Genomic DNA, 57,671 nt, shown 5'->3' on the forward strand with positions numbered 1-57,671 from the left:
TATCATTTTTAATAAGCCAATTTAAAAAAATTATTTTATGTGAGTTCAATACTCCTAAGAAATTGCCCGTAGCAAGTTGTTTGAATTTGATTTCTTTTGCAGTTTTTTGCAAAGATAAATTTTTTTTAAATAATCAGTATCAATATTATTATCAGGGTAGTGAACGATACCACCTAGAACAAAATTTTTGAACTCAGCATTTGTACCATTGTTAGTTAAATATAAGCTTCTAATATTATTGGTCTCATCATAATAAAAATTATACTTTTCATCTGTGCCATAAAGTGGATCACCAAATATATTTTGTAATCCATGACGTCTAAAATCTTCAGCATCAAGCTTTATTTTTGAAAAAGATGAACCTTCTTGTAACTCTGTTGACTCCACAATCCCCACCTTGAGAAAAAACTGATTTTTAGAATTATCCTTATTAGTATTAAGGGAAAGAAAAATAAAGTCTATAGTTGTTCACACTTGATGCAAAGGAAAAATTTATAGAGATATAGTCATTCTACATCAGATAAGATGAGCAGATTTTTAAAGATTAAATACAATGCAAAATCTGAATCCTGAATTTCACTCCGAAAATAGGAGTTGAACAAAAAAGACTGTTGTTAATCATATTTAATCAAGGTTGAATGTTATACATGCGTTATACAAGCATGTTAGGTGTTGAGTAAGCTTGTATAAAATCAATAGCTTAAAATTGTTGTTAGACTCCCGCAATCGAAGCTGAACAAGTACCCCCAAAACCGCTTTAAAAAGCGGTTTTGCTATGACTTGGAAGCAAATTTTCATTTAATCTACTGCTGTCAGATCAGCAAATTCAAATCTCATTCCAATAAAAGATATTGTTAAAATTTTGTTAAGGTGAAATTTTAATCAACAAAAGAACCAAGCAAAACACTAGAAGATTCTATAAAATAAACGAAACTTTTCGCTTAATTTAAAAATTGGCTCTTTATATAAATGACTGATATAGAAATAGAAACACATCCATTGCAACCCTTTTTACCTGCGACTGCAAAGCTGCTGATGCTTGGCAGTTTTCCACCGCCACAAAACCGCTGGAAAATGGATTTCTACTATCCAAACCTTCAAAATGATATGTGGAGAATTTTCGGCCTGATTTTCTTTAAAGATAAAGATTACTTTTTAGATTTGCCCAATAAAAACTTTAAAGAGCAACTGATCCGTGAGTTCTTAACTCAAATTGGTGTAGGAATCTTTGACACGGCCTATCAAGTGAAACGTTTGCAAGGTAATGCTTCTGATAAATTTTTAGAAATTGTCACGCCGACAGATTTATCCAAATTACTTGAACAAATTCCACTGTGTCATACCATCATGACGACAGGGGATAAGGCCACAGATACGCTGATGCAGCATTTTCCAGAACAAGCCATTAAGCCTATGATTGGACAATCTGTACAGGTAAATTATGCTGATCGAGAGCTGAATCTATACCGATTACCATCGTCATCGCGAGCATATCCATTAGCACTAGAAAAGAAAGCAGAAGCCTACAAACAATTTTTTGAACAAATTGGTTTAGTCTAATTATAAAATGAGGGAAATAAATGCAGGATGTCGCAAGCCCAATTGATTTAAGAAATTTCGCTGATGCTTTGGAATGGCAAGAAACCGCGAATATAAAAAGGCCATGGCGCAAGGACTTCTTTGAGTATTATGCCAATCTCATTAGACAGCATCTTTCTGAACAATATCAGGTACTAGAACTCGGTTCTGGGCCAGGTTTTTTAGCTCAATATTTGCTCTCGCAACTTGCTAATATTGAATATACTGCTTTTGATTTTTCAGCGGCGATGCATCAGCTGGCACAAGAAAAACTCAATACCGCTGAAAGAGCACGTGCAACCTATTTGGTTGGAAGTTTTAAAGAGGCTAATTGGCAGAGTACATTTTCTCAGAAGTATGATTTTATTATTATCCATCAAGCATTACATGAGCTTCGACATAAATGCTATGCAACAGATTTCCATAAAATCGTAAAAACTTTATTGAAACCCAAAGGCTATTATTTAGTCTGTGATCATTTGTGCGCAGCACATGCGATGCAAAATGATCAGCTTTATATGACCAAACAAGAGCATTTTGATGCACTCAAACAGGCATTTTTTACACAGATTAAGATACCGTTAGAGATAGAAGGGCTGTGTTTATTTGAAATGAATATGAATTAAGTCGTTATAGCGAGTCTATATCAACTCGCTATAGGTTTACATCATCCATTCAACAGGAAAATAAGACACAAAGTGCATGGTAAAACGCTGAAATCTGGTACTTTCAGGGTCATGATGATGTTCAACTACTTCACCATTTTCTTTATGCTCATACCAAACAATATTGCCATTTTGATCTAATTTGAGCTGATAAGCCACTTGTAATAAATGCTGATCAAGCATGGCGGTGATCTGGTCTTGTAAATGATCAGATTCAACCACTAAACCAACTTCTGTATTTAGATGAGCAGAGCGCGGGTCAAAGTTAAACGATCCAATAAAAACTTTTCCATCGACATCAAAAAATTTGGCATGCAAACTTGAACGGTTTTTGCCTTTTACAGGAATCACGCTACCTGTCGCAATTTCATACCAAGTCCGTTTTTTACGTTCAATATTCGGTTTAAACTCATAGAGTTGCACGCCACTTTGTAAAAGTGGTTTACGGTATTGGCTATAAAAAGAATGTACCACGGCGACATCATTCGCCACTAAGCTATTGGTCAAGACACGGACTTGAATACCATCTTTGGTGAGTTGATTGAGGTAGGTGGTTCCTTGTTTAGTTGGTACGAAATAAGCGGAGACCAACTCCATATGTTGTTCTGGTTTACCCATAATTTTCAGAACTTGAGCATATAAAAGTTCCTGATCTTTGGCTTGTCCTAAGGCCTTATTCGGATGATCTGCGACAAAATGCGCTTTTGCCCATTGGATCGGATAGTTTTGTAGACGTAATTTTAAATAATCTTGAGCGGCTTCGAGTTTATCTTCGGTGGGTGTATCAACCTGATCTAAGGCTTTATAAGTATTTCTTAAACTTTCCAGTTGTTGAGGTGTACCAGAACCCATTAATTGTTCTGTTGAATAACTGAGCTTATCTGACCAGAATTCATCGAAAACCTGTTCCGCGCGATCGATGGCTTTACCGTAGAACAAAATGTCCATATCGCTAAATTGAAACTGGTCGCTGGCATCAAAATATTCACTACTGATATTACGCCCACCCGTCACTGCGATTGAATGATCGGCAATAGTGAGCTTATTGTGCATACGATGATTAATCTGTTTCAGTCTAAAAACATAATCAATAAAGCGTAAGTGCCTAAACTTATAAGGATTGAAAATACGGATTTCAAAATTTGGATGCTGGGCGAGGGCTTTTAAGGTTTTATCTAGTTTTATGCCATTCTGATCATCAATCAATAAACGGACTTTTACCCCGCGATCAGCAGCTTTGAGCAACTCATTCAGCATCATGTTGCCAATGGCATCGTCATTCCAAATATAATATTGTAAATCCAGTTGATGCTTGGCATTTCGAATTAAATGAATACGAGAGGCAATACTTAAGAAGGCATCATCCAATGCTAAAAATGCAGTTAAACCTTTTTCAATATTAAGATCGGCTTGTGGATCATTCATCCACTTTGTTTTCGTATGCAAGGAGTTACTCCGATCATGGTTCTGGTTGGGTGGCAAAGAACAACCACCAATTCCTAACATGATAACAAGTGTCATTATCTTAAAATGGTATGAATTGTTTATCATTTTATTGATCAAGCGTGTGGATCCAACAGTAATGTATAGATGATTGATTTTCTTATATATCTAAATGTTTGTTTGTTCCAAGGGTGAAATGTAATTATAAATATAATCAATAAGTTATCATTTTAATAATTTAATTTTATATGTAAATAAGTTCCAATGAGTACAGCCTAATAGAATCTAGATCAATAAATATTGAGCTTAAGTACTATACTGGTGTATAGTATATTTTTAGATTTAATGTGGTCGACATTATGCCTAAACAATTAGAGGATAAAAAAAAGATTCTCACACGTGTAAAACGAATCCAAGGCCAAGTTCAGAGTGTGGAACGTGCTTTGGAAAGTGACACAGAATGTGCTGATATCTTGCAGCAAATCTGTGCAGTTCGTGGTGCATTAAATGGTTTGATGACGGAACTTCTCGAAATTCATTTAAAAGATACACTGGTTGTCGGTGAATCTTCTGAGTTGCAACGCAGTCAAGAGCTTATTCAAGTCAGTAAAATTCTTAAATCTTATTTAAAGTAAAATTCAGGAGTGTCATTGTGATTAAATCTCGTGCAGCCGTTGCTTTTGCCGCTGGCGAACCATTACAAATCGTAGAGCTTGATGTTGAACCACCTAAAGCGGGTGAAGTCCTCATTAAAATTACCCATACTGGTGTGTGCCATACTGATGCCTTCACTTTGTCAGGTGATGATCCTGAAGGTGTTTTCCCCGCAGTGCTAGGCCATGAAGGTGCAGGGGTTGTGGTGCAGGTTGGTGAAGGCGTGACCAGTGTTGCAGTCGGTGACCATGTGATTCCGTTGTATACCGCTGAGTGTAAAGAATGCTTATTCTGTAAATCGGGCAAAACCAATTTATGCGTTGCTGTTCGCGCAACTCAAGGTAAAGGTGTGATGCCAGATGGCACAACACGTTTTTCTTATAATGGACAACCGATTTATCACTATATGGGTTGTTCAACCTTTAGTGAATACACCGTTGTTGCAGAAGTGTCTCTAGCAAAAATTAACCCTGAAGCCAATCACGAACAAGTGTGTTTACTCGGTTGTGGTGTAACCACAGGGATTGGTGCAGTACAGAACACTGCGAAAGTACAGGAAGGTGACAGTGTTGCTGTGTTTGGTTTAGGTGGTATTGGTCTTGCAGTTGTACAAGGCGCACGTCAAGCCAAAGCTGGACGTATTATTGTCATTGATACCAATCCAGATAAATTTGAACTGGCAAAACAGTTTGGCGCAACAGATTTCCTTAATCCAAAAGATTATGAGCAACCTATTCAGCAAGTCATTGTTGAAATGACAGGTTGGGGCGTTGACCATTCTTTTGAATGTATTGGCAATACCAATGTGATGCGTTCGGCACTGGAATGTGCACATCGTGGCTGGGGACAATCGGTTATTATTGGGGTTGCAGGTGCAGGTCAAGAAATCTCAACACGTCCATTCCAGTTGGTGACAGGACGTAAATGGATGGGAACTGCTTTTGGTGGTGTAAAAGGCCGTAGCCAATTACCGAAAATGGTAGAAGATGCAATGAAAGGTGAAATTGAGTTAGCGCCATTCGTAACACATACTATGCCGTTGGACGATATTAATCATGCCTTTGACTTAATGCATGAAGGTAAGTCGATTCGTACTGTGATTCATTTCTAATTTAAAAATGATAGGATTTGATGGTGTGAAATACATCATCAAATCTTGGGTAATATGCAATGTCAAAAGCACAATTAAAGCTACATGTGCGAATCTTATCTGATGAGCAGATTGCTTTTGGTCCAGGTAAAGCTGAGCTACTTGAAGCAATCTATCGTACAGGCTCAATTTCTCAAGCAGCAAAGTCTATGGACATGAGTTATCGCCGTGCTTGGCAACTGGTTGATACCATGAATCAATGCTTTCATTCCAATCTGGTCGATACCCAAACAGGCGGAACGCATGGTGGTGGTGCAGTGGTAACCGAATTGGGGCAAGTGGTGCTCAAGAAATTTAGAGCAATGGAGCAGCAAGCAATTCAGGCTGTTGCAACTGAGTTTGAAGATTTAGCCAATTATCTAAAAGTAAATAAATAATCTTATAAATATAAATAATTTAAACAGTATTTCATCATCTTTGTTTTGATTCTTTCTTTCTCAATAAAAATTTGCTGAGTTATAGCGCATACATATTCTTGTCGGATCTTTTTAGCACCATCAATAAACCATTCAAACCGCATAAAACTTTAATAAATTTATTAAGCTATTAATTTATATATTAAAAAAATTATTGGCACACTTTCTGCTTTTATCTATTCAAACTTGTATACAAGATAGGATTCATAAAGTGAGCGAAATAAAAACTTTAGGCTGGACAATTTCTGAATGGCAAACGGCGTACTTAAAGCAAGAAATTCAACTCGATATTTTGAAGGAGTTAGTTTCTGCACTTGATCCTAAGGACGTTGCTTGGATTTCTCTTGCGAGTGCAGATTTAGTTGAGCAACAAATCCAATCTTTAAAGCAACTGACTCAAGATGCTGAAAATCTGCAAAAACAATTTCCTCTCTATGGTGTGCCATTTGCAGTCAAAGACAATATTGATGTGGCTGATTTTGTTACCACAGCAGCATGTAAGGCATTAAATACTGTTGCAACACAAGATGCTGAAACTGTTCGTTTACTTAAACAAGCCGGCGCGATTGTCGTTGGTAAAACCAATCTTGATCAATTTGCCACAGGTTTGGTTGGCACACGTTCACCATTTGGGGCAGTACCGAATAGTTTTAAACCTGAATATGTCAGTGGTGGTTCAAGTTCAGGTTCTGCCAGTGTGGTAGCAAGAGGTTTAGTTCCATTTTCTTTAGGAACTGATACCGCTGGGTCAGGACGTGTGCCAGCAGCATTTAATAATATTGTCGGTTTAAAGCCAACCAAAGGCCGCTTTTCTAATCGTGGTCTATTACCCGCAGTAAAGAGTATTGATTGTATTTCAATCTTCGCTCTCACAGTGACTGATGCTGAATTGGTTGCCGCTCAAGTCGAAGCTTATGACGCTTTAGATAGCTATTCACGTCAACATCCAAAAAATGTACCTGCTCGTTTTTCCAGCAAATTGAAATTTGCGATTCCGAATAAATTAAATTTCTTTGGTGATGAATCGGCCGAAAAAGCCTTTCAACACACCATTCAATTACTGGAAAGTTTAAATGCGGAAATCACTCGCATTGACTTTTCTGCTTTTGAGCAACTTGCAGCACAGCTTTATCAAGGCCCTTGGGTCGCAGAGCGTACCGCTGCGGCTGCTGATCTACTCAAAACCAATGCTGCTGATTTTGATCCGACCGTTTTAGAGATTATTCAACAAGGTGAAAAGTATTCAGCCGTCGATGCCTACAACGCTGAATATCTAAAACAGGATTTAACCCGAAAAATTCAAGACAGCTTGGCTGAGTTTGATGCCTTGATCGTGCCAACTTCACCAACGATTTATACCATTGAGCAAATGCAACAACACCCAATTGGATATAACGCGCATTTTGGCACTTATACCAATTTCACCAACCTCGCTGATTTAAGTGCCTTGGCATTACCCGCAGGCTTTAGAGCAGACAACTTACCTTTTGGTATCACTTTAATTGCACCTGCTTGGCACGATGCAGCTTTAGTCCATTTTGGTAAAGCATGGCAGAACTATTTAGCACTGAAATTGGGTGCTTTAGATAAGACATTAGCTGTAGCAAGTGCACCGACTTTGGTGTCACCTCATCATATTCGTGTCGCGGTTGTCGGTGCGCATTTAACTGGAATGCCACTGAATTTTCAACTCACCACACGCGGTGCGGTTCATGTTGAAACCACCAAAACTTCTCAGGATTATGCGCTTTATGCCTTAAATGGCACGGTTCCGCCAAAACCTGGTTTGGCTCGCCAGCAAGATGGACAAAGCATCATTGTCGAGCTTTGGGATGTACCAACAGCACGCTTCGGTGAGTTTGTAGCAGAAATTCCAACGCCATTGGGTATGGGCAATGTCGAACTAGAGGATGGTCGTTGGGTTAAAGGCTTTATTTGTGAACCTTATGGCTTAGGCGATGCAGAGAATATCAGCCATTTTGGCGGTTGGAGAGCGTATATCCAACATCGCAATAACCAAGTAGCAAATGCAGCGAATTAATTTTCAGGGGGAAATCATCATGTTTAAGACCGTACTTATTGCAAACCGTGGTGAAATTGCTGTTAGAGCAATTCGAACACTGAAAAAATTAGGCATTACCAGTGTCGCGGTTTATTCGGACAGCGACCGTTATGCTCAGCATGTGCAGGATGCAGATGTTGCAATTGCACTGGATGGTTTAAAGCCAGCAGATACTTATTTGAGTATCGAAAAACTGATTCAAGCTGCTAAACAGACTAGGGCAGAAGCAATTTTTCCGGGCTATGGTTTCCTGTCTGAGAGTGCAGATTTTTCTCGTGCATGTGAAGAAAATAATATTGCCTTTATGGGACCAACTGCAGAACAGATTCTGGAATTTGGTCTAAAACACCGTGCACGTGAACTTGCCGCAGCCGCCCATGTACCAATGACCCCTGGTACAGGTTTGTTGGACAGTTTAGAGGAAGCATTGACTGCGGCTGAACGTATTGGTTATCCAATCATGCTCAAAAGCACCGCCGGTGGTGGTGGTATTGGCCTGACCCGTTGCGACACCCCACAAGCACTGGCCGATGCTTATGAAAGCGTGAAACGCCTAGGTGAGCAGTTCTTTAAAGATGCAGGTATTTTTATTGAATGCTTTATTGATAAAGCACGTCATGTCGAAGTACAGATTTTTGGTGATGGTAAAGGTCAAGTGGTTGCGTTTGGAGAGCGTGATTGTTCATTGCAACGTCGTAACCAAAAAGTGGTTGAAGAAACACCTGCAGCGAACTTACCTGAAGCAACCCGTAAAAAGTTACATCAAGCTGCTGTAGAACTGGGGCGCTCTGTCAATTATCGCAGCGCAGGAACGGTTGAGTTTATTTATGATGCCAAGCGGGATGAGTTTTATTTCCTTGAAGTGAATACTCGTTTACAGGTGGAGCATCCCGTAACGGAAATGGTCACTGGTCTCGACTTGATTGAGTGTATGCTCAAAGTGGCGGCTGGCGATGCATTGGATTGGGACTATCTCAGCAATATCCAACCCCAAGGGGCTGCAATTGAAGTCCGAGTCTATGCCGAAGATCCTGTGAAAAATTTCCAGCCAAGCCCGGGCGTGCTCACTGAAGTTTCATTTCCAGAAGGTATCCGTGTTGATACTTGGGTGAAAACAGGTACCGAAATTTCCCAGTATTTTGATCCAATGATTGCCAAGATTATTGTGCATGCGGAGGATCGAGCCACTGCGATTGAAAAACTAAAAGTGGTTTTGGCTGAAACCCGTTTAAATGGCATCAGCACCAACTTGGATTATGCACGTGCGATTGTTTCTGACCAACGTTTTGAATCCATGCAAATCTGGACACGTATGCTTGATGATTTTGACTATTCACCAAAAGTCATTGAAGTGATTCAAGCAGGTACATTGAGTTCAATTCAAGATTATCCTGGGCGTACAGGCTATTGGGATATTGGTGTACCACCATCTGGCCCTATGGATGATTATGCATTCCAACTGGCCAATCGTATTGTCGGCAATGATGCCAAAGCAGCGGGTTTTGAATTTACCTTGGTTGGGCCAACATTAAAATTTCATGCAGATACCACCATTGCACTGACGGGTGCAAGCTGTACTGCTGTGTTGGACGATCAACTGATTGCTTTTTGGCAACCGATTAAGGTCAAAGCAGGTCAAATTTTAAAAGTTGGTCAAGTGGCTTCTGGTTGCCGTACTTATTTAGCCGTGCGTGATGGACTGGATGTACCCTTGTATTTAGGTAGCCGTTCAACCTTTGCACTAGGTAATTTTGGTGGTCATGCAGGACGTACTTTGCGCGTTGGCGATATGATCAAAATGGTTGATTCAAGCTTGGCAAATGCTGAATTACCATTGGCAATTGACACACCACAAGCCTTATCGACAGATTTAATCCCTGAATATAGTAATGAATGGGAAATCGCAGTGCTATATGGGCCACACGGCGCGCCTGATTTCTTTAAACCTGAATATGTGGAAGAGTTCTTTGCCTCTGAGTGGACGGTTCACTTTAACTCAAACCGGTTAGGGGTCAGACTTTCAGGTCCGACACCGAGCTGGGCCAGAGAGAATGGCGGGGAGGCAGGCCTACATCCATCCAATGTGCATGACTGTGAATATGCCATTGGTGCGATCAACTTTACAGGTGATTTCCCTGTGATTTTGGCAAAAGATGGCCCAAGTTTAGGTGGCTTCGTGTGTCCAGTAACCATTGCCAAAGCTGAACTGTGGAAAGTAGGTCAACTGAAAGCCGATGACAAAATCCGTTTTTACCCAATCACAGCGGAACAAGCCAATGCATTAGAACGGAAACAAATCGACAATATCCAGAACTTTGCCGCTGCTGCCAAAGTCGTTGAAACGATTGAACCAGCTCAAGACGTGTTTACCACCATTTTGGCTCAACGTGAACCAACTGATTTATCGCCAAAAACTGTGTATCGCCAAGCAGGTGATAGCTATATCTTACTCGAATATGGTGAAAATGTTTTAGATTTGGCGCTTCGTCTGCGTGTGCATCAACTCATTCAAATGATCCGTGATGCCAATCTTGCAGGTGTTTTGGAACTGTCACCGGGCGTACGTTCACTACAAATCAAATATGATGGTCTGGTGATTCCTCAAGCTGAGCTCATTCATCAATTGCTTAAACTTGAAGATGAAATGGGCGATTTAAGCCAGCTTAAGATTCCATCGCGTATTGTACATTTGCCAATGGCGTTTGAGGACAGTGCGACTTTAGGTGCAGTGGAGCGTTATCAGGAAAGTGTATGTGCTAAAGCGCCGTGGTTGCCGAATAATGTTGATTTTATCCAACGAATTAATGGGCTTGCACATCGAGATGAAGTCAAAGACATTATTTTCGACGCCAATTATTTAGTACTCGGTTTGGGCGATGTCTATCTAACAGCGCCATGTGCGGTGCCGATTGATCCACGTCACCGTTTACTCAGCTCTAAGTACAATCCTGCACGTACTTTTACTGCGGAAGGTACTGTTGGTATTGGTGGGATGTACATGTGTATTTATGGCATGGATTCACCCGGTGGTTATCAGCTGATTGGGCGAACGTTGCCAATTTGGAACAAGTTTAAAAAGAACAAGCAATTTGGTGATAAACAATGGTTCTTGCAATTCTTTGACCAGATTAAATATTTCCCTGTGACTGAAGCTGAATTGAATGAATGGCGTGCTGATTTTGAAAATGGTCGTGCCCAAATTCAGATTGAAGAAACTGAGTTTGACTATGCAGATTATGTGCAGTTCTTGGACAATGAAGCGGAAAGCATCGCGGCATTTAAAGACAAGCAACAACAGGCCTTTAGCACTGAGGTGAGCCGTTGGAAAGAAGAGTTTGCTGCACAACCTGAGCAGCAAGTGGAGCAAACCAATCATGTTGATTACAGCCATCTTTCATCTTTAAATGCTTCAATGACAGGAAATATCTGGAAGATCTTTGTGGAACATGGTCAAGAGATCAAAAAAGGTGAAACTGTTGCTATTATTGAAGCCATGAAAATGGAATTACCTGTCTATGCGGAAGAGGATGGTATTGTTAAAGCCATTATTTGCCGGGCAGGGCAAACCGTACACAGTGGCGAACCATTGGTATATATGGAATAGGGTTTCATGAAAGAAGCGAACATCAACATAAAAAGTACAACCAAAGGCTCAGACAATCTGTCTGAGCTAGTTTACCAACGTATCAAGAATGATATTTTTGATTTCAAATTGATGCCAGGTGAACGCTTTACTGAGTCCGAAGTTGCCAAAGCCTATGATGTGAGTCGGACCCCAATCCGACAAGCCTTGTATCGCTTGCAACAAGAGGGCTATGTTGATGTGAGCTTTCGGAGCGGTTGGCAGATTCGACCGCTTAACTTTCGTTACTATGAAGAACTTTATGATGTACGTATTGTTTTGGAAAAAGATTCGATTCGTAAACTCTGTCAAATTGATCATCATAACTCAGTTGAGTTGTCAGTGTTAAAAGACCTTTGGTTGGTACAACCTTCTGAGTATTTAAAAGACATTAAACAACTTTCTCAGCAGGATGAGGATTTTCATTGTGCTTTGGTCCGAGCTTCAGGCAATAATGAAATGGCGAGGATTCATCGGGATTTAAGTGAGCGCATTCGGATTATTCGCCGTTTGGATTTTTCTAAAGATTATCGGATTGAAGCAACTTATCAAGAACATCAAAAAATCTTGGGTTTTATTTTCGATCGACACACTGAACAAGCGATCAATGCGATTGAAGCGCATATTATGCAAAGTCGTGATGAAGTGAAAAAGATTACCTTACAGATGTTGGATTCGAGTCAGTTTTATTAAAGATAATTATCAGCTAGATTGGTTGAATAGTTTAAATTCATTGTGGAATAAAGATGGTTAGAAATGAGTTAATTTATTGTATTAAACAATTTATAGATAAAAAGGATATATCTAAAAAGAATGCTAATAATATAGAATTTCTACTTGAAAATCTGGAGTTAAAACGAGAGTTAGTAGATAACATTATTCTAATGTTAGCCTCCTATGCTCCTAGTGGAGGAGAATATATGTATAACGAAGATCAGGTCGCCCATGAATTAAAAAAATTATTAAAAAATTTATAAATATTTCAATTAGTGTTGAGAACTAAATTTTAGTAGTTATAGACAATGAAATGCGTTTCATCAAAAACTCTCTTTTCCATGCCTAATTCTGCATAAAACTAACAGTTTTTATCTGTTTGCTATTTAATAATAAAAATCACATTTCCAATCATCAGATGACACATGATGAATGACCAAACACTGATCAATTTATTTCTAAAACTGGTACATAAAGAAGGTTTTTTTGCTACCTCGATTGATGGCATTACCTTGATGCGTGTTGACCACAACACACCACCGATTGCGGTGTTGCAGGAACCAACCCTCGTGTTTGTTTTGCAAGGTCAAAAACGTGGCTATATTGGTACCGAAACTTATTCATTCAAGCAAGACGAATGCCTAATTGTCTCAGTTTCGATGCCCTTTGACTGTGACACCATAGCCAGTCCAGAAACACCGATGATTGCGATCAGCATGAAATTGGAAGCGGATATGGTGAATGAGCTACTGGCTAAAACTTATTTTGAAAATTACCAGTTTAAGCCACTCACCACAGGAATGAGTGTGATCCAATATAACCAAACGATATCGAATGTCCTTATCCGTTTATTAAATACCTTGACGTCTCAACAGGATGTATTGATCTTGGGAGATCAAATTAAACGTGAGTTGCTCTATCGCGTTATTCAACATTCAGGTGCTGATGCCTTAACAGGCTTGGTCGCTCAGGGCAATCTCAGACCGATTTATAAAATTTGTGAATATATTCAACATCATTTTACCGAGAAATTAACAGTTGAAATGCTGGCAGAGCAAGCCAATATGAGTACTTCTGCATTTCATAAAGCCTTTAAACAAGTCACACAATATTCACCATTGCAATATTTAAAAGTGGTTCGGTTGCATAAGGCAAAACAATTGTTGCAAAACGCAGACCAAAGTGTGGCTCAAGCGGCTTATGCTGTTGGATATCAGAGCTCTTCTCAATTTAGCCGAGAATTTAAAAAGCAGTTTGGTTTTCCACCGAAACATGCTGAATTTAATACTGAAACGGAGTCATGATCAGATGAATCAAAATAGCGTAGAACAAATGAAATATATCGAAATTACACAAGCTGGCGGTCCCGAAGTTTTACGAGTGGCTCAAGGGCCTCGACCAGAGATAAAAGAAGACGAAGTACTCATTGAAGTCTATGCAACAGGGATCAACAGACCTGACATTTTACAACGCCAAGGACTATATCCAATGCCCAAAGGGGTCACATTGGTTCCTGGACTTGAGGTATCGGGCGTAGTCGTACAAGTGGGTGCTCAGGTCAGCAAATTTAAAGTCGGTGATAAAGTCTGTGCACTGACCAATGGTGGTGGATACGCAGAATATTGTGCAGTTCCAGCCAATCAAACTTTAAAAATTCCAAAGAACTTGAGCTTTGTCGAAGCTGCGGCTATTCCTGAAACCTATTTTACTGTTTGGGCGAATTTGTTTCAGATAGGACAGTTAAATAAGAATGAAACTGTGTTGATTCATGGTGGGGCCAGTGGTATTGGTTCCACAGCAATCAGCTTATGCCATGCAATGGGCATCAAAAACTTCTCCACGGTTGGAAGTGATGACAAAGTTGAAAAATTATCCTCTGTGTCACAGGTGATCAATTACAAAACACAGGATTTTGAAAAAGAGGTTTTGGCTCAAACCGATGGCCAAGGTGTAGATGTGATCTTGGATATCATTGGTGCAGCCTACTTCAATCAAAATCTGAGATTATTAAAGCGTGATGGGCGATTGGTGATTATTGGCTTTATGGGTGGTCGAAAAGTCGATGGCTTTGATATACAGGAGTTGATGTTAAAACGTGCTGTAGTGACTGGCTCAACCATGCGTGCAAGAACCAATGCTGAAAAAGCTAAAATTGCCCAAGAGCTTGAGCAGTTTGTTTGGCCCTTGATTGAAGCAGATCAATGCAAGCCAATGATCTACAAAACTTTTGCATTTGATGAAGTGGCTCAGGCACATCAATGTCTGGAAAGCAGTCAACATACAGGCAAAGTGGTACTCGAAATTAAATCTGAATTTGCCTAATTGTGTTCAATCCATGCCTGTTCATACTCAAAACTTGAGTGGGACAGGTCACTCAAGCAGTATGTATATAAACATAACGACCTGATGAGGAATCTCAAAAATGACAACAAATCCTGATGATCGCAACCCAAGTCCAGACCATGCAGAAGACAATGCTTTTTTCCCATCGCCATATTCGCTCAGCCAATACACCTCGGCAAAAACAGATTACGATGGCACGACTTATCCAAACCCATATCAAGGCGACAAACGGATTTTAATGATTGCAACAGATGAACGTTATATCTTGATGCAAAACGAAAAATTCTTTTCTACAGGAAATCACCCAGTAGAAATGTTATTGCCAATGTTCCACTTGGATAATGCAGGTTTTGCCTTTGATGTGGCAACACTTTCGGGCAATCCAGTTAAGTTGGAAATGTGGGCGATGCCGAATGAAGAACAAGTGGTCTTAGATACTTATAAAAAATATGAAAAGCAACTCAAAGCACCACTGAAGTTGGCAGATATTTTGGAACAAGCCCTAAGTCCAGATTCACCTTATGCAGGTATCTTTATTCCAGGTGGGCATGGTGTACTGGCTAAAATTCCAGAAAGTGCAGAAGTAAAAGCTCTGCTAAAGTGGGCTGTTGAAAATGATAAATATGTGATTACGCTGTGTCATGGTCCTGCATCTTTACTCGCTGCGGCTGTTGATGAAAATCCACAAGATTATATTTTTAAAGATTATCAGATTTGTGTGTTCCCAGATGCTTTGGATAAAGGTCCGAATATTGAGATTGGTTACATGCCGGGTCAATTGCCATGGTTGGTTGGTGAAAATCTTGAGAAGCTGGGCGTCAAAATCTTGAACAAGGGAATTACAGGACAAGTACATCAAGATCGAAAATTATTAACAGGTGATAGTCCACTTGCATCTAATAATCTTGGGAAACTTGCTGCGACAACCTTATTGGCAGATCCAGAATTCAATTAAATAGTTGCTGAAAAAGTAAAAAGCCTAACTCAATTGTTGGGCTTTTTTATATAAAAGATTCTGATGAGCATGATTAAAATTTGTTTATCTTGCTGTCCAGTTTTCACCGTATTTTCCATGCTCAATCTTCTACAAAGTAACATTTAACTGACAGCTAAATTACATTTATGTCATTTGAAACTATTTCAGGTTTTAGGACGCTATTATCATCTTAAGCATAGCTTTAGCAGGTTTAAGATGAAGATATTACTAGTCGAAGATGATCAGAAAACAGGGAGTTATCTTAAGCAAACGTTATCAGAAGCGGGTTATATGATTGATTGGGTGACAGATGAAATTACTGCAAAACACCTGACACTCATCTTGGGCGAATATGATTTGGTGGTATTGGATGTGATGTTTTCTGGTTTAAATGACTGGAATATACTGAATGATGTTGGAAGAAATGGCAGAAAAATGCCGATTTTATTTTTGATTGCCCGTGATCAAATTGGAGAGCGTATTAAAGGATTTGGTCTTTCTTTTACTTTTGCAGAATTACTCGCACGGATTAGAAGCTTATTGGCCAGAGAGCCACGAAGTAGTGAAAGTAGCAAGATCAGTGTTGCAGATCTTGAATTGGATTTATGGAAACGTTGTGTCAGCCGTGCAGGGCAACGGATTAATCTCACGGCCCAAGAATACGCATTGATGGAGCTATTCATGAGTAGACGTGGGGAAATTTTGCCTAGAGCCCTCATTGCGTCTCAGATCTGTGATATGAGCTATGATCGTGATACAAAAGCAGTGGAAGTGGCAATTAGTCGTTTAAGAAATAAAATTGATCGTAACTTTTTACCCAAGCTTATTCATAATATTTATGGAATGGGTTATGTACTCGAAGAATGGAATCGGGTTCGTGCCAGAAAACATTAAGATTCAGTCACTAGAAATAATTAAATAAATTGTACTGATCAATTGTCAGCTATTTGACAACTCAGGATTAAGATTCTGATTAAAGTAATGCTGAGATGTAAAACAACTAGTCTGGGATGATGAATGAAAATATGTATTTATGGCGCAGGCAGTATTGGATGCCATCTAGGTGGGCGATTAGCAGTCGCTGGGTATGATGTCGATTTCATTGTTCGGCCTAAAATACAGCAACAACTTGAGCAATATGGGCTGACTGTTTCGGACTATCTCGGTGAAAAAAATAGTGTTCCAGCAAGTAAGCTACAACTTGGTACAGATCCAAACCTTGCTGCTCAGGCTGATATCATTTTTGTCTGTGTGAAATCAGCAGCGACAGAGCAAGTCGCTCATGAATTAAAAGATATTCTGAAGAAAAAAACCATCATCATCAGTTTTCAGAACGGCTTAACTAATGTCGGAATTCTAAAGCAGGTTTTATCTGAACATACAATTCTTGAAGGTATGGTTCCTTTTAATGTAGCTGCTTTAGGGAATGGCGTTTTTCATCAAGGTACGGAAGGGGCTTTGTATGTGAAAAAACATGAAGCCTTAGTCGAACTTGTGACCGCATTTAATGCGGCCCATCTTGAGCTTAAACTTGAAGAGGATATGCAAGCGATTCAATGGGCAAAGTTACTGCTAAATCTGAATAATTCAGTCAATGCTTTATCTCAGCTTCCACTCAAGCAACAACTTTCTATTCGAGCCTATCGTCAATGTTTGGCAATGGCTCAGTCTGAAGCCTTAGAACTTCTAAAACTTGCTAAAATTAAGCCTGCACAACTTACTGCGGTGCCTGCTCAGGTTCTGCCTAAAGTATTAAGTCTTCCAAATTTTATTTTTAATCTACTCAGCAAGAAAATGTTGGCGATTGATCCACTGGCTCGATCTTCAATGGCTGATGATCTTGCAGCGGGTCGAGCCACTGAAATTGACTGGATTAATGGTGAAATTGTTAACTTAGCCACACAGCTCAACTTACAGGCACCCATCAATAGTAAGTTAATCCAACTGGTTAAGCAGGCAGAAAATATATCTAAAGCTTGGTCTGCGAAAGAACTAAAAAAGGTGTTAGAAACTGCCTAATTCACGAACAAAATAAAAGCCTTAGCATATTGAGAACTATGCTAAGGCTGTTTTGATCACAAATGTAAAAGGCTTTAAATCTTGGCTGTTTCTTGTGGTCCAAATCGAGTAATCAAAATGCCAAAAATGGTTGCGAAGATATACATAAAGATTGAATAGACTGCAGCAGGCATTGCAATAGTGGTACTGGCCATGATGGTCAATGCAATGGTCATTGCCAGTGTACTGTTATGAATGCCGATTTCAAAAGCACAGGCTCTCGCTTGATAAGAGCTGATACCAAATAGTCGAGGTACAAAATAACCAATACATAGACTAATTGCACAGAATAGTGCTGTGGCTAGTCCAATTTGACCAATATATTCAATGAGATTACTTCGCTCTTTTATAATTGCGCCAAGGATGATAATGACAAGAAAAACCACTGCAAAGATGCGAACAGGACGATTCAGTTTTTCAGCTGTGTGAGGGGCATAATGACGGAGCAGCATCCCAATAGCTACAGGCACGAGAATGATTGCAAATACTTGAAGTACTTTAGAAAATTGCAATCCAAGCTGCTGACCTTCATTCATAAAATGTAGAATCGAGAAATTCACAATAAAAGGTAAGAAAATGGCTGCAATAATGGCATTGATTGCAGTTAAGCTAATATTCAGTGCGATATCGCCTTTGTATAAATAGCTAAAGAGATTTGCTGTAGAGCCGCCAGGAGATGCTGCAAGTAGCATTAAACCTACGGCAAGTAATGGAGGTAAAGCCAGTATCTTACAAATCAAGAATGCAATACCAACCAATAAAATCAGCTGACAAAACAGAGCAATTAAAACCGCTTTAGGGTGCTTACTCACCCGTGCAAAGTCTTTAAGGGTGAGTTCTAAACCCAAGCCCGCCATTACAATTGCCAAAGCGATGGGTAAAAAAAGTGTAATTAGTCCAGAATCCATAGTTCGTTATTCCTTTTTAGATCAATTCAATATTATTTCCCAATCATTTTTATAGGATTTTGTCCGATCAAATCACAACTTAGCAGCATCTAAGTTGATATCATTTTTAACCTTAAAACATATCTAAATAACAGTTTTAACATAAAATTTAAGATTTTTACTGTCTAGCTAATCAATTAACATATTTAGATTATTAATTCTAATGATTTCTTTAGCTAAAAAAAATTATTCATTTTTATTTCAAAGTGTGCGATTTATCACATTTTATTTAATTGGAGTTTAGAAAAATTAATAAGAGAAAAATCAAGTTTCTGCATTTTTACATTTTATAACTCTTTATTAGTTTTGTTACTTGGCTAATTGTTGTGTGTAAATTAACCAAACTGCAAAGTTTATTTGACTAAATAGTAAAAACAAAATTTAAATTTATGAAAATAATATTTATATAATTAACAATGGTGTATACTGCATCCTCACATATGAAAATGCGAATCATTTAGGTTTTCTTCAAACTTTCATGATTCTTAAACAATAACTTTATAATATGCGACCAATTGGCAGAAAAATAAAAATCAGATGTAAAAAAGGTCAATGACTCTTTGTTACTTTAAGAAAGATAATTTGCGCCGATTATTACATTGTAACTATTTATTTATATAAAAATAAGTGAATAGTTATGTGAAAAGATGACCATTTTAGTGTGGCTCAAAATAAAAACTGTATTATTACAAATAGCGGAATAAATATGGATAACGTAGCTCAGCTCGAAACTGATACTAATTTCCAAAGTCGAAAAAAAATAACTTGGGCTGTTTTTAGTGTGCTCATCTTATTTCTGATCTTAGGTATTGCATATTATTTTTTGGTCTATCGATTCTACCAATCTACTGATAATGCCTATGTGCAAGCTGATGTCACTTGGGTGATGCCAAAAATATCAGGAGAAGTTGTCGAGCTGATTATTAACGACAATCAGTTTGTGAAAAAGGGGGAAGCTTTAGCAATTTTAGATCACCGTGATTATCAAGCGCGTTATGATCAAGCAAAGTCTTTGGTGACGCTCAAACAAGCTGCACTTGCAGTACAGCAACAAAATGAAAAATCCGCAAAATCATCGATTAGTGAAGCCAATAGTGGGGTTGTTGCAGCGCAAGCGGATTTATCTCGCTTGAAAAAAGATTTCATCCGTTATCAGGATTTGCTCAAAGATGGGGTAATTACCCGACAGAATTTTGAAGGTATCCAATCTCAGTACTTAACTGCACAAGCACAGGTTTCTAAAGCACAGGCAACGGTGAATGCTGCTGAAGCTCAGTTGGGTAGCTTACAAGCCAGTCGTGCGCAGTTATTGGCTGATATCCAAAATGCCAATGCCACTTTAGATCTTTATCAAATCGATCTTTCATCTTCGAAAGTGGTCAGCCCTGTAACAGGCAAAGTCGGCAGTCTTGCAATCCAAAAAGGTTCGCGCGTTTCACCGCAAACACGATTGATGGCGATTATTCCTGAGAAAAGTTTGTATGTACAAGCAAACTTCAAAGAAACCCAAATTGAAAAAATGCATATTGGGCAGGAAGTTAAATTAAAAATTGATGCTTATCCAAGCCTGACCTATACAGGAAAAATTGAAAGCTTTTCTCCCGCATCAGGTGCAACTTTTTCACTGATGCCACCAGACAATGCGACGGGGAATTTTAACAAAGTAGTACAGCGTATTCCTGTACGGATTGCAATTGATTCGAGTCCACACATTGATCTTATAAAACCTGGAATGTCAGTCAGTGCGACTGTTGATCTAAGAACTTAATCAGAAAGTTTTAGGTATAAGAAAATGAATAAAGCAATTGAGCACGAGTGGAAGTTTGCGCCAAAAACAGCATGGCTGATTTTTGCTGCCATGATCTTTGGTAACTTCATGGCGATTCTGGATATTCAGATTGTTGCGAGTTCTTTGAACGAAGTACAAGCAGGCATGAGTGCCAGCCGTTATGAGGTGACATGGGTTCAAACGGTTTACTTAATTGCTGAAATTATTGCAATTCCAATGTCGAGTATTGTATCTCGGGTACTTTCGACACGTATCTATTATACCATTTGTGCCATTGGATTCACGATCAGTTCTTTACTGTGTGCTTTGGCTTGGAACTTGGAAAGTCTGTTGGTATTTCGCGCGTTTCAAGGCTTTATGGGTGGAGGTATGATTCCAACCTCAATGACAGCGTTATATCTGCTGTTTCCTGAAGCAAAACGTGCTTTGCCCTTGGTGATGTTCGGCATGATCAGTACCTTAGGTCCTGCCATTGGCCCAACCATTGGCGGATGGTTGACCAACAATTTTTCATGGCACTGGATGTTCCTGATCAACATAATCCCAGGTATTTTGATTGCGACGATTATTTACTCTGGCCCCAATATAGACCGCGCCAATTACTCACTCATCAAAACCATGGACTGGTTCAGCTTGATTGGTATGGCGATGTTCTTGGGTGGTTTGGAGTATTTCTTGGATGAAGGGGCACGTCATGACTGGTTAGCCGATACTGGTGTGCGTGTTGCATTCATCATCTGCCTGATTGGTGGAATGATTTTCTTCTCACGCAGTTTTACTCAGCCTAAACCGCTATTAGATCTCAGCGTATTTAAAAATAAAAACTTCGCTCTAAGTTGCATGATTACTTTTGTGATTGGTATGGCCCTGTATGGCTTGGGCTACATGATTCCAGTCTTTCTTGGGCAAGTCCGAGAAATGAACAGTAGTCAAATCGGTCATATCATGATGGTGACAGGCATTGTCATGTTCTGTTTTGCGCCATTTCTTGCTTGGCTTATTCCGAATTTTGATACCCGAAAAACCGTGTTTGTTGGTATGGTCTTGGCGGGTTTTGGTGTTTGGCTCAATTCACATCTCAGTATTCACAGCGATTATGACTTTATGTTCTGGCCGCAAATCTATCGTGGCATTGGCCTGATGATTTGTTTGATCGTGGTCTCGCATTTAGCGATGAGCACCTTACCACTGACTAAAGTTGCTGATGCTAGTGGTATTTATAACCTGATGCGCAACATTGGTGGTGCTGTGGGATTGGCGCTGATCAATTCCTCACTAGATTGGCTAACGGCATTACATGTCACCCAAATTAATCAATATATGACACCGCAGAATTGGATCTTTATTGAAAGGTTAGACCAACTGACCGCACAGTACCAAGAAGTCGGTGCCAATGCGCAGCAAATCGCCCTGAGTGTGATTTATCGCGATATTCACTACCAAGCACTTACATCAAGTTTTAATGATTTATTGCGTATGTTGGCCATCATTATGTTTGTGGCGGCTTTCTTAACCATCTTTATGGATAGGGGGAAGAAAATGGACATATAGAGATTTAATGCTAGAGGGTTTTCATATAACGAAAAAATAATCGGGGCATCTATAACAACATACCCCGTCATAAAAAGAACAGTGATACGCATTTTTATATTTCTTTATGAGATAGGGGAATTTGCATATCCAAATTTAGAGGTACAAGCTGATGATTAATACAACATATAAACTGATCTCAAGATTCAATAACAAAGAATCTACCTATGGCCAATATGTCGAGAAGGAACAAATCGATATTGACCGCTTAAAAGTGATGTACTCCATTTATGAGCAGTATTATGAGAACACCAAATTTTCCATCTTTGTAGATGATTTTAAAAAGAAAAGTGGTGCGATCTTAATTTTCAACTCAGAAACGGAAGAAATTGTTGGGTTCTCTACAGTGGTGGTTCAGCATTTTTATTTAAATGGTAAAGACTATACGGTGTTATTTAGTGGCGATACGGTAATTTTAAGAGCGTATTGGGGCACACGTACACTGCAAAGTACTATGCTTAAGCTGATGATTAAGTTACGGGTGAAATATCCGTTTAATGAGCTGTATTGGTTACTGATTTCAAAAGGTTATAAAACCTATTTACTGCTCGCGAACAACTATTATGTGTACTATCCAAATATCAAAGATGAAAATCAGCATTTGTCGACAGTGGTTGAACATTATTGCGAGAATTTCTTTGGTGAGTACTATGATAAAGAAGCAGGCTTATTAAACTTTGGAAATGATTATCAACCGTTAAAAGGTGAAGTCGCCCCAATTACCGAAGAAATGAGAGCAAAGAATCCAAATATCCATTTCTTTGAACAGATGAATCCAACATGGACGGTAGGTACAGAGCTACCGTGTATTGGTCGTTTAGGCTGGAAAGATATTGCACGTTTTCCAGTTAAATTGATGACCAAACCTGCCAGTAAAGGTCGATGCGAAGCATTGTTAAAGACACCTGCAAATCGTCAAGGAGTCTTACAATGAAGTATTCCGAATGGTTGACCTCAGGTTCACACCTGATTCTAAAACAATGGTGTGATATTTCTGATCGAGATTTTAAAAAGCATGCGAACAGCTTAGAGCTGACACAACGGCAAATTTTAAACTCAATTTTGCAAAGCTCGCATTTTGCTAAAAAGCACAATGTCAAAGATTATGCGCAATTTGTACAGGCTTTTCCTGCTTCGCGTTATAGTGCATGGCGTGAGAATATTCAGCGTTATCGAGACCAAGAATTACAACTCTCAAGCAGTAAGCTGGTACGTTTTCAGCCTACCAGTGGTTCGAGTGAACAAATCAAATTTATTCCTTATACCAAACTGTTTTTAGATGAACTAGATCACGCGATTGCGCCATGGATGGCGAGCCTCTATCGTAAATGTCCCCAACTTCGTTCAGGTACTCATTATTGGTCAGTTTCATGGTTGCCAGAAAGCCAACGTGAGATACTTAAAGATAAAAATCTCAATGACGACAGTGCATTACTGGGCATTGGTAAGCGTATTTTATCTAAATTTACTCAAGCTGTTCCCAGTAATGTTGCCTTTGCTGCCAATGCCGATGATGCTTTATTTGCCACCATTTGCTATCTGGTCGCTAACCGCAATCTGGCCATGATTTCAGTATGGAGTCCGACCTTTGCTTTGCAACTTTTAGATCGTTTAGAGTCTATGCAGCAAGAAGTGATTGAAGTTTTAGAAACAGGTCGATGGGGAGCGCGCCAAGCTTCATTAAAAGAAGTCAAAGCGCCATTGAGTCCAGAAAGTGCAAAGTGTCTGATGGACAGTTCAAATGGTGAACACATTGATTTTAAAAGGTTATGGCCAATATTGAGTTTAGTGTCGAGTTGGGATACCGCAGGATCTAAAGCTTGGGCGGAAAAACTAAAGCAACGCCTTCCATCTGTACAATTTGAAGGTAAAGGCTTATGGGCCACCGAAGGTGTAGTCACCATTCCATATAACGATCATTATCCACTGGCTTATCAAAGTCATTTCTATGAATTTGAATATTTAGAAGGCGAAAAAACGGGACAAATCATTCCATCTTGGGAGCTTAAGGTCGGAGATGTGGTCAGTCCAATTATCACTTCGGGGAATGGTTTATTACGTTACTGCTTAGATGATTGCTTGCTTGTGACCAGTTTTATCGAACAAATACCTTGTTTTGAGTTTCAAGGCCGCCGTTTTGGTGTGGATTTAGTGGGAGAGAAGCTTGCACCCGAAACAGCACAGCAATTGCTTTCACAACTGAATGAAACAGAGTCGAAGGCTATTTCATTGTTAGCGATTGATACAGAACAACAGGTCAAACCATTTTACTGCGTTCTTTTTGAGGGCGAGATTCACCATAGTATTGATGATAAATACATCGACAATATACTACGTCAAAACTTTCATTATGAGTTAGCTCGTAATCTCGGTCAGTTAGATCAGCCTCAGATTCGTCAAGCCAACAATGGTTGGAACGCCTACAAAAAGCTGGTCATGTTTGATGGCATCATCGAGGGCAATATTAAGCCTGAACCACTTAAGAAAGTTACCTTGAATAGTTTGGAACAACTATGAAGAAAGGGATGACGAAATTTAACCATCGATTCTTTAAGTCTTCCCAATACGCGTTCTGTATGGGATTGTTGTTGGCATCCAGTATGGTGGATGCCATGACTTTAGACGAAGCTTTGTCCGCCAGTTTAAGGCATGAAAGCCAATTGGAGGTGAGTCGTTTAAGTGTCAATCAATCGACGGCAATGCTGGAACAGGCAAAACAACGTGATGGCCTCAAAGTGAACTTGGTTGGGCAACTCGATTATGAAAGAGTCGAGACCCCGACCAATGTCATGTTTCCAACTGAAGGAAATCGAAAAGGTCGTAGTTTGCAATTACAAATGGATTACCCTATCTACACATCAGGGCGACATCGCTTGGGTATTGATGTTGCTAAAAATCAACTTTCTGCACATTCTCAAGGTCTATCAGATCAACGTTCTGAAACGATTTTGAATACAGTCATGGTCTATACCGATGTATTGAAAAAGAAAGCGATTTTAGAACTGAGAAAGAAAACCATGTCGAATTTACAACGTTCGTTGTATGAGTCACAACGACGTTTTGATGTGGGGATGATTACCCGTGCAGACTTGGCACAAGTGCTGGCTCAAGTCGCTCAGGGACAAGCCGATATTACGCAGGCCCAATCCAATCTCACGGTGAGTGAAGCTCAATTTTATCAAATTACAGGTCTGAACGCGGATAATTTAACCGCGGTTAAGCGTCTACCAGAGGTTTCCAATAATCTGGATGAGATCTTGGCTAAAACCAAGAATCATCCTGCCTTACTACGGGCCAAATATGAGAAACAGGCTTCTGAAAAGCAATATGCTTTAACCAAACGAGAGCTGTGGCCGACGGTTATGCTTACCAGTCGTGCTGGCGCACAGCATGAGGCCAGTTATATTGGTTCAGAAAGTAATAACTACATGGTCGGAGTGCAACTTAATGTGCCACTCTATGACGATGGTTTGAATCGCGCCAATATTCGTAAAGCACAAGCGGATGTTGATTTGGCTAATCAAAAGATTCGTAGCCTTGAACTGGATTTGAATCAACGTGCACGTACCACCTATGCACAATTACAGACAATCCGTCAGAACAAAGATGCACTGCAAAATGCCATTGATGCTGCTTCAATTGCTTTTGTTTATACCCGTAAAGAGTTTGAGCTGGGGACCAAAACCACTTTTGATTTATTGAATACTGAACAAAAGTTATTGGATGTTCAAACTCAGAAAACGGTCAACGAGCAGGATGAAATTGTTTTTGTTTATCAGCTCTTAGACCAAATGGGACACCTCAATGATTTGGTGTCTACACAAAATACTGAACAGGTGAATAATTAATGAAAACAAATCCACCAAATACTCAAAATAATCCGTTGATTACCCGTGAAGCAACCTTGGCTGATGATCAAGCTTTACGTCAACTGATTGCGGTGCCGATGACCACCAAAGGGGTGCAGATCAGTTTCCAGCGTGAACCAAGTTATTTTAAGGCTTCAGATATTCTGTATCGACATAAGCTGCATGTGGTGATTGAAGATACTGAAAGTCAGAAAAATGTTGCCTGTTATAGCAATGGTCATCGTCCATGCTATGTCGATAAAGCGGTACAAAATGTGCGCTATGCCAGTGATTTGCGTGTTGATCCAAACTATCGTGGTAAATCATTGGTCAAGGCTTTGGGTGTACATGTAAAACAAACCATGCACCAACCTGATTTTAGCCAGATGATTATTTTTAATGATAATTATGCGGCACGAGCAGCAATACAAACTGGAAAAACAGGAATCCCTGATTATTATGATGAAGGATTGATTGAGACTTTAACCTTGACTCATCTTGGAGCCAAAAGAAAAATTAAAACCTTTATAGATCGTAAAACCAAGACTGAAACAGAGGTCAGCGAGATTAAATCTTGTGTGGCGCGTCCTGAACATATTGCGGCAATGAACCGGTTTATTGGTGAAATGTCGCAGCATTATAATTTTATCCCCGCTTATAATTTCGAAGAATTACACGCAGGGCATCACTATTTTACCGGCTTGAAGCTTTCAGACTTTCAGCTTTATTTTCAAGATGGGAAACTCGTTGGGATGTTTGGATTATGGGATCAACACAGTCTTAAGCAAACCAAAATCTTGCATTACAGTTCAGCCATTGGCGTACTGCGTCCGATCTATAATTTACTGACCAAAGTCACTAAAGCTATGCCATTACCTAAACTCGGTGATTCCTTAAAATATCATGTGTTACACAGCTTATTGTGCCATCCGCAGCAGTTAGCACTGCATCATTTAATGCTTGAAGATGCGCAGAAACTCTCTAAGCAACGAGGTGTAGGAATCGTTAGTTTTACCTTATCGCATCAAGATCCACGTTTTCAGCTGAATCAGTTTTATAAAGGCGAACGATTAACAGGCATGCATGGCTTTATTAGTTTTCTGGGTGATCCACGTCCAAACTTTGATAAGAACTTGATCCCGTATTTAGAAGTTGGGCGAATTTGATTGGAGCAATAAAAAAACTCCTCAAAGCGCGTAAATGATTGGGCTTTGAGGCGTTTTTTTATATGTAAATAGATTAGGCTTTTAGTCCTTTAGCATATTCAACCAGTTGATCAATCACCGTTCCCCAACCTTCAAAGAAGCCCATATCTTCGTGTTGTTGGCGAGTTTCAGCAGTACGGTGTCTAGCAATTGCGGTATATTGGGTTGCGCCATTGTCTGCATCTTCTAGCAACAGAATCGCAGTCATAAATGGATTCTCAGCAGGTTTCCAGTCCTCAGTATACGTATCAGTAAAGACCAGTTTTTTGCCATCAATTACTTCTAGATAAACACCTTCATTCTTGATTTCATTGCCATCCACATCAAAGATAGTGTTGAATTTTCCACCCACTCTTAAATCAATTTCACAGGCTTTAATTGAGTGAGGGCGAGGAATAAAAAAGTGTTGAATATGTTCGGGGGTGGTCCAGCATTCCCAAACCAGTTCACGCGGCACATCAATCACTCTTTCTAGTTTTAAATCAGTTTTTGGATCCAGCTTCATTTTCTCTTTTCCTTTTTAATTCGAGTGCATAACGATCAAATTGATTAAGTCGTTGTTCCCAGATCGCCCGTTGCTCACTTAACCAATTTTGCATGGGGGTGAATGCATCGGGTGTCAGAGCACAAGTTCTGATTCGTCCATTTTTTTCTGAATGAATAAGTCCTGCTTCTTCTAATTTATTTAAATGTTTTAGAAAAGATGGCAGGGCCATGTCATGTTGTTCAGCCAGTTCAGTAATCGATGCCGTCCCAAAAGACAGTCGCGTTAAGATATCTCTGCGCGTTGGATCACTGAGAGCACTGAATAACAAATCGAGTTTAGAATCATACTTAGCCATAAAGCTAAGTATTGCACAAAAAATATTCATCTTGCAATAAAAAACTTAGCTTTTTAGCTAAGTTTTTTATTGCTGTTTTTATAGCTCTATTTTCCCTGTTTATTGGTTAAAATAACTCCAATAAAGCTTAGGCTGCCACCCACCAGCATTGACCCGGTGATGGGTTCATTCAGAATAAGAAATGCCAGTAAGACTGCAAATACAGGCACTAAATTATTAAATACGATGGTTCGAGATGCACCAATGCTGTGAATCGCCTGAGCATACCAGACAAAAGTCAGTACAGTACCAAAGGCACCTAGAAATACAATTGATAACCCGCTACGAAGAGAAATATGAGGCAGAGAAAACTGCATAAATTCAGGCATAAGACTGATGAATAGAAATAATGTTCCCCAAAGCACCGAATACGTGGTCATGGTTAAAGCGGGTGCACGGGTCTGCTTAAAGCAGATTGTGTAAATGACCCAACTGAAGACCGCGCCACACATCATCATTTCACCTGTGCCAAAAGATTGAGTGAATGCAGCAAAAAATTCGCCTTTGCTTACCACGATCAATGTGCCGATTAAAGCGAGACAGACACCTAAATAATTGATTCGACCCAGCCTTTCCTGAAAGAATATCCGCATCGCCAAGATGGTCATAATAGGGGATAAGCTCACAAACAGTGCAGTTCTGCCTGCTTCAATTCTGGATAGAGCAGCAAAGAAAAATAAATTATAAGCAAGCACACCCGTCAATCCCATCAAGATGGCATAGACATGTTGTTGTACAGAAAGATTTGGAAAACCTCCTCTGCTTTTCAACAAGATCAAGACCAGTAAGATTGCTGCAAAGCCAAAGCGTAATAATGCAGATAAGTTTGGAGAGAGTTCCGCAGCAACAATACGTCCTGCGATGAAGGTACCACCCCACATCATGGCAACACAGATCAGCTTAAAATAAACAGTGGAGCTCGAAAGAGAAATGGCTAAATGACGCATGAAAGTCTTAATCAATATAGAATTAAATCAAATCCTAAAACTAATTTATTTTTATAGTAAAATGAGCTTTTACTCATGAATGCATCATGATGACGCTGACCCAACTCGAAATATTTTCAAAACTCGCGGAACTAAAGAATTTTACGCATACTGCACAACTACTGAATATTTCACAGTCAGCAATTTCGCATGCACTTAAAGCGTTGGAAAAGAAGTGGGAAACCCAACTGTTTTATCGAAATAACAATGAAGTAGAACTGACTGCTGCAGGGCAACGCTTACTGCCTTATGTAAATGAAATCTTGAATGTTTCTAACATTATTCATCAAGAAGTAATGGACCTAAAAGGTCTAAAAGCGGGAACGTTAAGGATTGGGTCTTTTGGTGCATCGTCTTCCAATGTGCTGATTCCATTGATTTTAAAACAGTTTGCACAGCAATATCCTGATGTTGAGGTGTTGATGATGGAAGGTACGGATAAAGAAGTCTTGCAGTGGATAGATGAACGCAAAGTTGATCTTGGGTTTGTGGTGTTGCCTGAAACCCACTTTGATAACTTTGCTTTGTTGGAGGATATCTTTGTTGCTTTATTGCCTAAGGATTTAGAGATTGCACAAAAGCCAGCAGTGCAATTGCAAGAGCTGATTGATCATCCTTTTATCCTGACCAGTGCGGGCAGTCAAAACCATGTCATGGAACTTTTTAAGGCTGCGCAACTCACGCCTCAGATTAAGTATAACTTGTCGCAAATCCTGTCGATTTTAAATATGGTCAATCACGGTGCTGGGGTTTCGATCGTGGCGGATTTAGCCCTAGACAAAAATATTCTTCAGCTATATCCCAATGTGGTAAAACGGCCATTATCTCCCAATACCAAACGTTCAATAGGACTCGCGGTCAAAAACAAGCAACAGATGACACCGATTGCAAAAGCCTTTGTTGAGATTGCCATGCAGCTTTAAGTTTGGGTCAATATGGAAAAACCTGCTTAATTGTTCATAAAAAGGCTAGAAAAACAGACAAAAGTTATCAATTACACAAAATACTTCTATAATAGCGCCCATCAATACTAAGGTCAGTGTTTAGATAGAGTCATAAGACGACCTTAGCCACAGTTTTTTAAGTCCATTTGTGATCCACGATTCGGCTTATAGATTAATATTTTCAATCTTATGTACTTGCAAAACATAAGAATATTTAGGTGCTCGCATGGAAATCAAGGTTAATTATCTCGACAATCTTCGCCAAGAAGCGAAGTTTGATGACTTTACGGTAATCGCCGATCAGCCGATTCGTTATAAAGGCGATGGTTCTGCGCCAGGTCCATTTGATTATTTCCTTGCTTCATCTGCGTTATGTGCAGCTTACTTTGTCAAAGTGTATTGTGCTGCGCGTGATATTCCAACGGACAACATTCGTTTATCGCAGAACAATATTGTTGATCCTGAAAATCGTTATAAACAAATTTTTAAAATTCAGGTTGAATTACCAGCTGATATTTCTGAAAAAGACCGTCAAGGTATCTTGCGTTCAATCGATCGCTGTACGGTTAAGAAAGTGATTCAAACCGGACCAGAATTTATCATTGAAGAGGTTGAAAGCATTGATGCAGATGCACAAGCCTTATTGATGCCAAGCCTTGCCTCTGAAAGCAGCACCTATATTGCGGGTAAAGACCTGCCATTAGAAGAGACTATTGCCAATATGTCAGGGATTTTGGCAGGTCTAGGCATGAAGATTGAAATCGCATCTTGGCGCAATATCGTACCAAATGTCTGGTCCTTGCATATCCGAGATGCACAATCACCAATGTGCTTTACCAATGGTAAAGGCTCAACCAAAGAAAGTGCTTTGGCATCGGCTTTAGGTGAGTTTATTGAGCGTTTGAACTGTAACTTCTTCTATAACGACCAATTCTGGGGTGAGGACATTGCCAATGCAGAATTTGTGCATTATCCAGATGAGAAGTGGTTTAAACCGGGTCCAAATGGCGAATTACCAAAAGAAATTTTGGATGAATATTGTCTCGAAATCTATAACCCAGATGATGAGTTACTCGGTACACATTTATATGATACCAACTCAGGGAATACAGCACGTGGTATTTGTTCATTGCCATTTGTACGCCAATCTGATGATGAAATTGTCTATTTCCCATCGAATCTAATTGAGAACTTATATCTCAGTAATGGTATGAGTGCGGGCAATACCTTGGCAGAAGCTCAGGTTCAATGCTTATCTGAAATTTTTGAACGTGCGGTTAAACGTGAAATTCTGGAAGGTGAAATTGCATTGCCAGACGTACCGCAAGAAGTACTGGCGAAATATCCAAGTATTGTGGCAGGGATCCAAGGCTTGGAAGAGCAAGGCTTCCCAGTTCTCGTCAAAGATGCATCGTTAGGTGGTCAATTCCCGGTGATGTGTGTGACTTTAATGAATCCACGTACAGGAGGTGTATTTGCATCCTTTGGTGCACATCCAAGCTTTGAAGTGGCATTAGAGCGTAGTTTGACTGAATTGTTGCAAGGCCGTAGTTTTGAAGGTTTAAACGATTTACTACAACCGACCTTCCAGAGCAATGCAGTGACAGAACCAAACAACTTCGTTGAACATTTCATCGACTCAAGTGGTTTGGTCTCTTGGCGTTTCTTTAGTGCCAAATCGGATTATGATTTTGTGGAATGGGATTTCACCAATGAAGGTGAAAACTCCAATGCTGAAGAAGCAGAAGAATTGTTTGGCATCCTTGAAGAAATGGGCAAAGAAGTCTACATGGCGGTATATGAGCACTTAGGTGCAACCGCATGCCGTATCTTGGTGCCTGATTATTCTGAAATTTATCTTGTTGAAGACCTGATTTGGGACAATACCAACAGAGCGATTTTATTCCGTGAAGATATCCTTAATCTACATCGTTTAGATAACGCGCAACTGGAAGCTTTGGTTGAGCGTTTAGAAGAATGCGAACTGGATGATTACACCGAAATCACCACCTTGATCGGGATTGAATTCGATGACAATACGGTATGGGGACAATTAACCCTGCTTGAACTCAAGCTGTTGATCTATCTTGCTTTAGAGCAGTTTGAAGAAGCGAAAGAGTTGGTTGAGACTTTCTTGCAATACAATACCAACACGGTAGAACGTGGTTTGTTCTATCAATGCATGAATGTGGTGTTGGAAGTCTTACTCGATGATGAAATGGAGCTTGACGACTACGAAACCAATTTCCGCCGTATGTTTGGCAATGAGCGTATGGATGCTGTGGTTGGTTCTGTTGAAGGTACGGTCCGTTTCTATGGTCTTACACCAACCAGTATGAAACTGGAAGGGCTTGATCGTCATTTACGTTTAATTGACAGCTATAAGAAATTGCATAAAGCACGTGCTAAGGCAGTTGGCTTAAATGGCTAAAACTCAATAAATATTGTTTTAAAAAGTGCATGTTGATCATGCACTTTTTTTATTTAGAACCTATAAAATTTTGTTTTTTGGGTCACTCAAAATTTTAATAAATTGATTGCTTGACCTTGCAATTATTGGAAGGACTACAGTGTCTTTCATAAAGGTAACTGTGCCACATGAGATAGAAACCCTCATCTATTGATGGTGTCACTTCCTTTATTTTCATCAATATAGCATGTCAATCACATCTGAAATGAATGTGATGCTGCTGAATAGAAAGGAAACAATAATGAGTGAACAACAATCGGCAATAATGCCTAACCCAAATGATGCAAGTGATATTTATAGTCTCTCTACACGTGCTTATATGGAACTAACCAACCGTATGCATGTTGATATGCAAATCAATTACACAGGTAATGCGGACATCGACTTTATGCGTGGAATGATTCCACATCATCAAGTGGTCATAGATATGGCCAAGGTTGCCTTGAAATATTGTTATGATTCAGAAGTTCGGATGTTGGCAAAAAATATTATTTTAGCTCAAGATATTGAAATTAAAGTGATCAATGCTTGGTTACAACGGCATCTATTATAAAGCCTTCGATCTTATTCTTGATTTGATAGTTTCATCCATAAAAGGCTGAATCAAAACAGCCTTTTATGGATTACAGCTTTTCGTAATTAGATAGAAAGGTAGCGATTATGCCGAAGATAACCGTGCTTCCACATGAAAAAGTCTGTCCAGAAGGCATTATTCTAGACATTAAAACGGGTGCAAACCTGTGTCGAACTTTACTCGATCATGGCATTGAAATTGAACATGCATGTGATCTTTCAGGAGCCTGTACCACCTGTCATGTCATTATTCGAAAAGGCTTTGAAAGTTTGCAGGAAATGGATGATGTTGAAGCAGACTTGCTTGATCGTGCTTGGGGGTTAAGTCCAGAGTCTCGACTGTCTTGTCAGGTGAACATTCAGGATCAGTCTTTGGAAATAGAAATCCCCAAATATACGATCAATTATGTTTCCGAAAAGAAGGAATGATTAGATGAAATATTGTTTATTTTAATGTGTAAAAGGCTTGACCTTACCATTATGGCAACCTTTATAGTGTGTTTATCTTCTTAAATAACTGAATGGAGTTTTACGATGGAATTTCATGTCGAAAATATGACCTGTGGTGGTTGTGCACGTGGCGTAACCCGTGCGATTCAAGCCGTAGATGCCAATGCAAAAGTGATTACTGATCCACCTAACCGCAGTGTTAAAGTTGAAACTACTGCATCACAACAACAAGTGGTCGAGGCTTTATCAGAAGCAGGTTTTCCACCACGTTAATTCTGTGGGTAAATCAAAAGCGGCTAAAACAGCCGCTTTTTTTGTGAGATAAAATCTTCTAAAAAATAAAAGGCAATCATAAGATCACCTTTTATACTGTTCTACTTGCGCCCAGTGAGTGGGGACAGTGAGAGCAGATCATTATGATGATGGATGTCCTTCATTTCATGACTGGGTTCTTTTAATCCTTCCAGAATCGGACAGTCGGGACGATTATCACCCGCACAGCAATCAACCAAGTTCTGTAAGGTTTGTGCCATTTGCTGTAGGTCTTGGATACGCTCTTCCAATTTATGGATATGTGCCTGAGCCAATTGTTTTACATCGGCAGAGTGCCGATTGCGATTATTCCATAAATCCAGTAAATCGGTGATTTCCGTGACTGAGAAACCCAGTTCACGACTGCGTTTGATAAATTTCAAACGTTCCACGTCATTGTCTGAATAAGAACGATAGCCTGCATTGCTGCGTCCTGCCGCAGGAATCAAACCAATTTGCTCGTAATAACGAATCATTTTGGTGGTTACACCTGAAGCTTGAGAAACTTTACCAATATTCATAAGGTTCTCCATTAGCCTTTATGCACAGATGGTGGTTGGAAACGACGTAAACGTAGCGCATTACCCAGCACAAACACACTTGAAAGTGCCATCGCACCCGCGGCAAAAATCGGTGACATCAAGATGCCATAAGCAGGGTATAACACACCCGCAGCCACTGGAATCAATAGAGTATTATAGGCAAAGGCCCAGAACAGGTTTTGATGAATATTGCCAATGGTTGCCTTAGACAAGGCAATCGCATTGGCCACACCTTGCAAGTTCCCAGACATCAATACGACATCCGCAGACTCGATCGCTACGTCTGTACCAGTGCCAATTGCAAGGCCAACATCTGCTTGAGCCAATGCAGGTGCATCATTGATTCCATCCCCCACAAAGGCAATATTGCCATATTTTGCTTTCAGTTCCTGCACGGCATTAACTTTACCTTCAGGTAGCACTTCGGCAATCACTTCATCAATCCCAAGTTGTTTAGCAATGGCATGTGCGGTACGAGCATTGTCACCGGTAATCATTGCCACTTTTAAGCCCAGTTGATGTAAGGCCTGAATGGCAGCAGGCGTGGTGTCTTTAATAGGATCGGCAACCGCTATAATCCCTGCCAAAGCACCATCAATTGCCACATAAAGTGGAGATTTCCCTTCATCCCCTAAACGCTGTGCCGTATGGGAAAATAGAGTGATATCCAGACCAAGTTGAATCATGTAGCGGTTTGCACCGATATAGATGTTCTGGCTTTCATTCACAGTGGCATTAACACCCATCCCTGTGATTGAATCAAATCGATCAACTTTAGGCAGAGTCAGACCTTGATTTTTTGCAGCATCAACAATCGCTTTGGCAATTGGATGTTCAGAAAGCGACTCTACTGCAGCAACGAGGCTGAGCACATCATTACGCTCAAAAGCTGATGTCACCTCAAAATCAGTCAGTACGGGATGACCTTCGGTCAATGTTCCTGTTTTATCAACGGCAACTACTTGTGCATCTTTTAACAGTTGTAGCGCTTCACCTTTGCGGAACAAGACGCCAAGTTCCGCACCACGCCCAGTACCAACCATAATCGAGGTTGGGGTTGCCAAGCCCATGGCACAAGGACAGGCAATAATCAGTACCGCAACTGCATTGACCAATGCAAAAGTTAAAGCTGGTGATGGGCCGAAAACTAGCCATACGAGGAAGGTGAGCAAAGCGGCAAGCATGACCGCAGGCACAAACCATAGAGTCACTTTATCAACCACCGCTTGAATCGGCATTTTAGAGCCTTGTGCCTGCTCGACCAGACGGATGATCTGCGCCAGCATAGTGTCACCACCAACAGCGACGGCTTTAAAACTTAAAGTACCATTTTGGTTAATGGTTCCACCCACCACTTGGCTGCCGATGTTTTTCTCAACAGGAATCGGTTCACCTGTGATCATCGATTCATCGACAAAGCTTTGTCCTTCAATGACTTCACCATCGACAGGGATTCTTTCACCTGGTTTTACAATCACGAAATCGTCTGCAAGGACTTGCTCGATTGGAATATCGATTATCTGATTATCTCGAGAAACATGGGCAACTTTTGCCTGTAAGCTGACTAAGCGTTGAATGGCTTCAGAGGTACGTCCTTTGGCTTTCGCCTCAAGAAAACGACCCAGTAGAATCAAGGCCACAATCACAGCAGCAGCTTCGTAATAAACGTTCACTGTGCCGGCAGGCAGTAGCTTTGGTGTAAAGGTTGCAACTAGTGAAAATAGATAAGCCGCCAGTGTACCGACTGCAACCAAAGAGTTCATATCGGGTGCTAAACGGACTAAAGCGGGTAGACCTTTGAGATAAAAACGACGACCCGGGATAATCAACACTAGGGTGGTTAAAACGAATTGGAGGTACCAACTATTTTGCATACCAATGCTTTGTTCAATCAGATGATGAACACCCGGAATCAAGTGTGAGCCCATTTCCAAGATAAACACAGGTAAGGCTAGAATGGTTGCAATAATCAGGTCACGTTTGAGTTCATTTCTTTCTTGATCTTTTTTCTCAAGTTGTTCACTTTGATCCGGAATGGATGCCTGAATTTCTTTGGCATCGTAACCTGCTTTATCAATCGCTGCGATTAAGCTTTCGACCTTAGCCGTACCCGTTACCGTGGCACGTTCAGTTGCTAAATTGACGTTGGCAGTTTTTACGCCAGTAACCGCATTCAATGCTTTTTCAACACGACTAACACATGAAGCGCAGGTCATGCCTTCAATCGACAATTCGACCTTGCTGGCAGGGACGTCATAGCCTGTTTGTTCTATGGCTTGAATTAGCACTTGTTGGTCTATGGGCTTAGCAAGCGTGATATCTGCACGTTCTGTGGCTAGATTCACTGATGCAGACTGAACGCCGTCAACTTTTTTGAGTGCTGCTTCAACGCGTCCAACACAACTGGCGCAAGTCATGCCCTCGACTTGAAGGCTGACATTCATATTATTAGACGATGTTTTTGTTTGCGTTTCCATAAGTTATACCTATAGAGATAATCCGATTGCTTTCAGCATAGACCTTAACATTATGGGAAGGTCAAGCGGATTTATCAAATTTTAGGATTGTATGCAAACGGAGTTGGGGCAGGCTCATGGATTGTCCTTTATTTCATTCAAGGACAATCCAAATGCAGAATGGATTAATGAGGGAATTTAAACAGCTATTTTTTTGGCTTGATCGTCTATCTGAGCTTGTGACTGTGCCGACTTTTGTACCTGAGTGTAGCTTTCCAGATCAAAACGACGAGTACGTTGACGGTATTCCAGTGTAAAACCTGGCCAATTATTGGTATTTTTACCCGTCGCGGTTTGGTACCAGCTGGTGCAGCCTTGCGACCACATGGTTGACTTCATACGCTCCTGAATTTCTTGATTAAACTGTACTTGAATTTCGGCTTTCAGATCGGTGAAGGATAAATTGTTTTGGATATGGGTTTGAAGCGCATCCAGAATATAGTTCACCTGACTTTCAATCATATACACAATTGAGTTATGCCCAAGATTAGTATTGGGGCCATAGAGCATGAAGAAATTAGGGAAGCCGCTTACGGTTAAACCTAAATAAGCTTCTGCGCCATCGACCCATTGGTCTTTTAATTTTTTGCCATTCAGTCCAGTAATTTGCATGGGTGCCATAAACTCAGTTGCCGCAAAACCTGTTCCATAAATAATGGCATCGACTTCGCGGTGTTTGCCATCTTTATCGACAATACCATTTTCAGTAACTTCCTGAATCGCGGTATTGATGACATCGACATTTGCACGAACCAGACTACGGTACCAATGATTGGAAATCAAAATACGTTTACAGCCAATCGGGTAGTCAGGCATCAGACGATGGCGGAAAAGTGGGTCTTTGATTTCCTCACGGATATGCCGTTGAAAAATATATTCGGCTAAAGGAATTTCATTCAGTGTGGCGGTAAAGCTCTTAAGGCGAATTTCGTTATAACTATATTGGAATACACGATCCAGACTTTGCAAAATTGGAAGTTTTTGAAATGCTTTTCGTTCCAATGTTGAATAAATACGGTCTGGTTTTGGGATGACATAAGGTGCGGAACGTTGATAGATATCTAAATGGGCTACTTGTTTTGCGATCTCTGGGACAAATTGAATCGCACTGGCACCTGTCCCAATGACTGCCACACGTTTATTATTTAAGTCGTAGTCATGCTCCCAACGTGCTGAATGAAAAGCTTTTCCTTTGAAACGATCCAAACCTTTAATTTTCGGGTACGCGGGGCGGTTGAGCTGACCCACCGCAGCAATCAGAAATTCTGCCTCAATTTTTTTCCCAGTTGAACTCTGAATCTGCCAAACACCTTGAGTGGCATCAAAATCAGCACTGGCAATCTCAGTATTAAACTGGATATGCGGATAAAGCTGATGTTTCTCGGTGCAGTGTTTTAAGTACTGATGAATTTCCTGCGATGAACCATAACGGTTTTTCCAGCCAAGATCTTGTTCAAAAGAAAATGAATATAGGTGAGAAGGAACATCACAAGCAGCACCTGGATAGGTATTGTCACGCCAGACACCACCGACATCATTGGCTTTTTCAAATAAGGTAAATTGTTCAAATCCAGCAAGTTTGAGCTGAATGGCTAGCCCTAATCCACCAAATCCAGTTCCAATAATGGCGATACGAATATTTTTATTTGAAGATAATTGTTGTTTAAACATAACGGACTCAAGTGAAAAGTATCATGTATTGCTTGCAGAATAATCGTTTCGTGCATTGATTTAGAGGATGGATCAGGACAAAATATTGTGATTAGCGGACATTGAGAAAATAGGTTTGAACTACTTATGGTCATATCAACGTAGTATCCATAGTGTTCGTCTCATGGCAGATTTTGCGGCTGAACTGGGGGTGAGTCATGCACAAATCCTCAAGGGAACAGGACTGGAGCAGCAACAGTTGCTTGATCCAAATATGTTGGTAACTGGGCAACAGGAATTACAGCTGATTCGCAATTTAGTCCAGACATTTAGCCAGAGACCTTCGCTTGGCTTGGAGGTTGGTCAGCGTTATCACTTTACCACCTTTGGTTCTCTCGGCTTAGGCTTGATCAGTAGTGCGAATATTCGTGAAGCTTTGAACTTTGCTTTGGCCTATTTTCCTTTATCTTTTGCCTTTAGTCAGTTTGTGGTATCAGAACTACCTGAGACTGATAATATTCGAATTGATATAGAGGTAGATGAGGGAATTCCTCAAATATTACGGCAATTCATTATTGAGCGAGATATTGCTGCACTGATAAGCGTCCAACATGATTTGATTCCAGAGAATCTCTGCCAAAAAGTAGTATTTGGCTTTCAGTCCTGTGGAGAACAACAGCCTTATCATGAATTGTTTGGGGTGGCGCCTGAATTTGGTGGATCGAAAAGCTTTATTATCTTAAATGCAGAAAAAATAGATCAAAAGCTGAGTATGGCAAATGAACTGATGCTACATTCAGCTGAGCAACAATGCCGAGAAATACTGGATAAGCGACAATCTCAAAAAAAATATACCGATCAAGTCCAGCACATCCTTATGAATAGCAAAGGGAAAATTCCAGCGATGGAAGAGGTTGCAGATCGTTTATATCTAAACTCCCGCACCTTACGTCGTTATTTGGTTCAAGAACAAACCACATTTATTAAAATCAGGGAGGAAGCCCGAAAAATGATGGCAAACTCCTATTTGTCTTCAACACAAACTTCAATTGAGCAAATTTCTGAATGGTTAGGCTATGCTGAACCTGCCAGTTTTATTCATGCTTATAAACGCTGGTATGGCAAAACGCCTCATGCAAGCCGACTAAAAAATAAAGTGTAGCAAATAACGATTCAGTAGCATATAAAAGATAGACAAAAGGGAATAACTGTTCATCTTGATTCCAGAGTGGGCAGGCGTCAGGAAGATAGAAAGGTAGCAGGCGATGCTTTTAGAACACGACTTAAATCCATCCGAATTTAGTCTTTTGTCAGAAATATTATGGAAACTAGGTTCAGGAAAAGGACAGGAGAGTTTACGTGAAACAGTGTTGGTAGATATTGCGACTCTATTAAGAGCCGATTTTGCTGCTTCTTATATTTGGGATGCAAAACAGCATCTATCCAAACAAGGCATTATGTGGCAAATAGATCCCAAAGCAATCCTAGAATATGACCGTATTTGGCAGCACGATGACCCAATTACGTCTCGGCTGCGGGAACGGCAACAAGCAACTTTCGTGAATGAAATCATTTCGATATCAGAACTAAAGAAAACGGATTATTACAATGAATTTTTACGACCTTATGGTCTGTATCATGGTTTAAATATCTATTTTGTTCGGGATGGGATAGATATTGGCGATTTGCGTATTTGGCGCGCCAAAGACTCGATTATGTTTAGTGAACGAGAGAAAAGAATCTTAAATCTAATTGAACCTTATATGACTCAAGCTTTGCCGATAGATTTATCGACCCAATACTTTTTAACTCCACGGGAGCAAGAAGTGGTCATATTAGTGAGTAAGGGATTGAGTGATAAGTATGTTGCCAATTTACTGGATATCAGCTTCACCACGGTGAGGACGCATTTAAAAAGTGCCATGAAAAAAATGGGTTGTCATAATCGTACTGAAATTGCTGCATTGATGCATTCTTAATGGTCTCCTCAATTTTGAGGATATCTAATAAACTGAAAGCGGTACAAATTATAAACATTATTACTTAAATGGATTTTAAGTCACAATGTTAAATATCAAAGAAAAAGTATTTTTAGATCAATGTATTCATCTTGATAAAGTAACAATCAAGGAAATTACAGCACTAGTTACTGAGCGCAAAGTTTCTTGTGAACAATTGGTAGATCACTATTTTGAAAAGATTGATGCACAGCAGTCCCTCAATGCTTTTATCAGTCTTGATTATGCTGCAGCGCGTCAACAGGCACAATTTTGGGATCAATCTATTGCAGAAGGCAAACCTTACCCTGCATTAATCGGGGTATTGCTGGCGGTAAAAGATAATATTCATGTTGCTGGTTTTAGCAATACGGCAGGAACACCTGCCTTAATCGGATTCAGACCCAAAGTAACGGCTCCAGTGATTCAAGCATTGATTGATCAAGGTGCGATTGTTGTGGGTAAAGCCCATATGCATGAATTGGCATTTGGCGTGACAGGTTATAATACCGCGATGCATATTGATGGTGTGATTGGCACTCGTAATGCGGTAAATCCTTTACATATTGCAGGCGGTTCTTCTTCGGGAAGTGCAGTCGCGGTTGCTACAGGCATGGTGCCGATTGCAATGGGGACTGATACAGGTGCATCGGTCAGACTACCTAGTGCATTGAATGGCTGTGTTGGTTTTCGTCCAACGATTGGACGCTATGCTCAAGAGAGTATTACTCCAATCTCTCATACACGTGATACCGCAGGCCCAATGGCACATTCGGTATCTGATATCATCTTGATTGATCAATTGATTACTCAACAACAAATCCCAGCTCGTATATCGATGCAACCCATGAGGCTTGGGCTATGTGCATATTTTTGGGAAAACCTGGATGAAGATGTTCAGCAACAGGCTGATCAGGCACTGCAACTTTTAAAAAATGCTGGGATTGAAATCATCAGTGTGGAAATGCCTGAGTTAGAGCAGCTGAATCATCGTATTTCTTTTCCAGTGGTGATCTACGAAGGCAAATATGACTTGATTGAATATTTAAAAAATCATGAAGTTGGAATAGATCTAGACGCTATTGTGGAGCAAATTTCAAGCCCAGATGTGCAGCAACTCTTTCAGCAAAATATTTTGCCTGAATTGATTGTGGATGACGCGGGTCAGTCTGTGGCGGTCGAAGCTTTATATCAGGATGCGATCACAACGGCTCGACCACAGTTGCTTTCACTCTATGAAAAAACCTTCAATGAATATCAACTCAATGCTTTAATTTTTCCAACCTCAGCCATTGTTGCGCCACTGGCAAATGAGCAAGTGAGTTCAATTGAAAATTTCCAAAGGCTGATTCGCAATACCGATCCGGGGAGTAATATTGGCTTACCAGGGCTGAGTTTGCCGATTGGCTGTGGCACAAAATCAAAATTACCTGTCGGATTAGAAATAGATGGTTTACTGAATACTGATCATGAGATTCTTGCGCTTGGCGAAGTACTCGAACAGATTTTTAGCAGTTTAAATCATGGCTAAAATAACCTCGGTCTCAGTACAAAGCCTGTTTCATTGAGAACGGGTTTTGTCGGTCATTTGGAATAAGCCGCGATATGTTCCTGATTGGAGAACAACACAAGATACAAATCGAAATGGCAAATCACCATGCACAAATCTAGTATTAAGCCTACTTTATAAAAACGGTTTAAATTTGTTTTATGTTTTTTAATAAATTTTTAGGTGTTTGTGTTTTAACTAGCATGTTTGCAATCAGTGGTTGTCAAAAAAACGAGCCGCATTCCAAAGAAAAAATTGAAGATGTGAGTCAATCTGGTTTAAAACTGGATGCAGCACAGATGATGACGCATTTACATGCATTTGAACAAATTGCCAAACAGCATGGTGGCAATCGTGCTGTGGGTACGCAAGGTGGTTTAGCAAGTGCAGATTATATTTTAGATCAGGCCAAGAAAGCAGGTTTTAGTACAGAGCTTCAGACTTTTGAAAATCGGGAAAAGACCAAAGGCAAGAATATTATTGTGGAGATTCCCGGAGAATCAGCACAAAGCATAATTTTGCTGGGAGCACATTATGATTCAGTCAAAATGGGACCTGGCATCAATGATAATGCTTCAGGTGTGGCCTTGTTGCTCGACTTGATGACACAATTATCGAGCCAAAAAGTAAAACCGAAACACACCATTTATCTGGTATTTTGGGATTCGGAAGAAGTAGGGATTGCAGGTTCTCAAGCTTATGTGGAGAAACTGACTGCTGAACAGTTAAAAGCCATTAAAGCCTATATCAATGTGGATATGGTCGGCACCAAAGATCCTGAAATCCTGATTGCAGATGGTGATAAATCATCTCTAGATGAAATGGAAAAAATGTTAAAAGAGCGTGGCATGCAGGAACAGGACTATAAACCACTCCTTGATGGTTTACGTAGTATTCCAAGTCATAGCGGTGATTTAGCATTAGAGAATACGCTCAAAGCATTTTTTAAAGCAAAAAATCTGGAAATTAAAGAAGATGTTGCAACCCTAACCGCAAGTGATACAGCACCGTTCTTAGATAAAGTTCCAGTGACCTCTGTGATCTTATTTAATGAGCAAATGAAAGGCGATGAGCTTGAGTTCGCACCTTGCTATCACAAAGCATGTGACACGATTGAGCAGGTCGATCCAAAGTCAATGCAACTGGCAGGTGATGCTGTGGTTCATTTATTAACATCTTTAGATCAAGACTAATATCCAACTAAGGGATCATCTATATTGGATCAACCGCTGTAGTATTAAGCATTGATAAAAATGACAAAATTGTCATTTTCAGGTCATGCTGCTGTTGGGCTACCTGTTCTATCTTATAGAGAGTTAAGAGAGAACAGGTAAATACAAATGAAAGCATTGGTTAAACTCATCCTGATCGTATCATTTGCATCAACAGCAAGTCTAAGCTACGCAGATGGTGGATTAATGTTCCTAGAGAAAAATAAGGAACGTAATACTGTTATACAAGGCAATGATGGTCAGAATCCATCAAAGTAATACAGAATTTCAATAGTAGGATCATAACGCTTAGGGATGAGCTTTATGATCCTTTATCGTATTTGGGCTGCTAAATTAGCCACCTTTATTTATGGAAAATAATCCGAAAAACGATGTTTTCACCTTCAATAAATACATCAATTGCCGCATCATGAATTTCGATAATCGATTTGGTAATGGCTAACCCTAAACCTGTACCATCTTCAGCCTTGTGTCGCGATGAGTCCAGACGATAGAAGCGGTCAAAGAAACGTGAAAGTTGTAAAGATGTGAGCGTCTGCATTTCAGCGGGCACTTTATTTTTAATCAGAATCACAGAGTTTTGAGCATCTTCACTTAACTGGATTTGCAAAACAGAATCAGCTTCGCCATATTTAATTGCATTAGAAATCAAATTATTAAAGGCTCGACGGATCATTGCAGGTTCAGCTTCAATATGTGCCTGACCTAATTGCTCTAAATGAATGTTCTTATCTGAAGCAAATGCTTCAAAATATTCAAATAGGATCTTCATTTCTTGCGCTAAATCAATATTCTTTTTACTTTTTAGCGCCAGATTATGATCCGATTTTGCTAGAAAAAGCATATCTGAAATCATTTTTGCTAAGTGTTCGTATTCTTCCAAATTTGAAAAGAGTACATCTTGATATTGCTCAATCGTTCTTGGTTTAGTTAAGGAAACTTGGGTTTGCATCATTAAATTATTGATCGGTGTTCTGATCTCATGGGCCAAATCGCTTGAGAATGCAGAAAGTTTATCTACCGAAATTTCTAAGCGATCCAGCATGTCATTGAATGCTGTAGCTAATGGTGCAAGTTCAATCGGGATATTTTTCAGATCTAGACGATTGGACAGATTATTTGCAGAAATGTTTTCTGAAAGTCTTGCCATGTTCCGAATCGGACCTAAACCTTGCCAAGTGGCTAACCAGCCTAAAAACATCAGACCAATCACACCGAGAAGACCAATAATCAGTAGTTGCTGTTTAAAAGAATGTAAGAAGTAGAAATTATCGGTGACTTCAATTGCAGCAATGATTTGCATGTTTTGATTGGTTTCGCCATAGCGAAGAACCTTATTCACCATGATGCCTTGGTAGCTTTGATTGTTGTTTTTCCAATTCATCCATTGCCCATTTTTAGTTTGAATTAATTGGCTGAGATCGGTGTGGTTATTCTTTTTATTATAAATGGTTTGACCATTGGCCAGTTTGATCTGGATCACCAGATTATCATGCCCAATCAAAGCCTCATCTAAACCGTCCTTAAAATTGCTAGGTTTCTGTTGGAATAGGTTTTCGATCAGCTGAATTTTACCTTCAATTTCTTTTTGATTTTGTTGGTAAAAATAATTAACCACATGTTGATTGACGAAGACGCCCATAATGACCAAGATCAAAATCGTGAATAGAGTGGAAATGAAACTGATTCTAAAGCCAATAGAACGAAATAATTTATTGCTCATCTTCGATCTCTAAGACATAGCCCATGCCCCGAATGTTTTTAATCAGCTTAGGGCTAAAATCTGTATCTATTTTATTTCTGAGCCTGCGAATAGCGACTTCAACCACATTGGTATCGCTATCAAAGTTAATATCCCAAACCAAAGCAGCGATCAGTGATTTTGGTAAAACTTCACCTTGTCTACGCATAAACAGTTCAAGTAAGGAAAACTCTTTAGCTGTCAGGTCAATTCGTTGCCCAGAGCGGACGACACGACGTTTAATCAAATCTAGATGCAAATCAGCGACAGAGTAAAAAGTCTGTTCCTCTTTGATCTGACCGCGTTTTAACAAGGTTTTGATTCGTGCCAATAATTCAGCGAATGCAAAGGGTTTAATCAGGAAATCATCTGCACCCAATTCTAAACCTTTAACGCGATCTTCAATTTGATCTCTGGCTGTCAGAAATAGAACGGGTAGGAAGGTATTCACTTTGCGAATTTCAGTGAGGATTTTCCAGCCATCCAGCTTCGGAAGCATGACATCTAAAATAATCAGGTCATATTGTTCTGTCACAGCATGATGCAGACCAGAAATGCCATCTTGGCTCCAATCTGTCACATAGCCTGCTTCGGTTAAACCTTTTTGGAGATAGTCTCCCGTTTTTTGTTCATCTTCAACGAGAAGTATTCGCATTTTTCAACATAGCCCCAAATCTTGTTTTGTCATTTTAGCGTCAAAGATAATCAGATATTTATAAATGACAAAATTGTAATATTGCAGTCAGCTTCCTGACTTTATTCACGTTGAAACCATTTTGACAAAACTACTTCGAAAATTTTCGCTTTATCCAATAATCTAAACTGAAATAACGACCACCACCCAATACGATTAAAGCCAATAACATGATCAGATAAGTAACAGCAAACTCAATTCCATTATTTAAAATCACAAATGAGCCACTGGATGTTAGCCAGTCATAATTACCGTAGTTTTCTAGAATTCCCCGAGCTGCTTCCAGTTTTTCAGCAGAGGCGAGTACTTGTGCATTGGCAAAGGGTGCATTGGGATCGGCTATCGCTTGCCAGCCATTTGGCAGATGTACAGTGAAAATGGCGACGAGCATGGTAATGATCAATGGAATACTAATCCACCGTGTCAAAAGACCAAGCGTTAAAAGCACAGCCCCAGCAAGTTCTGTTGATGTTGCTAACGTTGCCATGAGGTAAGGAAAGGGTAAACCCAAGCCCCAATCACTATTACCGAACCATTCCACCGTATCTTGAAAATGCATCAGTTTATTCGTGCCAGCCATCCAAAAGATTGGAACAAGATAACAACGTAAGGCAAGTGCCGCGATGCCATCCGCATGTTTGAGTGCTGAGCAGATGTTTTGATAGTACTGAGTCAGCGCATACAAAAAGTTCTTCATGATAATTTCACACCGAATAGGATTGAATGATCATTAGTCGGGTGAGGATTCAATTTCTTACATAAATTTTTTTTATTTGCACTGTAATAAATCGAGATTTACGCCGTCTAACTTTATGTACCTTTGTACAAACCGAGCATTTACCTTAAAAGGAATAGAAAAATGAGCAAACTTAATTCGATGACTTCAGTTGCAGCGTTATTAGCACTCTCTGTTGCTGGCGTAACCCAAGTGACTGTTGCAGCAACGACAACGACGACAGAGGCCCATGCAAGCAAAGCTGCTGATGGAAAATGTGGTGAAGCGAAATGTGGCGCCAATAAAGCCAAACAACAGCAAAAATCTGCTGAAGCTAAATGCGGTGCAGCCAAGAAAGCTGCTGATGCAAAATGTGGTGCAGATAAAAAAGTGGCTGACGGCAAGTGCGGGGCCAAATAATCCCTTCAATCATGGGTGATGTCGGTCTAAAGCTTAGGTCGGCATCATTCTAATCATAGGAGTTTCACCATGGCTGAATTGGCTGGTGTAGGTCTGGGTTTAAGACGTGAGTTTATTGATGCGTTTTTAAATGCAGATACTCATCCAGATTTTATTGAAGTTGCTCCTGAAAACTGGATGGGCTTTGGTGGTCGGCACGCCAAGCTGCTTGGACAATGTGTTGAGAAAGCACCTTTAATTTGTCATGGATTATCTTTATCCATTGGTGGACCTCATCCACTCAATATTGAATTTATCCAGCAGGTTAAAAATTTTCTACAAAGCTATCAGGTGCAGATTTACTCAGAACATTTAAGTTATACCCATGATGGCGGCTATTTATATGATTTATTACCAATCCCGATGACAGAAGCTGCTGTTGATTATGTGGCGGAGCGTATTTTGCGGGTACAGGATATTTTAGGGCAGAGGTTGGTGATTGAAAATGTCTCTACCTATTTAATGCCCAATGCAGAAATGCGTGAAGCAGAATTTGTACGTGAAGTGCTGCTCAAAGCAGACTGTGAATTGCTGCTTGATGTAAATAATGTCTATGTAAATAGTATTAATCATGGCAGTGATGCATATGGTTTTATTGATGCGATGCTCAAAGATCGGATTCGTTACTTACATGTGGCAGGTCATGAACAAGTTGAAAAAAATCTATTGATCGATACACATGGCGCAGCAATCAGTGATCCTGTTTGGCAACTCCTTCAATATACCTATCAAGTTTGTGGGATTAAGCCGACTTTACTGGAACGTGACTTTAATATTCCATCTTGGCAACAGTTACAAAATGAATTGACCAGTATTAAAAAAATGCAACAGGAGGGTCGTGATGAAAGCAAGACAAATATCCTTTCATACCACGCAGCGACAGTTCTGTGACTGGATTCGTGATCCTGAATTAGAGCTACCACAAAACTTTGCAGCGCACCGTATGCAGGTCTATCGTGATTTGTTGTTTAATAATGTCTGTTCATTTATCAACTTGGTCTTTCCTGTAGCGCGTAGCATCTTACCTGAACAGCAGTGGCAGCAATTATTGGCAGAATTTTTTCAAAAATCACAGTGTCAGTCGCCGTTATATAACGATATCTCGCTGCAATTTCGGGAACATCTCACGGAACAACAACATCCACTATTGCAGCAATATCCTTGGTTGGCAGAGCTATTGCAGTATGAATGGTTAGAACTTTATTTGGACACAGTCGAAATAGAAAGTCCTACTCCGACAGAAGATAAAAATTGGCAATTGATCACCCAAGTTTGGATATTGGCCTATCAATATCCCGTTTATAACTGGACAACGACAATGAGGCTTGAACAGGTAGAACCTGCGCCAAGTGCTATTATGGTATGGCGAGATGATCTAGATCAGGTCTGTGTTGAACCTTTGTCACCTTTATTCGCCATGTTGCTTGAACAACTGAACCAAGCGAAGTTAACCGAGTCAGATCTTTATCAACTGATCAAGACTGTGCTTCCTGAGTTTTATGAACAGGAAATTCAACAACAAATCTATGCGTTAAAAGCGTTATTAACTCGGTTAAGATTAATTCATATTCCTCATAATAATGATGAGATACAGGGATGAGTTCAGCTTCAGCAAAAAATCACGATGATCTATTCAATCAATTGCACAATCCTGCTTTTTTGCAAGATTTAAGACAACAGATGCTGAAATTTGCAATTTTACAACTGTCTTCAATACAGCAAGCTGAAGATGTGGTTCAGGAAGCACTGACCAGCGCGTTTCAACATCTGGACTCATTTAGCGGACGGGCGGCTTTTAAAACCTGGGTGTTTGCAATTTTAAAAAATAAGATTATTGATTTGATTCGGCAGAAATCTCGTTTAGTCAGCATGAGTGAATTGTTTAAGGATGAAGAAAGTGAGCTGAGTATAGATGAGCTATTTGATGCTTCTGGACATTGGCATAAATATGAAGCACCACAAGCATGGCAAAGCCCTGAAGAAATGATGGAGCAGCAAGATTTCTGGATTATTTTTGATGCTTGTCTTAATCATTTACCTGCCAAATATGCACAGGTATTTATGCTACGTGAGGTGATCGAGCTGAGTTCCAATGAAATTTGTGAGAAGCTGGAACTGACGGTTTCACATTTTAATGTACTAATGTATCGCAGCCGCACCCGACTACGTGAATGCTTAGAAAATAAATGGTTATTGCAGGAGGATTGCTCATGTTGACATGCCGCCAAGCCACCCAATTATTATCCGAGAAACAGGATAGAGCATTGCTGTTACGAGAGCAGAGTAATCTGCAATTGCACTTATTTGCTTGTCGTTCTTGCCGTCGTTATGGCAAACACATGAAAACTTTAAGTGTGTTATCAAAACAATTTAAAAATGTTGATCATTAAGCTTTTAAACTACTCAGTTTAGGCTATATTAATATGCTCTAGGGGATATAAGATATTAATTTCTAAAATAATATTTTTTAAGTTTTTTGCACAAAGATAAAGAATAAGCGCTAGGCCTGAATGCTATGGGCTTCACATAAATTTCATATCGAATTGACTAAGATTATAAGCATAAGAAGAGATGGGTTAGGAACAATCAATGTTAAAGTTTTTTCTGGGATGGATAGACAGTTGGTCAATTACACATTCTTCTGAATTAACAGAATTCGAAGCGTCTAAAACCAGCAAAGATACTCAGATCCAATGGTTGCGAATTATTCCGTTTATTTTATTGCATATTGCTTGCTTAGCTGTGTTTTGGGTGGGCGTTTCATGGTTCGCTGTCTGGTTTATGATTCTCTTCTATATGATTCGAATGTTTGCAATTACAGCATTCTTTCATCGTTATTTATCACATAAAACATTTCAAACATCACGCTTAGTACAGTTTATTTTCCTTCTGATTGGAACCATGAGTGCGCAACGCGGTCCATTATGGTGGACGGCGCATCATCGTTATCACCATCGTTTCACCGACACTGAACATGACCCACATTCATCGACACATGGGTTTTGGTATAGCCATGTTGGATGGTTCTTGAATCAGCAGAACTTTTCCACTCGCAAAGAAATTATTAAAGATTGGCTAAAATTCCCTGAGATTGTTTGGTTAGACCGTTTTAGTTTTGTCATTGTTTTAATAACCGCTTCTGCGATTTATTTGTTGGGCGACTGGCTCGCAGTTGCTTATCCCAATTTAGGTACATCGGGACCGCAATTGCTGGTTTGGGGTTTTGTGGTTTCAACGGTGTTATTGATCCATGCGACTTTATGTATTAATTCGCTCGCTCATCTTTATGGACGTAGGGATTTTGATACCAAGGACAATAGTCGTAATAATCTGTTTTTGTCGATCATCACTTTAGGTGAAGGTTGGCATAACAACCATCATTATTATGCAGGGAGTACACGGCAAGGTTTTTTCTGGTGGCAAATTGATGTCACTTATTATGTTCTGAAAGCGATGTCTTTTTGTGGACTCATATGGGCAATCAAGCCTGTGCCTCAACGGATATATGATGCGCATAAAATCCATCTAGACAGTTTGAAAAATAAGATAGAAAAGAACAGTGACGGGGGTGTTTTATGAAAATTGCAATCGTCGGCTCTGGGATATCTGGATTATATGCGGCTTGGAAGTTATCAAAACAGCATCAAGTTACCATCTTTGAAAAAGAAAACTATTTTGGTGGACATACCGATACACATGAGTTTCGGATTGATCAAAAAAAAGTTGCCATAGACAGTGGTTTTATTGTTTTTAACGCACATAACTATCCATTATTTAGTGCGATGCTTGCCGAGCTTGGAGTCAAAGCACAGAACAGCGACATGAGTTTTTCAGTCAATAATCAGGTGACGGGGCTACAATATAATCCTTCAAAAAAATGGTCGTTATTAACGAGACCACAAAATTTTCTAAATAAAAACTTTCGCTTAATGTTATCGGATTTAGTTCGCTTTTATCGAGAAAATAAAGAGATTGCTGTTGATGAACTTGATACAAATTTAAGCATTGAAGAATATCTCAATAAACATGGTTATTCACAAGTCTTTAGAGATGAGCACTTATATCCAATGTGCGGAGCACTCTGGTCAAGCCCTGTGGAGCAGATTGGCAAGATTCCGTATAAGTTTGTCGTTAGTTTTTTTCAGCATCACCGGATGTTGCAATTAAAAGATCGCCCACAATGGCAAACGGTCAAAGGCGGATCAGCATCTTATATCTACGCGATTCAGCGTGAATGCCCAACGCTGATTTGGAAGAAAACTGAAGTACAACATGTAATAAGAAGTAAAAATCATATTTCAATTATAACGGCTCATGGGCAAGAGCAATTTGATTGGGTGATTTTTGCCAGTCATGCCGATGATACTTTAAAGTTGCTTAAAGAGCCTTCCGAGAAAGAGCATGACATATTAGGGTGCTTTGCTTATCAAGATAACGTGATGGTCGTCCATGCTGATAGATCAATCATGCCAAAATCCCAATCGCAGTGGGCCAGTTGGCACGTACATGTTACAGCTCAAAAAGAAGCTTCGGCGGATAGCGTTCATTACGGGTTTAGCTACTGGATGAACAGTTTGCAGAATCTGGACTGTAAGACGCAGGTTTTTTCTACGCTCAATCCAAATATGCCAATCGCCAAAGATCATATTTTTGTTGAACGACATTATCGGCATCCTGTGTTCAATCAAACTGCGATTGCAGCACAATCTCGTTGGCATGAGATAAACGGCTACAAGCGCAGTTCATTTTGCGGTGCTTACTGGGGATGGGGATTTCATGAAGATGGTGCGAGAAGCGCTGACCGCGTCGTGAACCATCTGATGTCAATTGCTGATGAAGATATGGGGGGACTCGATGTTAGAAGCTCAACTTGCAATTGCGAAAGCTAAAATCAGGCATCGCCGTTTTAGTCCCAAACCTCATCAGTTTGAGGCGACATTGAGCTATTTATATTTTGATCCAGATCGAATAGCGGAAAACCTCAAACAATCAAGGTTATGCTCTACAAACCATTGGAATATTCTCAATATATCCGATCAGGATTTCCTTAAAGGCTATAGCGGTAATTTGCGAGAGAAAATAACAAAAATTTTATTGCAGCAAGCAGACACGATTTTGACCCCACAATCAGAAATCCGTGTGTTGGCTTTACCACGAAGCTTGGGTTTTAGTTTTAATTCGGTTGTGTTCTATTTCATTTTAAATCGTCAAAAACAGCCTGTCTTCATACTGAGCGAGATAACCAATACACCTTGGAATGAACACAAGGTTTACGTACATGATTGCCAGCAGAAGTTGAAAAATCATAGTCCTTATGACAGTTATGAGTTTGATTTCGAGAAAAGTTTTCATGTCTCGCCATTTATGCCAATGGATATTCAATACAAATGGAAATTTAACTTCTCTAATACTCAAAATGTGATTCATATGCAGCTTTATCAAAATCAGCAATTCATTTTTGATGCAACGATGCGGTTTGGATTAGCGCACATCACACTTCCTTCACAGCTTAGTCGTTATGCTATTCAACATATATTTGAACCTTTCAAAATGTTAGCTTCAATTTATGTACAAGCATTTCAACTATGGCTTAAAAAAGTTCCATTTTATCGACATCCCAAAAAGAATAAGGATTTAGAACGAGATGATAAAAACGCTAATTTTTGGTGAACAAGACACACTTCCATTGGTTTTACGCGGCTTGCTGAAACTTCGACATGGACAAATTCACTTTCGTGGTGAATGGAATGGAACTGTCGGTGAAGTTTCTGATCTGGAAGTAACTGTAGATATTCATCACAAAGATCTAATTGATCTAATTTTTAAGAATGGTGTGCTTGGTGCCGCGGAGGGCTATATTCGTGGCTATTGGAGTAGTGAAAATCTGGTTGAATTGATTCAAATATTGGCAAGAAATCGCGACGTTTTGGATAAGATCAATCAAAACCTTATATCTCAAGCCAGCCAATTGTTATTAAAAGCATGGTATAGATCCCGCAAAAATTCGTTGGCAGGCAGCCGTAAAAATATTGCGGAGCACTATGATTTAAGTAATGAATTTTTCAAATTATTTCTTGATTCTTCCATGATGTACTCTAGTGCAGTGTACAAGCACAAGGAGATGACGCTAGAGCAAGCTTCTGATTATAAAAAAGAGTTGATCTGTCAGAAGTTACAACTTAAACCCATGGATCATCTGGTTGAAATCGGTAGTGGCTGGGGAGGTTTTGCTATCTATGCCGCTCAGCATTACGGCTGTAAAGTAACCACGATTACCATCTCACAAGCGCAATATAATGAAGCAATCCAAAGAGTTGCCAATGCTGGTCTAAGCCATCGAGTTAATGTCCAACTTAAGGATTATCGGCTACTAGAGGGGAAATTTGATAAGTTAGTTTCGATCGAAATGATTGAAGCTGTTGGTGAGCAATATTTATCTAATTACTTTAATCAATGTAGGTCTTTATTAAAACCAAATGGCCTAGGTCTGATTCAAGCCATTACGATTGAAGATGCACGATATAAAAAAGCACTGCATAGCGTAGATTATATTAAGCGCTATATTTTTCCCGGGAGTTTTATCCCATCTATCAGTGTGTTAACACAAGCGGCTTCAGAGCAGAAGTTACGCTTGAAACATCTGGAGGATATTGGCCAAAGTTATGCTGAAACCATTCATCAATGGCGGGAACGTTTTTTAAATGCCGAAGCACAAGTTCTTGCTTTAGGTTTTGATGAAAACTTTATTCGAATGTGGGACTTTTATTTGTGTTATTGCGAGGGCGGCTTTAAAGAAGGGGTCATTAGCGATGCACAGCTTTTATTTGAAGCAAGCCCTTATTAATTATCCACTGATTTAACGTATCAAGGAGACAGTGATGTTGTGGCAATTGTTTTTACTTGATGCTGTGTTAATGACAGGTTGTTGGTTATGGGCAACATACAATCACCGTGCTGGCATTGTTGATGTTGTTTGGAGTTTTTGCATTGCGCTGAATATTCTGCTGACTGCATGGTTAGTGGATGATGCTTTGATTCATGTCAGGTTGTTTATTGGCATATTCAGTTCAATCTGGTTTATGCGTTTAAGTTGGCATTTATGGCGTCGGTATCAAGCGGAATCAGTGGAAGATCGCCGATATGCCAATATGCGTCGTGCGATGGGGAAATATCAACATATTGGTTTTTATTCCTTTTTTATGTTTCAAGCAGGTTTGGCAATCTTATTTACCATCCCGATGTGGACTTTGCTTCATGTGCCGAGTTCTGTCTGGAGTCCACAAACCCATGTTTTTTTGATCATTGCGGGAATTGTTATGCTGATTGCATTTCTAGGTGAAGTGGTCGCAGATCAGCAATTGTTTCATTTCAAGCAACAAAAACAAAATGATGGCAAAACCATGGATCAAGGTCTGTGGCGTTATTCGCGGCATCCCAATTATTTTTTTGAATGGATACACTGGTTTGCATATCCAATAATAGGACTTGCAGCAGGGTTATACAGTCTATGGATATATCCAGTCTTGATGTGGCTATTTTTGTATTACATCACTGGTATTCCATTCAGTGAGCAACAAGCATTTAAAAATCGGGGTCAAAATTATCTCGATTATAAAAAACGAACTTCTATGTTTATTCCGTGGAAACCCAAAGAGTAGGTACGCACATGGACTTTATTATTAATCAATCATTAAAACTTGTTGAAAGTGGTTTAGTACCTGATCAGGCGATTCGTGCGGCAATTCGTGCGCTTAGCAAGAAGCGTTTGATTCAAGAGGGCCGCTATGACCCAGAACAAGGCGCTCAACGTTATATGGATGTGCTGAACATGTTGAAGCATAGCCAGATCGCAATTGAAACCAATAAAGCCAATGAGCAACACTATGAATTGCCCACGGCTTTTTTTGAGGCGGTTTTAGGCAAGCGGCTCAAATATAGCGCTTGTTTCTTTCCACATGATCGAACTGGATTAGATGAAGCTGAAGAGTTTGCATTGCAGATTTATAGCGATCGTGCCCAGTTAAACGATGGGCAACACATTTTGGAATTAGGGTGTGGTTGGGGTTCATTTACGCTGTGGATGGCAGAGCGTTATCCAAACGCAAAAATCACGGCTGTTTCCAACTCAGCGACCCAACGTCAGCATATTCTGTCCAAAGCTGAAGCAGCTGGTTTGACCAATATTGAAGTCATTACCTGTGATGTGAATATTCTTGAATTAGAGCAAAACGCGTTTGATCGTGTTGTTTCAGTTGAGATGTTTGAACACGTACGGAATTACCAAAAGCTTTTTGAAAAAATTCAATCATGGCTCAAAGCGAATGGACTGTTATGGTGTCATATTTTTTGTCATCGATTTTTACACTATCCTTTCGAAATCAAAAGTGAATATGACTGGATGTCGCGATACTTTTTTACAGGTGGATTGATGCCTGCAAGTTCGACATTTTTACACTTTCAACAGCATCTGGAATTGTCGCAACATTGGCAGTGGTCAGGTACGCATTATGAAAAAACGGCAAATGCATGGCTGGAAAACATGGATCGTAATGCTGAACAATTAAAACCAGTTTTTGAAAAGGTGTACGGGCAAGATGCGGCGGCATGGTGGCAACGTTGGCGTATCTTTTTTATGGCTTGTGCTGAATTGTTTGGATTTGAGCAGGGGCAAGAATGGATCATTGGTCACTTCCTGTTCAAAAAGAAAGCCGTATAATTAAAACAAGCAGTTATGAAAATAGGCTAAATTATGTTCAAAACCCATAAAAGCGATACCAATAACCGTCCACTGAGTCGGATGTTTAATCGTTATTATTGGTTGCAAATTGGACTAATCGCGCTTTCAATTATTATTGGGATTGCGTGCAGTGCCTGGGTGATCAAAGGCTCATTGCTTAAAACTGCACTTGAACAAGAAATGGAGCATTACTGGATGCGTGTTGATCGTAATCCAAATGCTGATTTACCCGATACTAAAAACTTATATGGCTACCGTTGGAAAAGTGAAAAACCACCTTTAGCATTTCAAAATCAATCGCTAAAACCAGGTGTTCACCGAATCTTTGTCGACGGCAAAGATCGTATGACCGTTTATGGTGAAAAAAATGGGCAGCATGTGCTACTGGTTTTTGGTGAAAGCAATGTCAATAAAATCGTTTGGATGTTTGGTTTAGCACCGTTAATGTTCAGTCTGATTGTGCTGTATAGCATCTTATGGTGGTCAAATCGGCGGGCCAAACGTTATTTTTCGCCAATTACCCGTTTAGCAAATGCCTTAGAACATATTGATTGGGCACATCAGTATAAGGAGGCATCTCCATTCCAAGGAATCGGTACCAATGGCAATATGGAAGCTGAATATTTAAAACAAGCATTAGAAAAATACCATCAAGTATTGAGTGAGTTTATTAACCGAGAGCGCGAATTTACAGGCGATGTCAGTCATGAATTACGGACACCATTGACGATTTTAAAAGGGAATGTGCAGCTGTGTCAGGTCAGATACGGTGAAGATAAATCACTGCATCGTATTTCGAATACCATTGATGATATGCAATTACTGGTTGAAACTTTGCTGGCAATTGCACGTAATACAACCAATACATTGATTGCAGAGCATGTGAAGTTGTCCAATATCATCAGCGATTTAGTCAGAGATCTGGAACCTGTCAGTCAAGGCAAGGGCGTGCAGATTTTTGTACAAGATGATGCTGAGGAATCAGCCCGATGGATTTATCCTTCAATGACTAAAATGGTGTTGAGCAATATTTTACGCAATGCACTGAATTATTCTCAAGGTTCTAATATTCATATCATTCAACGCAAAAATAGTATTCTAATTGCCGATAATGGGATTGGTATTGCAATGCCAAATGATTGTAAGGTTCAGGAGTTAAATAGTTCACAACTTCAACTTACCGCCAAAGGTCACGGCATTGGTTTACAGTTGGTTAAGAAATTATGTACCCAGTTGGGCTGGCGAGTTGAGTTGTTCGACCGACAATATTATTTAAATACACATCCTCATCTGCAATTGGAAAATACAACAGGCTTAATCGTCGTCGTATATATAAATTAATGCGCTGTCATATCCAAAGCAACTTTTAGACCTACACCAGATATGGTATGGATCAATTTTTCCTGAAAAGGTTTATCGATCATCTTTCTTAAATTGTAGATATGGCTACGTAATGCATCGCTTTCAGGTTCTTCATCGCCCCACAGCTCGATAATAATTTCTTGTTTGGTAATCACTTTGGGAGAGTTTCGCATCAAAATTTTTAATAATTTGAATTGAATACGAGGGAGTTCAATTGATTGACCTGCGCGTGTTATGGTTTGAGTCGCACTGTCTAGAATCAGATCGTGAATTTGAATTTTACTGCTTGATACTTCACCAAGAGATCGCTTAATCAGTGCACGCACACGCATGACCAGTTCATTAAAATCAAAAGGTTTTACGAGGTAGTCATCTGTTCCTGCGCTAAAACCTTTTAATTTGTCATCGAGTGTATCTCTGGCGGTTAACATCAAAATAGGAATATCTTTGCCTTGATCAATTCGGAGCCATTCACATAAGTCATACCCTGAGCCGTCAGGTAAATTGATATCCAGCAAAAGTAAATGATACGGATGTGTTTTTAAAAAGTTACGGGCGGCATCGAGGTTACGTGCATGATCCACCACGAAGCCATGTTGTTCTAGAAATTCACAAACTGTGGCGGCAAGCTCATAATGATCTTCCACCATAAGAATAAATTGATTGTTCATAATAATTAGATCAAGTTATTGATTTAGTAATTGTTGCTTTAATTTAGCATTAAAAGGTGAGCTTCCAAACCATATTTTGAAATATTGATTCGCTTGTGGGTCTGTGATCGAACCTAACAATTTCTGATTA

56 protein-coding genes (1 of these 56 running past the window's edge) are annotated in these 57,671 nt (G+C 39.8%); 42 read left to right on the plus strand and 14 right to left on the minus strand.

The genetic code is table 11. The features are described from left to right. Window positions 1-54 precede the first annotated feature (54 nt). Window positions 55-387 carry a hypothetical protein gene (locus GBI66_RS12250; protein ID WP_151716286.1) on the minus strand — a complete coding sequence of 111 codons (333 nt, stop codon included), beginning with the start codon at window positions 385-387 and terminating at the stop codon, window positions 55-57. 582 nt (window positions 388-969) lie between these two features. Between GBI66_RS12250 and GBI66_RS12255 the strand changes: the two genes are divergently transcribed. Both GBI66_RS12255 and GBI66_RS12260 read left to right on the plus strand, forming a co-directional pair. Then, a complete protein-coding gene (locus tag GBI66_RS12255; protein WP_151716287.1) occupies window positions 970-1,560 on the plus strand; it encodes a uracil-DNA glycosylase family protein in 591 nt (196 codons plus the stop codon). Window positions 1,561-1,580: 20 nt separating this feature from the next. Next, the gene (locus GBI66_RS12260) at window positions 1,581-2,204 is read left to right on the plus strand and encodes a bifunctional 2-polyprenyl-6-hydroxyphenol methylase/3-demethylubiquinol 3-O-methyltransferase UbiG (protein ID WP_151716288.1); all 624 of its coding nucleotides are present in this window, start codon (window positions 1,581-1,583) and stop codon (window positions 2,202-2,204) included. A gap of 36 nt (window positions 2,205-2,240) precedes the next feature. Here GBI66_RS12260 and GBI66_RS12265 read toward each other — a convergent pair whose 3' ends face one another. Further along, the gene (locus GBI66_RS12265; RefSeq protein ID WP_151716289.1) at window positions 2,241-3,749 is read right to left on the minus strand and encodes a phospholipase D family protein; all 1,509 of its coding nucleotides are present in this window, start codon (window positions 3,747-3,749) and stop codon (window positions 2,241-2,243) included. Window positions 3,750-4,045: 296 nt separating this feature from the next. On the opposite strand from GBI66_RS12265, the gene GBI66_RS12270 reads away from it, so the two are divergent. The 12 genes from GBI66_RS12270 to GBI66_RS12325 all read left to right on the plus strand — a co-directional run bounded on the left by GBI66_RS12270 (window position 4,046) and on the right by GBI66_RS12325 (window position 17,642). Then, complete coding sequence (locus tag GBI66_RS12270; protein ID WP_004806866.1) at window positions 4,046-4,321, plus strand: metal/formaldehyde-sensitive transcriptional repressor; 276 nt, start codon at window positions 4,046-4,048, stop codon at window positions 4,319-4,321. A gap of 20 nt (window positions 4,322-4,341) precedes the next feature. Further along, on the plus strand, window positions 4,342-5,451 hold the full coding sequence (locus GBI66_RS12275; protein WP_032859012.1) for an S-(hydroxymethyl)glutathione dehydrogenase/class III alcohol dehydrogenase: 1,110 nt from the start codon (window positions 4,342-4,344) through the stop codon (window positions 5,449-5,451). A gap of 59 nt (window positions 5,452-5,510) precedes the next feature. Continuing rightward, the gene (locus tag GBI66_RS12280) at window positions 5,511-5,867 is read left to right on the plus strand and encodes a winged helix-turn-helix domain-containing protein (protein ID WP_005188250.1); all 357 of its coding nucleotides are present in this window, start codon (window positions 5,511-5,513) and stop codon (window positions 5,865-5,867) included. Between the two features lie 250 nt (window positions 5,868-6,117). Then, window positions 6,118-7,947 (plus strand): allophanate hydrolase, encoded by a 1,830-nt coding sequence (atzF, locus tag GBI66_RS12285; RefSeq protein WP_151716290.1) that lies wholly within the window; start codon window positions 6,118-6,120, stop codon window positions 7,945-7,947. Between the two features lie 19 nt (window positions 7,948-7,966). Continuing rightward, a complete protein-coding gene (gene uca, locus GBI66_RS12290; RefSeq protein WP_151716291.1) occupies window positions 7,967-11,572 on the plus strand; it encodes an urea carboxylase in 3,606 nt (1,201 codons plus the stop codon). Between the two features lie 6 nt (window positions 11,573-11,578). Next, entirely contained in the window at window positions 11,579-12,283 is a 705-nt protein-coding gene (locus GBI66_RS12295; RefSeq protein WP_151716292.1) for a GntR family transcriptional regulator, read from the plus strand. Window positions 12,284-12,336: 53 nt separating this feature from the next. Continuing rightward, on the plus strand, window positions 12,337-12,567 hold the full coding sequence (locus GBI66_RS12300; protein WP_004806879.1) for a hypothetical protein: 231 nt from the start codon (window positions 12,337-12,339) through the stop codon (window positions 12,565-12,567). A 162-nt stretch (window positions 12,568-12,729) separates the two neighbouring features. After that, window positions 12,730-13,608 carry an AraC family transcriptional regulator gene (locus GBI66_RS12305; protein WP_151716293.1) on the plus strand — a complete coding sequence of 293 codons (879 nt, stop codon included), beginning with the start codon at window positions 12,730-12,732 and terminating at the stop codon, window positions 13,606-13,608. Between the two features lie 4 nt (window positions 13,609-13,612). Beyond that, the gene (locus tag GBI66_RS12310) at window positions 13,613-14,626 is read left to right on the plus strand and encodes an NAD(P)H-quinone oxidoreductase (protein WP_151716294.1); all 1,014 of its coding nucleotides are present in this window, start codon (window positions 13,613-13,615) and stop codon (window positions 14,624-14,626) included. Between the two features lie 100 nt (window positions 14,627-14,726). Continuing rightward, window positions 14,727-15,602, plus strand: a complete 876-nt coding sequence (gene hchA / locus GBI66_RS12315; protein ID WP_151716295.1) for a glyoxalase III HchA — start codon at window positions 14,727-14,729, stop codon at window positions 15,600-15,602. A gap of 237 nt (window positions 15,603-15,839) precedes the next feature. Beyond that, on the plus strand, window positions 15,840-16,517 hold the full coding sequence (locus GBI66_RS12320) for a winged helix-turn-helix domain-containing protein (protein WP_151716296.1): 678 nt from the start codon (window positions 15,840-15,842) through the stop codon (window positions 16,515-16,517). Between the two features lie 123 nt (window positions 16,518-16,640). After that, on the plus strand, window positions 16,641-17,642 hold the full coding sequence (locus tag GBI66_RS12325; RefSeq protein ID WP_151716297.1) for a 2-dehydropantoate 2-reductase: 1,002 nt from the start codon (window positions 16,641-16,643) through the stop codon (window positions 17,640-17,642). A gap of 74 nt (window positions 17,643-17,716) precedes the next feature. On the opposite strand, the gene GBI66_RS12330 is transcribed toward GBI66_RS12325, so the two are convergent. After that, on the minus strand, window positions 17,717-18,589 hold the full coding sequence (locus GBI66_RS12330) for a bile acid:sodium symporter family protein (protein WP_151716298.1): 873 nt from the start codon (window positions 18,587-18,589) through the stop codon (window positions 17,717-17,719). Between the two features lie 745 nt (window positions 18,590-19,334). Here GBI66_RS12330 and GBI66_RS12335 point away from each other — a divergent pair. The 6 genes from GBI66_RS12335 to GBI66_RS12360 all read left to right on the plus strand — a co-directional run bounded on the left by GBI66_RS12335 (window position 19,335) and on the right by GBI66_RS12360 (window position 27,021). After that, window positions 19,335-20,396 (plus strand): HlyD family secretion protein, encoded by a 1,062-nt coding sequence (locus tag GBI66_RS12335; protein ID WP_151716299.1) that lies wholly within the window; start codon window positions 19,335-19,337, stop codon window positions 20,394-20,396. A 24-nt stretch (window positions 20,397-20,420) separates the two neighbouring features. Beyond that, window positions 20,421-21,968 (plus strand): DHA2 family efflux MFS transporter permease subunit, encoded by a 1,548-nt coding sequence (locus GBI66_RS12340; RefSeq protein WP_151716300.1) that lies wholly within the window; start codon window positions 20,421-20,423, stop codon window positions 21,966-21,968. A gap of 151 nt (window positions 21,969-22,119) precedes the next feature. Then, window positions 22,120-22,941, plus strand: coding sequence for a hypothetical protein (locus tag GBI66_RS12345; RefSeq protein ID WP_151716301.1), 822 nt, complete (start codon window positions 22,120-22,122; stop codon window positions 22,939-22,941). Then, window positions 22,938-24,524: a GH3 auxin-responsive promoter family protein gene (locus tag GBI66_RS12350; protein ID WP_151716302.1), complete on the plus strand. Its 1,587-nt coding sequence runs from the start codon at window positions 22,938-22,940 to the stop codon at window positions 24,522-24,524. The genes GBI66_RS12345 and GBI66_RS12350 overlap by 4 nt, the downstream gene beginning before the upstream one ends. Then, window positions 24,521-25,855, plus strand: coding sequence for a TolC family protein (locus tag GBI66_RS12355; RefSeq protein ID WP_151716303.1), 1,335 nt, complete (start codon window positions 24,521-24,523; stop codon window positions 25,853-25,855). Before GBI66_RS12350 ends, GBI66_RS12355 begins: the two co-directional genes overlap by 4 nt. Continuing rightward, on the plus strand, window positions 25,855-27,021 hold the full coding sequence (locus GBI66_RS12360) for a hypothetical protein (RefSeq protein WP_151716304.1): 1,167 nt from the start codon (window positions 25,855-25,857) through the stop codon (window positions 27,019-27,021). The genes GBI66_RS12355 and GBI66_RS12360 overlap by 1 nt, the downstream gene beginning before the upstream one ends. A gap of 73 nt (window positions 27,022-27,094) precedes the next feature. On the opposite strand, the gene GBI66_RS12365 is transcribed toward GBI66_RS12360, so the two are convergent. The 3 genes from GBI66_RS12365 to GBI66_RS12375 all read right to left on the minus strand — a co-directional run bounded on the left by GBI66_RS12365 (window position 27,095) and on the right by GBI66_RS12375 (window position 28,888). Further along, window positions 27,095-27,565, minus strand: a complete 471-nt coding sequence (locus GBI66_RS12365) for an SRPBCC family protein (protein WP_151716305.1) — start codon at window positions 27,563-27,565, stop codon at window positions 27,095-27,097. Beyond that, complete coding sequence (locus GBI66_RS12370; protein WP_151716306.1) at window positions 27,543-27,902, minus strand: metalloregulator ArsR/SmtB family transcription factor; 360 nt, start codon at window positions 27,900-27,902, stop codon at window positions 27,543-27,545. The genes GBI66_RS12365 and GBI66_RS12370 overlap by 23 nt, the downstream gene beginning before the upstream one ends. Before the next feature lie 86 nt (window positions 27,903-27,988). Beyond that, on the minus strand, window positions 27,989-28,888 hold the full coding sequence (locus GBI66_RS12375; protein ID WP_151716307.1) for a DMT family transporter: 900 nt from the start codon (window positions 28,886-28,888) through the stop codon (window positions 27,989-27,991). 89 nt (window positions 28,889-28,977) lie between these two features. Between GBI66_RS12375 and GBI66_RS12380 the strand changes: the two genes are divergently transcribed. The 5 genes from GBI66_RS12380 (at window position 28,978) to GBI66_RS12400 (ending at window position 33,637) form a co-directional block, all read left to right on the plus strand. Continuing rightward, window positions 28,978-29,850, plus strand: coding sequence for a LysR family transcriptional regulator (locus GBI66_RS12380; RefSeq protein ID WP_151716399.1), 873 nt, complete (start codon window positions 28,978-28,980; stop codon window positions 29,848-29,850). A 247-nt stretch (window positions 29,851-30,097) separates the two neighbouring features. After that, the gene (locus GBI66_RS12385) at window positions 30,098-32,302 is read left to right on the plus strand and encodes an OsmC domain/YcaO domain-containing protein (RefSeq protein ID WP_151716308.1); all 2,205 of its coding nucleotides are present in this window, start codon (window positions 30,098-30,100) and stop codon (window positions 32,300-32,302) included. 280 nt (window positions 32,303-32,582) lie between these two features. Further along, window positions 32,583-32,894, plus strand: coding sequence for a DUF305 domain-containing protein (locus GBI66_RS12390; RefSeq protein ID WP_151716309.1), 312 nt, complete (start codon window positions 32,583-32,585; stop codon window positions 32,892-32,894). 107 nt (window positions 32,895-33,001) lie between these two features. Next, window positions 33,002-33,343 carry an ISC system 2Fe-2S type ferredoxin gene (gene fdx, locus GBI66_RS12395; RefSeq protein ID WP_151716310.1) on the plus strand — a complete coding sequence of 114 codons (342 nt, stop codon included), beginning with the start codon at window positions 33,002-33,004 and terminating at the stop codon, window positions 33,341-33,343. A 105-nt stretch (window positions 33,344-33,448) separates the two neighbouring features. After that, complete coding sequence (locus GBI66_RS12400; protein ID WP_004653564.1) at window positions 33,449-33,637, plus strand: heavy-metal-associated domain-containing protein; 189 nt, start codon at window positions 33,449-33,451, stop codon at window positions 33,635-33,637. A 101-nt stretch (window positions 33,638-33,738) separates the two neighbouring features. Here GBI66_RS12400 and cueR read toward each other — a convergent pair whose 3' ends face one another. The 3 genes from cueR to GBI66_RS12415 all read right to left on the minus strand — a co-directional run bounded on the left by cueR (window position 33,739) and on the right by GBI66_RS12415 (window position 38,405). Continuing rightward, window positions 33,739-34,197, minus strand: a complete 459-nt coding sequence (cueR, locus tag GBI66_RS12405; protein ID WP_151716311.1) for a Cu(I)-responsive transcriptional regulator — start codon at window positions 34,195-34,197, stop codon at window positions 33,739-33,741. Window positions 34,198-34,208: 11 nt separating this feature from the next. Then, a complete protein-coding gene (locus GBI66_RS12410) occupies window positions 34,209-36,695 on the minus strand; it encodes a heavy metal translocating P-type ATPase (RefSeq protein ID WP_151716312.1) in 2,487 nt (828 codons plus the stop codon). A gap of 177 nt (window positions 36,696-36,872) precedes the next feature. Beyond that, the gene (locus GBI66_RS12415) at window positions 36,873-38,405 is read right to left on the minus strand and encodes an NAD(P)/FAD-dependent oxidoreductase (protein WP_151716313.1); all 1,533 of its coding nucleotides are present in this window, start codon (window positions 38,403-38,405) and stop codon (window positions 36,873-36,875) included. A gap of 115 nt (window positions 38,406-38,520) precedes the next feature. Here GBI66_RS12415 and GBI66_RS12420 point away from each other — a divergent pair, with 115 nt between their 5' ends. The 5 genes from GBI66_RS12420 (at window position 38,521) to GBI66_RS19465 (ending at window position 43,420) form a co-directional block, all read left to right on the plus strand. Next, window positions 38,521-39,546: an AraC family transcriptional regulator gene (locus tag GBI66_RS12420; RefSeq protein WP_151716314.1), complete on the plus strand. Its 1,026-nt coding sequence runs from the start codon at window positions 38,521-38,523 to the stop codon at window positions 39,544-39,546. Between the two features lie 103 nt (window positions 39,547-39,649). After that, window positions 39,650-40,363: a response regulator transcription factor gene (locus GBI66_RS12425; RefSeq protein ID WP_151716315.1), complete on the plus strand. Its 714-nt coding sequence runs from the start codon at window positions 39,650-39,652 to the stop codon at window positions 40,361-40,363. 85 nt (window positions 40,364-40,448) lie between these two features. Beyond that, the gene (gene iaaH, locus GBI66_RS12430; RefSeq protein ID WP_151716316.1) at window positions 40,449-41,912 is read left to right on the plus strand and encodes an indoleacetamide hydrolase; all 1,464 of its coding nucleotides are present in this window, start codon (window positions 40,449-40,451) and stop codon (window positions 41,910-41,912) included. A gap of 179 nt (window positions 41,913-42,091) precedes the next feature. Then, window positions 42,092-43,123: a M20/M25/M40 family metallo-hydrolase gene (locus GBI66_RS12435; protein WP_151716317.1), complete on the plus strand. Its 1,032-nt coding sequence runs from the start codon at window positions 42,092-42,094 to the stop codon at window positions 43,121-43,123. A gap of 147 nt (window positions 43,124-43,270) precedes the next feature. Next, entirely contained in the window at window positions 43,271-43,420 is a 150-nt protein-coding gene (locus GBI66_RS19465) for a hypothetical protein (RefSeq protein ID WP_005212443.1), read from the plus strand. An 85-nt stretch (window positions 43,421-43,505) separates the two neighbouring features. Here GBI66_RS19465 and GBI66_RS12440 read toward each other — a convergent pair whose 3' ends face one another. The 3 genes from GBI66_RS12440 to GBI66_RS12450 form a co-directional block, all read right to left on the minus strand. After that, complete coding sequence (locus GBI66_RS12440; RefSeq protein WP_151716318.1) at window positions 43,506-44,885, minus strand: heavy metal sensor histidine kinase; 1,380 nt, start codon at window positions 44,883-44,885, stop codon at window positions 43,506-43,508. Beyond that, complete coding sequence (locus GBI66_RS12445) at window positions 44,875-45,558, minus strand: heavy metal response regulator transcription factor (RefSeq protein ID WP_004806928.1); 684 nt, start codon at window positions 45,556-45,558, stop codon at window positions 44,875-44,877. The genes GBI66_RS12440 and GBI66_RS12445 overlap by 11 nt, the downstream gene beginning before the upstream one ends. Window positions 45,559-45,688: 130 nt before the next feature. Continuing rightward, window positions 45,689-46,294 (minus strand): DoxX family protein, encoded by a 606-nt coding sequence (locus GBI66_RS12450; protein ID WP_151716319.1) that lies wholly within the window; start codon window positions 46,292-46,294, stop codon window positions 45,689-45,691. Window positions 46,295-46,456: 162 nt separating this feature from the next. Here GBI66_RS12450 and GBI66_RS12455 point away from each other — a divergent pair, with 162 nt between their 5' ends. The 12 genes from GBI66_RS12455 (at window position 46,457) to GBI66_RS12510 (ending at window position 56,849) form a co-directional block, all read left to right on the plus strand. Further along, window positions 46,457-46,732: a hypothetical protein gene (locus GBI66_RS12455; protein ID WP_151716320.1), complete on the plus strand. Its 276-nt coding sequence runs from the start codon at window positions 46,457-46,459 to the stop codon at window positions 46,730-46,732. Window positions 46,733-46,801: 69 nt separating this feature from the next. After that, window positions 46,802-47,662, plus strand: coding sequence for a DUF692 domain-containing protein (locus GBI66_RS12460; protein WP_151716321.1), 861 nt, complete (start codon window positions 46,802-46,804; stop codon window positions 47,660-47,662). Continuing rightward, window positions 47,613-48,371: a DUF2063 domain-containing protein gene (locus GBI66_RS12465; RefSeq protein WP_005188351.1), complete on the plus strand. Its 759-nt coding sequence runs from the start codon at window positions 47,613-47,615 to the stop codon at window positions 48,369-48,371. Before GBI66_RS12460 ends, GBI66_RS12465 begins: the two co-directional genes overlap by 50 nt. After that, entirely contained in the window at window positions 48,368-48,988 is a 621-nt protein-coding gene (locus GBI66_RS12470) for an RNA polymerase factor sigma-70 (RefSeq protein ID WP_005188352.1), read from the plus strand. The genes GBI66_RS12465 and GBI66_RS12470 overlap by 4 nt, the downstream gene beginning before the upstream one ends. Then, window positions 48,982-49,161: a zf-HC2 domain-containing protein gene (locus GBI66_RS12475; RefSeq protein ID WP_004653549.1), complete on the plus strand. Its 180-nt coding sequence runs from the start codon at window positions 48,982-48,984 to the stop codon at window positions 49,159-49,161. Before GBI66_RS12470 ends, GBI66_RS12475 begins: the two co-directional genes overlap by 7 nt. Before the next feature lie 199 nt (window positions 49,162-49,360). Then, a complete protein-coding gene (locus tag GBI66_RS12480; RefSeq protein ID WP_151716322.1) occupies window positions 49,361-50,350 on the plus strand; it encodes an acyl-CoA desaturase in 990 nt (329 codons plus the stop codon). Further along, window positions 50,347-51,660: an NAD(P)/FAD-dependent oxidoreductase gene (locus tag GBI66_RS12485; protein ID WP_151716323.1), complete on the plus strand. Its 1,314-nt coding sequence runs from the start codon at window positions 50,347-50,349 to the stop codon at window positions 51,658-51,660. Before GBI66_RS12480 ends, GBI66_RS12485 begins: the two co-directional genes overlap by 4 nt. Further along, window positions 51,626-52,441, plus strand: a complete 816-nt coding sequence (locus tag GBI66_RS12490) for a DUF1365 domain-containing protein (RefSeq protein WP_151716324.1) — start codon at window positions 51,626-51,628, stop codon at window positions 52,439-52,441. Before GBI66_RS12485 ends, GBI66_RS12490 begins: the two co-directional genes overlap by 35 nt. After that, window positions 52,416-53,615, plus strand: coding sequence for a cyclopropane-fatty-acyl-phospholipid synthase family protein (locus tag GBI66_RS12495; protein ID WP_151716325.1), 1,200 nt, complete (start codon window positions 52,416-52,418; stop codon window positions 53,613-53,615). The genes GBI66_RS12490 and GBI66_RS12495 overlap by 26 nt, the downstream gene beginning before the upstream one ends. Before the next feature lie 34 nt (window positions 53,616-53,649). Then, window positions 53,650-54,429: a DUF1295 domain-containing protein gene (locus tag GBI66_RS12500; RefSeq protein ID WP_151716326.1), complete on the plus strand. Its 780-nt coding sequence runs from the start codon at window positions 53,650-53,652 to the stop codon at window positions 54,427-54,429. 8 nt (window positions 54,430-54,437) lie between these two features. Next, window positions 54,438-55,487, plus strand: coding sequence for a cyclopropane-fatty-acyl-phospholipid synthase family protein (locus GBI66_RS12505; protein ID WP_151716327.1), 1,050 nt, complete (start codon window positions 54,438-54,440; stop codon window positions 55,485-55,487). Between the two features lie 33 nt (window positions 55,488-55,520). Beyond that, entirely contained in the window at window positions 55,521-56,849 is a 1,329-nt protein-coding gene (locus GBI66_RS12510; protein ID WP_151716328.1) for a HAMP domain-containing sensor histidine kinase, read from the plus strand. Here the strand turns inward: GBI66_RS12510 and GBI66_RS12515 are convergent. Both GBI66_RS12515 and GBI66_RS12520 read right to left on the minus strand, forming a co-directional pair. Then, complete coding sequence (locus GBI66_RS12515; RefSeq protein WP_033132829.1) at window positions 56,846-57,541, minus strand: response regulator transcription factor; 696 nt, start codon at window positions 57,539-57,541, stop codon at window positions 56,846-56,848. The two genes, GBI66_RS12510 and GBI66_RS12515, sit on opposite strands and share 4 nt — an antisense overlap. Window positions 57,542-57,556: 15 nt before the next feature. Continuing rightward, on the minus strand, window positions 57,557-57,671 hold the 3' end of the coding sequence (locus GBI66_RS12520) for a chalcone isomerase family protein (protein ID WP_151716329.1). The gene runs 380 nt beyond the window's last position; the window shows 115 of its 495 coding nt (coding positions 381-495); the start codon falls outside the window, past its right edge — the gene reads right to left on this strand; its stop codon occupies window positions 57,557-57,559.

It is taken from the genome of Acinetobacter sp. TUM15071 (genome assembly GCF_008980925.1).
GTDB lineage: Bacteria > Pseudomonadota > Gammaproteobacteria > Pseudomonadales > Moraxellaceae > Acinetobacter > Acinetobacter dispersus.

Excerpts from the sequence above, each read along its gene's own strand:
- GBI66_RS12255 (WP_151716287.1), top strand. The coding sequence starts at position 970 with ATGACTGATATAGAAATAGAAACACATCCATTGCAACCCTTTTTACCT.
- GBI66_RS12260 (WP_151716288.1), top strand. The coding sequence starts at position 1,581 with ATGCAGGATGTCGCAAGCCCAATTGATTTAAGAAATTTCGCTGATGCT.
- GBI66_RS12265 (WP_151716289.1), bottom strand. The coding sequence starts at position 3,749 with ATGTTAGGAATTGGTGGTTGTTCTTTGCCACCCAACCAGAACCATGAT.
- GBI66_RS12270 (WP_004806866.1), top strand. The coding sequence starts at position 4,046 with ATGCCTAAACAATTAGAGGATAAAAAAAAGATTCTCACACGTGTAAAA.
- GBI66_RS12280 (WP_005188250.1), top strand. The coding sequence starts at position 5,511 with ATGTCAAAAGCACAATTAAAGCTACATGTGCGAATCTTATCTGATGAG.
- uca (WP_151716291.1), top strand. The coding sequence starts at position 7,967 with ATGTTTAAGACCGTACTTATTGCAAACCGTGGTGAAATTGCTGTTAGA.
- GBI66_RS12295 (WP_151716292.1), top strand. The coding sequence starts at position 11,579 with ATGAAAGAAGCGAACATCAACATAAAAAGTACAACCAAAGGCTCAGAC.
- GBI66_RS12300 (WP_004806879.1), top strand. The coding sequence starts at position 12,337 with ATGGTTAGAAATGAGTTAATTTATTGTATTAAACAATTTATAGATAAA.
- GBI66_RS12305 (WP_151716293.1), top strand. The coding sequence starts at position 12,730 with ATGATGAATGACCAAACACTGATCAATTTATTTCTAAAACTGGTACAT.
- GBI66_RS12310 (WP_151716294.1), top strand. The coding sequence starts at position 13,613 with ATGAATCAAAATAGCGTAGAACAAATGAAATATATCGAAATTACACAA.
- hchA (WP_151716295.1), top strand. The coding sequence starts at position 14,727 with ATGACAACAAATCCTGATGATCGCAACCCAAGTCCAGACCATGCAGAA.
- GBI66_RS12320 (WP_151716296.1), top strand. The coding sequence starts at position 15,840 with ATGAAGATATTACTAGTCGAAGATGATCAGAAAACAGGGAGTTATCTT.
- GBI66_RS12325 (WP_151716297.1), top strand. The coding sequence starts at position 16,641 with ATGAAAATATGTATTTATGGCGCAGGCAGTATTGGATGCCATCTAGGT.
- GBI66_RS12330 (WP_151716298.1), bottom strand. The coding sequence starts at position 18,589 with ATGGATTCTGGACTAATTACACTTTTTTTACCCATCGCTTTGGCAATT.
- GBI66_RS12335 (WP_151716299.1), top strand. The coding sequence starts at position 19,335 with ATGGATAACGTAGCTCAGCTCGAAACTGATACTAATTTCCAAAGTCGA.
- GBI66_RS12340 (WP_151716300.1), top strand. The coding sequence starts at position 20,421 with ATGAATAAAGCAATTGAGCACGAGTGGAAGTTTGCGCCAAAAACAGCA.
- GBI66_RS12345 (WP_151716301.1), top strand. The coding sequence starts at position 22,120 with ATGATTAATACAACATATAAACTGATCTCAAGATTCAATAACAAAGAA.
- GBI66_RS12350 (WP_151716302.1), top strand. The coding sequence starts at position 22,938 with ATGAAGTATTCCGAATGGTTGACCTCAGGTTCACACCTGATTCTAAAA.
- GBI66_RS12355 (WP_151716303.1), top strand. The coding sequence starts at position 24,521 with ATGAAGAAAGGGATGACGAAATTTAACCATCGATTCTTTAAGTCTTCC.
- GBI66_RS12360 (WP_151716304.1), top strand. The coding sequence starts at position 25,855 with ATGAAAACAAATCCACCAAATACTCAAAATAATCCGTTGATTACCCGT.
- GBI66_RS12365 (WP_151716305.1), bottom strand. The coding sequence starts at position 27,565 with ATGAAGCTGGATCCAAAAACTGATTTAAAACTAGAAAGAGTGATTGAT.
- GBI66_RS12370 (WP_151716306.1), bottom strand. The coding sequence starts at position 27,902 with ATGGCTAAGTATGATTCTAAACTCGATTTGTTATTCAGTGCTCTCAGT.
- GBI66_RS12375 (WP_151716307.1), bottom strand. The coding sequence starts at position 28,888 with ATGCGTCATTTAGCCATTTCTCTTTCGAGCTCCACTGTTTATTTTAAG.
- GBI66_RS12380 (WP_151716399.1), top strand. The coding sequence starts at position 28,978 with ATGACGCTGACCCAACTCGAAATATTTTCAAAACTCGCGGAACTAAAG.
- GBI66_RS12385 (WP_151716308.1), top strand. The coding sequence starts at position 30,098 with ATGGAAATCAAGGTTAATTATCTCGACAATCTTCGCCAAGAAGCGAAG.
- GBI66_RS12390 (WP_151716309.1), top strand. The coding sequence starts at position 32,583 with ATGAGTGAACAACAATCGGCAATAATGCCTAACCCAAATGATGCAAGT.
- fdx (WP_151716310.1), top strand. The coding sequence starts at position 33,002 with ATGCCGAAGATAACCGTGCTTCCACATGAAAAAGTCTGTCCAGAAGGC.
- GBI66_RS12400 (WP_004653564.1), top strand. The coding sequence starts at position 33,449 with ATGGAATTTCATGTCGAAAATATGACCTGTGGTGGTTGTGCACGTGGC.
- cueR (WP_151716311.1), bottom strand. The coding sequence starts at position 34,197 with ATGAATATTGGTAAAGTTTCTCAAGCTTCAGGTGTAACCACCAAAATG.
- GBI66_RS12410 (WP_151716312.1), bottom strand. The coding sequence starts at position 36,695 with ATGGAAACGCAAACAAAAACATCGTCTAATAATATGAATGTCAGCCTT.
- GBI66_RS12415 (WP_151716313.1), bottom strand. The coding sequence starts at position 38,405 with ATGTTTAAACAACAATTATCTTCAAATAAAAATATTCGTATCGCCATT.
- GBI66_RS12425 (WP_151716315.1), top strand. The coding sequence starts at position 39,650 with ATGCTTTTAGAACACGACTTAAATCCATCCGAATTTAGTCTTTTGTCA.
- iaaH (WP_151716316.1), top strand. The coding sequence starts at position 40,449 with ATGTTAAATATCAAAGAAAAAGTATTTTTAGATCAATGTATTCATCTT.
- GBI66_RS12435 (WP_151716317.1), top strand. The coding sequence starts at position 42,092 with ATGTTTTTTAATAAATTTTTAGGTGTTTGTGTTTTAACTAGCATGTTT.
- GBI66_RS19465 (WP_005212443.1), top strand. The coding sequence starts at position 43,271 with ATGAAAGCATTGGTTAAACTCATCCTGATCGTATCATTTGCATCAACA.
- GBI66_RS12440 (WP_151716318.1), bottom strand. The coding sequence starts at position 44,885 with ATGAGCAATAAATTATTTCGTTCTATTGGCTTTAGAATCAGTTTCATT.
- GBI66_RS12445 (WP_004806928.1), bottom strand. The coding sequence starts at position 45,558 with ATGCGAATACTTCTCGTTGAAGATGAACAAAAAACGGGAGACTATCTC.
- GBI66_RS12450 (WP_151716319.1), bottom strand. The coding sequence starts at position 46,294 with ATGAAGAACTTTTTGTATGCGCTGACTCAGTACTATCAAAACATCTGC.
- GBI66_RS12455 (WP_151716320.1), top strand. The coding sequence starts at position 46,457 with ATGAGCAAACTTAATTCGATGACTTCAGTTGCAGCGTTATTAGCACTC.
- GBI66_RS12460 (WP_151716321.1), top strand. The coding sequence starts at position 46,802 with ATGGCTGAATTGGCTGGTGTAGGTCTGGGTTTAAGACGTGAGTTTATT.
- GBI66_RS12465 (WP_005188351.1), top strand. The coding sequence starts at position 47,613 with ATGAAAGCAAGACAAATATCCTTTCATACCACGCAGCGACAGTTCTGT.
- GBI66_RS12470 (WP_005188352.1), top strand. The coding sequence starts at position 48,368 with ATGAGTTCAGCTTCAGCAAAAAATCACGATGATCTATTCAATCAATTG.
- GBI66_RS12475 (WP_004653549.1), top strand. The coding sequence starts at position 48,982 with ATGTTGACATGCCGCCAAGCCACCCAATTATTATCCGAGAAACAGGAT.
- GBI66_RS12480 (WP_151716322.1), top strand. The coding sequence starts at position 49,361 with ATGTTAAAGTTTTTTCTGGGATGGATAGACAGTTGGTCAATTACACAT.
- GBI66_RS12485 (WP_151716323.1), top strand. The coding sequence starts at position 50,347 with ATGAAAATTGCAATCGTCGGCTCTGGGATATCTGGATTATATGCGGCT.
- GBI66_RS12490 (WP_151716324.1), top strand. The coding sequence starts at position 51,626 with ATGTTAGAAGCTCAACTTGCAATTGCGAAAGCTAAAATCAGGCATCGC.
- GBI66_RS12495 (WP_151716325.1), top strand. The coding sequence starts at position 52,416 with ATGATAAAAACGCTAATTTTTGGTGAACAAGACACACTTCCATTGGTT.
- GBI66_RS12500 (WP_151716326.1), top strand. The coding sequence starts at position 53,650 with ATGTTGTGGCAATTGTTTTTACTTGATGCTGTGTTAATGACAGGTTGT.
- GBI66_RS12505 (WP_151716327.1), top strand. The coding sequence starts at position 54,438 with ATGGACTTTATTATTAATCAATCATTAAAACTTGTTGAAAGTGGTTTA.
- GBI66_RS12510 (WP_151716328.1), top strand. The coding sequence starts at position 55,521 with ATGTTCAAAACCCATAAAAGCGATACCAATAACCGTCCACTGAGTCGG.
- GBI66_RS12515 (WP_033132829.1), bottom strand. The coding sequence starts at position 57,541 with ATGAACAATCAATTTATTCTTATGGTGGAAGATCATTATGAGCTTGCC.